At 60.7% G+C, this 56590-nt stretch carries 58 protein-coding genes (1 of these 58 cut by a window edge); 9 read left to right on the top strand and 49 right to left on the bottom strand.

Annotated features, from left to right (window positions below; translation table 11 throughout):
- Window positions 1–343 precede the first annotated feature (343 nt).
- The 10 genes from FS767_RS06340 to ccmA are packed head-to-tail and all read right to left on the bottom strand — an operon-like array spanning window position 344 to window position 7687.
- Window positions 344–766, bottom strand: coding sequence for a hypothetical protein (locus tag FS767_RS06340; RefSeq protein WP_144964606.1), 423 nt, complete (start codon window positions 764–766; stop codon window positions 344–346).
- A gap of 11 nt (window positions 767–777) precedes the next feature.
- Window positions 778–1968: a c-type cytochrome biogenesis protein CcmI gene (gene ccmI, locus FS767_RS06345; protein WP_144964607.1), complete on the bottom strand. Its 1191-nt coding sequence runs from the start codon at window positions 1966–1968 to the stop codon at window positions 778–780.
- Window positions 1961–2437 carry a cytochrome c-type biogenesis protein gene (locus tag FS767_RS06350; protein WP_058606096.1) on the bottom strand — a complete coding sequence of 159 codons (477 nt, stop codon included), beginning with the start codon at window positions 2435–2437 and terminating at the stop codon, window positions 1961–1963. Before FS767_RS06350 ends, ccmI begins: the two co-directional genes overlap by 8 nt.
- Window positions 2434–2970, bottom strand: a complete 537-nt coding sequence (locus FS767_RS06355; RefSeq protein ID WP_023533963.1) for a DsbE family thiol:disulfide interchange protein — start codon at window positions 2968–2970, stop codon at window positions 2434–2436. Before FS767_RS06355 ends, FS767_RS06350 begins: the two co-directional genes overlap by 4 nt.
- On the bottom strand, window positions 2967–4940 hold the full coding sequence (locus FS767_RS06360; protein ID WP_178102718.1) for a heme lyase CcmF/NrfE family subunit: 1974 nt from the start codon (window positions 4938–4940) through the stop codon (window positions 2967–2969). The genes FS767_RS06355 and FS767_RS06360 overlap by 4 nt, the downstream gene beginning before the upstream one ends.
- 11 nt (window positions 4941–4951) lie before the next feature.
- Entirely contained in the window at window positions 4952–5407 is a 456-nt protein-coding gene (gene ccmE, locus FS767_RS06365) for a cytochrome c maturation protein CcmE (RefSeq protein WP_058606094.1), read from the bottom strand.
- Window positions 5404–5580, bottom strand: a complete 177-nt coding sequence (ccmD, locus tag FS767_RS06370) for a heme exporter protein CcmD (RefSeq protein ID WP_023533952.1) — start codon at window positions 5578–5580, stop codon at window positions 5404–5406. The genes ccmE and ccmD overlap by 4 nt, the downstream gene beginning before the upstream one ends.
- Window positions 5577–6344 (bottom strand): heme ABC transporter permease, encoded by a 768-nt coding sequence (locus tag FS767_RS06375; RefSeq protein WP_144964609.1) that lies wholly within the window; start codon window positions 6342–6344, stop codon window positions 5577–5579. The genes ccmD and FS767_RS06375 overlap by 4 nt, the downstream gene beginning before the upstream one ends.
- Before the next feature lie 45 nt (window positions 6345–6389).
- A complete protein-coding gene (gene ccmB, locus FS767_RS06380) occupies window positions 6390–7058 on the bottom strand; it encodes a heme exporter protein CcmB (RefSeq protein WP_058606092.1) in 669 nt (222 codons plus the stop codon).
- A complete protein-coding gene (gene ccmA, locus FS767_RS06385; RefSeq protein ID WP_144964610.1) occupies window positions 7055–7687 on the bottom strand; it encodes a cytochrome c biogenesis heme-transporting ATPase CcmA in 633 nt (210 codons plus the stop codon). Before ccmA ends, ccmB begins: the two co-directional genes overlap by 4 nt.
- A 161-nt stretch (window positions 7688–7848) precedes the next feature.
- On the opposite strand from ccmA, the gene FS767_RS06390 reads away from it, so the two are divergent.
- The 3 genes from FS767_RS06390 to FS767_RS06400 all read left to right on the top strand — a co-directional run bounded on the left by FS767_RS06390 (window position 7849) and on the right by FS767_RS06400 (window position 12510).
- Entirely contained in the window at window positions 7849–9399 is a 1551-nt protein-coding gene (locus FS767_RS06390) for a flagellar hook-length control protein FliK (protein ID WP_144964611.1), read from the top strand.
- On the top strand, window positions 9396–9728 hold the full coding sequence (locus FS767_RS06395; protein ID WP_144964612.1) for an EscU/YscU/HrcU family type III secretion system export apparatus switch protein: 333 nt from the start codon (window positions 9396–9398) through the stop codon (window positions 9726–9728). The genes FS767_RS06390 and FS767_RS06395 overlap by 4 nt, the downstream gene beginning before the upstream one ends.
- A gap of 73 nt (window positions 9729–9801) precedes the next feature.
- Window positions 9802–12510, top strand: a complete 2709-nt coding sequence (locus FS767_RS06400) for a dermonecrotic toxin domain-containing protein (protein WP_144964613.1) — start codon at window positions 9802–9804, stop codon at window positions 12508–12510.
- A 32-nt stretch (window positions 12511–12542) separates the two neighbouring features.
- Here the strand turns inward: FS767_RS06400 and FS767_RS06405 are convergent, their stop codons facing one another.
- From FS767_RS06405 to flhA, 14 genes are all read right to left on the bottom strand, one after another.
- The gene (locus FS767_RS06405) at window positions 12543–12938 is read right to left on the bottom strand and encodes a DUF2802 domain-containing protein (RefSeq protein WP_023533917.1); all 396 of its coding nucleotides are present in this window, start codon (window positions 12936–12938) and stop codon (window positions 12543–12545) included.
- Window position 12939: 1 nt separating this feature from the next.
- Window positions 12940–13419, bottom strand: a complete 480-nt coding sequence (locus tag FS767_RS06410) for a chemotaxis protein CheW (RefSeq protein ID WP_003254393.1) — start codon at window positions 13417–13419, stop codon at window positions 12940–12942.
- A gap of 4 nt (window positions 13420–13423) precedes the next feature.
- Window positions 13424–14356, bottom strand: a complete 933-nt coding sequence (locus FS767_RS06415) for a CheW domain-containing protein (RefSeq protein ID WP_144964614.1) — start codon at window positions 14354–14356, stop codon at window positions 13424–13426.
- Entirely contained in the window at window positions 14356–15144 is a 789-nt protein-coding gene (locus FS767_RS06420; protein ID WP_023533944.1) for a ParA family protein, read from the bottom strand. Before FS767_RS06420 ends, FS767_RS06415 begins: the two co-directional genes overlap by 1 nt.
- A 136-nt stretch (window positions 15145–15280) precedes the next feature.
- Window positions 15281–16138 carry a flagellar motor protein MotD gene (gene motD / locus FS767_RS06425; protein ID WP_144964615.1) on the bottom strand — a complete coding sequence of 286 codons (858 nt, stop codon included), beginning with the start codon at window positions 16136–16138 and terminating at the stop codon, window positions 15281–15283.
- A gap of 3 nt (window positions 16139–16141) precedes the next feature.
- Complete coding sequence (locus FS767_RS06430; protein ID WP_023533970.1) at window positions 16142–16882, bottom strand: flagellar motor protein; 741 nt, start codon at window positions 16880–16882, stop codon at window positions 16142–16144.
- Window positions 16882–18000, bottom strand: a complete 1119-nt coding sequence (locus tag FS767_RS06435; RefSeq protein ID WP_144964616.1) for a chemotaxis response regulator protein-glutamate methylesterase — start codon at window positions 17998–18000, stop codon at window positions 16882–16884. Before FS767_RS06435 ends, FS767_RS06430 begins: the two co-directional genes overlap by 1 nt.
- Before the next feature lie 47 nt (window positions 18001–18047).
- Window positions 18048–20276, bottom strand: a complete 2229-nt coding sequence (locus FS767_RS06440) for a chemotaxis protein CheA (RefSeq protein ID WP_144964617.1) — start codon at window positions 20274–20276, stop codon at window positions 18048–18050.
- 12 nt (window positions 20277–20288) lie between these two features.
- On the bottom strand, window positions 20289–21077 hold the full coding sequence (locus FS767_RS06445; RefSeq protein WP_144964618.1) for a protein phosphatase CheZ: 789 nt from the start codon (window positions 21075–21077) through the stop codon (window positions 20289–20291).
- Between the two features lie 20 nt (window positions 21078–21097).
- Window positions 21098–21472 carry a chemotaxis response regulator CheY gene (locus FS767_RS06450; RefSeq protein WP_167339335.1) on the bottom strand — a complete coding sequence of 125 codons (375 nt, stop codon included), beginning with the start codon at window positions 21470–21472 and terminating at the stop codon, window positions 21098–21100.
- Between the two features lie 105 nt (window positions 21473–21577).
- Window positions 21578–22318 (bottom strand): RNA polymerase sigma factor FliA, encoded by a 741-nt coding sequence (fliA, locus tag FS767_RS06455; RefSeq protein ID WP_023533945.1) that lies wholly within the window; start codon window positions 22316–22318, stop codon window positions 21578–21580.
- Window positions 22315–23148 (bottom strand): flagellar synthesis regulator FleN, encoded by an 834-nt coding sequence (gene fleN, locus FS767_RS06460; protein ID WP_023533996.1) that lies wholly within the window; start codon window positions 23146–23148, stop codon window positions 22315–22317. Before fleN ends, fliA begins: the two co-directional genes overlap by 4 nt.
- A gap of 93 nt (window positions 23149–23241) precedes the next feature.
- Entirely contained in the window at window positions 23242–24552 is a 1311-nt protein-coding gene (flhF, locus tag FS767_RS06465) for a flagellar biosynthesis protein FlhF (RefSeq protein ID WP_058606081.1), read from the bottom strand.
- 11 nt (window positions 24553–24563) lie between these two features.
- On the bottom strand, window positions 24564–26693 hold the full coding sequence (gene flhA / locus FS767_RS06470; protein WP_058606080.1) for a flagellar biosynthesis protein FlhA: 2130 nt from the start codon (window positions 26691–26693) through the stop codon (window positions 24564–24566).
- A gap of 733 nt (window positions 26694–27426) precedes the next feature.
- On the opposite strand from flhA, the gene FS767_RS06475 reads away from it, so the two are divergent.
- The gene (locus tag FS767_RS06475) at window positions 27427–28044 is read left to right on the top strand and encodes a GntR family transcriptional regulator (RefSeq protein WP_371921576.1); all 618 of its coding nucleotides are present in this window, start codon (window positions 27427–27429) and stop codon (window positions 28042–28044) included.
- 20 nt (window positions 28045–28064) lie between these two features.
- Here the strand turns inward: FS767_RS06475 and FS767_RS06480 are convergent, their stop codons facing one another.
- Window positions 28065–29117, bottom strand: coding sequence for a D-alanine--D-alanine ligase family protein (locus tag FS767_RS06480; protein ID WP_144964620.1), 1053 nt, complete (start codon window positions 29115–29117; stop codon window positions 28065–28067).
- Between the two features lie 97 nt (window positions 29118–29214).
- Between FS767_RS06480 and FS767_RS06485 the strand changes: the two genes are divergently transcribed.
- The 5 genes from FS767_RS06485 to FS767_RS06505 are packed head-to-tail and all read left to right on the top strand — an operon-like array spanning window position 29215 to window position 35000.
- Window positions 29215–30846: a B12-binding domain/radical SAM domain-containing protein gene (locus FS767_RS06485; RefSeq protein WP_144964621.1), complete on the top strand. Its 1632-nt coding sequence runs from the start codon at window positions 29215–29217 to the stop codon at window positions 30844–30846.
- Entirely contained in the window at window positions 30836–32020 is a 1185-nt protein-coding gene (locus FS767_RS06490; protein ID WP_144964622.1) for a PLP-dependent transferase, read from the top strand. The genes FS767_RS06485 and FS767_RS06490 overlap by 11 nt, the downstream gene beginning before the upstream one ends.
- A 22-nt stretch (window positions 32021–32042) precedes the next feature.
- Entirely contained in the window at window positions 32043–32942 is a 900-nt protein-coding gene (locus FS767_RS06495) for a hypothetical protein (protein ID WP_144964623.1), read from the top strand.
- The gene (locus FS767_RS06500) at window positions 32932–34086 is read left to right on the top strand and encodes a cysteine desulfurase family protein (RefSeq protein ID WP_144964624.1); all 1155 of its coding nucleotides are present in this window, start codon (window positions 32932–32934) and stop codon (window positions 34084–34086) included. The genes FS767_RS06495 and FS767_RS06500 overlap by 11 nt, the downstream gene beginning before the upstream one ends.
- Window positions 34087–34088: 2 nt before the next feature.
- Complete coding sequence (locus tag FS767_RS06505) at window positions 34089–35000, top strand: ATP-grasp domain-containing protein (RefSeq protein ID WP_144964625.1); 912 nt, start codon at window positions 34089–34091, stop codon at window positions 34998–35000.
- Window positions 35001–35453: 453 nt separating this feature from the next.
- Here the strand turns inward: FS767_RS06505 and flhB are convergent, their stop codons facing one another.
- The 24 genes from flhB to fliD all read right to left on the bottom strand — a co-directional run.
- Window positions 35454–36596, bottom strand: coding sequence for a flagellar biosynthesis protein FlhB (gene flhB / locus FS767_RS06510; RefSeq protein WP_144964626.1), 1143 nt, complete (start codon window positions 36594–36596; stop codon window positions 35454–35456).
- Entirely contained in the window at window positions 36597–37373 is a 777-nt protein-coding gene (gene fliR / locus FS767_RS06515; protein WP_058606076.1) for a flagellar biosynthetic protein FliR, read from the bottom strand. It abuts the gene before it with no gap.
- 7 nt (window positions 37374–37380) lie between these two features.
- Window positions 37381–37650 carry a flagellar biosynthesis protein FliQ gene (gene fliQ / locus FS767_RS06520; RefSeq protein ID WP_023533926.1) on the bottom strand — a complete coding sequence of 90 codons (270 nt, stop codon included), beginning with the start codon at window positions 37648–37650 and terminating at the stop codon, window positions 37381–37383.
- Between the two features lie 21 nt (window positions 37651–37671).
- Window positions 37672–38427 (bottom strand): flagellar type III secretion system pore protein FliP, encoded by a 756-nt coding sequence (gene fliP, locus FS767_RS06525; protein ID WP_023533994.1) that lies wholly within the window; start codon window positions 38425–38427, stop codon window positions 37672–37674.
- Window positions 38424–38873, bottom strand: a complete 450-nt coding sequence (gene fliO, locus FS767_RS06530) for a flagellar biosynthetic protein FliO (protein ID WP_144964627.1) — start codon at window positions 38871–38873, stop codon at window positions 38424–38426. The genes fliP and fliO overlap by 4 nt, the downstream gene beginning before the upstream one ends.
- The gene (fliN, locus tag FS767_RS06535) at window positions 38873–39337 is read right to left on the bottom strand and encodes a flagellar motor switch protein FliN (RefSeq protein WP_023533974.1); all 465 of its coding nucleotides are present in this window, start codon (window positions 39335–39337) and stop codon (window positions 38873–38875) included. The genes fliO and fliN overlap by 1 nt, the downstream gene beginning before the upstream one ends.
- Before the next feature lie 42 nt (window positions 39338–39379).
- Window positions 39380–40348, bottom strand: coding sequence for a flagellar motor switch protein FliM (fliM, locus tag FS767_RS06540; RefSeq protein ID WP_023533965.1), 969 nt, complete (start codon window positions 40346–40348; stop codon window positions 39380–39382).
- Between the two features lie 9 nt (window positions 40349–40357).
- Window positions 40358–40855, bottom strand: coding sequence for a flagellar basal body-associated protein FliL (fliL, locus tag FS767_RS06545; RefSeq protein WP_058606074.1), 498 nt, complete (start codon window positions 40853–40855; stop codon window positions 40358–40360).
- A gap of 157 nt (window positions 40856–41012) precedes the next feature.
- Window positions 41013–42254, bottom strand: a complete 1242-nt coding sequence (locus FS767_RS06550; protein WP_144964628.1) for a flagellar hook-length control protein FliK — start codon at window positions 42252–42254, stop codon at window positions 41013–41015.
- Window positions 42255–42344: 90 nt separating this feature from the next.
- Entirely contained in the window at window positions 42345–42692 is a 348-nt protein-coding gene (locus tag FS767_RS06555; RefSeq protein ID WP_058606072.1) for an Hpt domain-containing protein, read from the bottom strand.
- Between the two features lie 48 nt (window positions 42693–42740).
- Window positions 42741–44432: a fused response regulator/phosphatase gene (locus FS767_RS06560; protein ID WP_144964629.1), complete on the bottom strand. Its 1692-nt coding sequence runs from the start codon at window positions 44430–44432 to the stop codon at window positions 42741–42743.
- A gap of 8 nt (window positions 44433–44440) precedes the next feature.
- Window positions 44441–44746, bottom strand: coding sequence for an STAS domain-containing protein (locus FS767_RS06565; protein WP_144964630.1), 306 nt, complete (start codon window positions 44744–44746; stop codon window positions 44441–44443).
- 196 nt (window positions 44747–44942) lie between these two features.
- Window positions 44943–45395: a flagellar export protein FliJ gene (gene fliJ, locus FS767_RS06570; RefSeq protein ID WP_058606069.1), complete on the bottom strand. Its 453-nt coding sequence runs from the start codon at window positions 45393–45395 to the stop codon at window positions 44943–44945.
- Window positions 45396–45401: 6 nt separating this feature from the next.
- Window positions 45402–46757: a flagellar protein export ATPase FliI gene (gene fliI / locus FS767_RS06575; protein WP_058606068.1), complete on the bottom strand. Its 1356-nt coding sequence runs from the start codon at window positions 46755–46757 to the stop codon at window positions 45402–45404.
- The gene (fliH, locus tag FS767_RS06580) at window positions 46747–47523 is read right to left on the bottom strand and encodes a flagellar assembly protein FliH (RefSeq protein WP_144964631.1); all 777 of its coding nucleotides are present in this window, start codon (window positions 47521–47523) and stop codon (window positions 46747–46749) included. The genes fliI and fliH overlap by 11 nt, the downstream gene beginning before the upstream one ends.
- Window positions 47524–47639: 116 nt before the next feature.
- Window positions 47640–48659, bottom strand: a complete 1020-nt coding sequence (fliG, locus tag FS767_RS06585; protein WP_023533955.1) for a flagellar motor switch protein FliG — start codon at window positions 48657–48659, stop codon at window positions 47640–47642.
- Window positions 48652–50430 (bottom strand): flagellar basal-body MS-ring/collar protein FliF, encoded by a 1779-nt coding sequence (fliF, locus tag FS767_RS06590; protein ID WP_023533998.1) that lies wholly within the window; start codon window positions 50428–50430, stop codon window positions 48652–48654. Before fliF ends, fliG begins: the two co-directional genes overlap by 8 nt.
- Before the next feature lie 15 nt (window positions 50431–50445).
- Window positions 50446–50778 (bottom strand): flagellar hook-basal body complex protein FliE, encoded by a 333-nt coding sequence (fliE, locus tag FS767_RS06595; RefSeq protein ID WP_023533916.1) that lies wholly within the window; start codon window positions 50776–50778, stop codon window positions 50446–50448.
- A 228-nt stretch (window positions 50779–51006) separates the two neighbouring features.
- Window positions 51007–52365 (bottom strand): sigma-54 dependent transcriptional regulator, encoded by a 1359-nt coding sequence (locus FS767_RS06600; protein ID WP_144964632.1) that lies wholly within the window; start codon window positions 52363–52365, stop codon window positions 51007–51009.
- Complete coding sequence (locus tag FS767_RS06605) at window positions 52365–53582, bottom strand: PAS domain-containing sensor histidine kinase (RefSeq protein WP_144964633.1); 1218 nt, start codon at window positions 53580–53582, stop codon at window positions 52365–52367. The genes FS767_RS06600 and FS767_RS06605 overlap by 1 nt, the downstream gene beginning before the upstream one ends.
- 141 nt (window positions 53583–53723) lie before the next feature.
- Window positions 53724–55199, bottom strand: a complete 1476-nt coding sequence (gene fleQ / locus FS767_RS06610) for a transcriptional regulator FleQ (protein WP_144964634.1) — start codon at window positions 55197–55199, stop codon at window positions 53724–53726.
- Between the two features lie 179 nt (window positions 55200–55378).
- Window positions 55379–55672 carry a hypothetical protein gene (locus FS767_RS06615; protein WP_058606125.1) on the bottom strand — a complete coding sequence of 98 codons (294 nt, stop codon included), beginning with the start codon at window positions 55670–55672 and terminating at the stop codon, window positions 55379–55381.
- 24 nt (window positions 55673–55696) lie between these two features.
- Window positions 55697–56089, bottom strand: coding sequence for a flagellar export chaperone FliS (fliS, locus tag FS767_RS06620; RefSeq protein ID WP_144964635.1), 393 nt, complete (start codon window positions 56087–56089; stop codon window positions 55697–55699).
- Window positions 56090–56168: 79 nt separating this feature from the next.
- Window positions 56169–56590, bottom strand: partial view of a flagellar filament capping protein FliD gene (fliD, locus tag FS767_RS06625; RefSeq protein ID WP_144964636.1) — the 3' portion only. Its footprint extends 934 nt past the window's final position; only the last 422 of its 1356 coding nucleotides appear in the window; its start codon lies off the right edge, out of view — the gene reads right to left on this strand; its stop codon occupies window positions 56169–56171.

Raw genomic sequence — 56590 nt, forward strand, 5'->3', positions numbered from 1 at the left:
CTCCCTCCGCAAGCCCTGCGCTCGGCCTCCTGAAGTCGCGATCTGCGGCGCCTGAACTACCGCGCGCTTAGAAGCAAGATCAAGATCAAGATCAAGATCAAGATCAAGATTGACGGCCTCGATGGCACTTAGGCTCTTTTGTATGAAGTGTCTTAAGTACTAAGGATTCATCTTGCTCTTTGCGGTGCAACTGCCTTGCACAACATTACAGGGCTACCCCATTTCGTGTAGGAGCGGTCTTGTACCGCGATGGGCCGCGCAGCGGCCCCGGTTTTTTGGCTGTACCACTTACACAACTAACGCCGTTGTGCGGCCCATCGCGGCCGGTGCGGTGCCAAAAAATCTACTGCCCAAACGCCCGCCCCAGCCCCCCTGGAACACCGCTGCTATCGGTCTGCTGCCAAGGCCCATCCGGGCTCACCGACCAGCTCCAGCCGTTGTCGAACCGGTAATACGTCCGCTGGCGGTAGAACGTGTTGGGTTTTTTGTCCAGCACATACACGCCCAACTTGGGGTCCCAGTGGCTCGCCCCGCCCGGCGGCGGGGCAAAGCTTGCCGAGGTGCGCGGCACTGGTTTGGCTGGGGGTGCAGGCTTGCTCGCAGGCCCTGCAGGCTGCCCACCCGGCAGCGGCTTGACCACCGGCCCCTTGGGCGGCAGCCGTTCGATCGGCGGTTCGGGCTCAGGCTGCGAAGAAGGCCCATGCACCGTACAGGCCGACAAACCCAGCGCCAGGGTGATCAGGGTAAGGCGTACCGTCGCGTGCATAGGAAACTCTCTTACGAATCAGGGCTGTCGATGATCAGGCGCTGCTGGGCCTGGGTCGTGTTGGGCAAAGGCGCGCTCTGGCCAACCCACTCGCCGCGGGTCGGCTGCCCGTCCTTGGAAACGCGCGCAACCAGTTGGACTTCGGCGAAATCGGACAGTTTCATCTGCGCCATCATCGCATCTGCATCTGAAAGCTCGACCTCGATAGGCAACTGCGCCACCGTCACCCGCTTGGCGGCAAGTGGCATGGGCGGGCCGCTGCTGGCGCGGGCAAAAATGAAGACGGTGTCCTGTGCCTTGACCTTGTCCCGCAAAGCCGGCGCCAATTCCACCCGCACCTTCAAACGCACCGCAGCAGGTGCCGGCACCTGAGCTGACTGAGTGCCCAACCGCTCAGCTGCACGGTCAATGCCACCCTGCAATGCAGCGCGCGACGCATCCCCTTCCGGCAACTGGGCCAACAGGCGCTTCCAGTACTCGATAGCCTCCTGGTAGCGCTCACCTTCAAATGCCGCAATGCCACGCAGCCCCAAGCTGGTGACCTCATTGGGATCGGCTTTCAGCGCCTCGTCAGTCAATGCCTGCAGTTGCCCACTCCAGCGCTTGTCGGCCGCGAAATACAGGGCCTGGGCCCACTGGCCCAGCAACTCGGGCTGGCGACCGGCCAGGGCTACTGCGCGCTCGAACGTGCGGGCCGCCTCGGCAGGGCGTTGTTCGGCCATGTAGGCACGGCCCAGGAAGTACACCGCCTCGGCCGACTCAGGTTGTGCCTGAACCACTCGCTCCAGGCGTGCCGTCATTTCTTCCATCGACTTAGGCGCCTGGGCAAATTCCTGGGTAAGGGCCACTTTGTCCGCCGCACCGAAGTGCAGGTACAGCCCCAACGCCAGCAGCGGCACCAGAACCGCTGCCAGCAACGGCAAGGCCTTGCCCAATTGACGCTGCCTGGCGGGTTCGGCGCCCTCGGTGTCGGCCAGCAACTCACGGGCGGCTTCGTCACGGCCTTGGCTCAATTGCAGGTCATCGAGCACACCCGCTGCTTGCTGCGCGGCCAGCGCGGCGATGCGTTCCTGATAGAGCGCCACGTTGAGCGCCGTGCGGTCTTGCTCCTGCTGGTGGCGACGGCCACGCAGGGTCGGGATCAGCAGAAAGCTGAGGGCCGCGAGCAGCAACAAGCCCGCGCTAAGCCAGAATTCAGTCATGGGTGCGTTCTTTTTCCAGCAGGTTGGCCAGCCGTGCGCGCTCCTCGGCTGACAATTCATCAGTGCCTTGCACGGCCGCCAGGCGACGACGCCGCACAATCACCGCCAATACGGCGAACCCGCCGACCAGCAGAATGCCCGGGCCAAACCAGAGCAACCAGGTACGGCCGCTCAGCGCAGGCTTATAGCGCACGAAATCACCGTAACGGTCGACCATGAAGTCGACGATCTGCTGGTTGCTCTTGCCCTCACCCAGCATGCGGAATATTTCCCGGCGCAGGTCAGCCGCAATGGGTGCATTGGAGTCGGCGATATCCTGGTTCTGACACTTTGGGCAGCGCAATTCCTTGGTCAGTTGCTGATAGCGCTCACGCTCGGCCTGGTCACGAAACTGATAGGTATCGATGGCGGCCTTGGCCACCCCACCGACGCACAGGCTCAAGGTCAGGGCTGCGAACCAGCGCTTCATGGCGTCGCCTCGTCGAGCAGCGCCTGGTAGCGTGGCGCCAACTGCTCGCGCCAGACACTGGCGTCGACCACGCCCACATGCTTGTAGCGAATCACCCCATCGCCATCGATCAGGAACGTCTCCGGCGCACCGTAGACACCCAGGTCCAGCCCCAGGCTGCCCTGCTCGTCACTGATGTCCAGCAGGTAGGGGTTGTGGAACTCGGTCAGCCACTTCTGCGCTGCGGCGTTGTCGTCCTTGTAGTTCACCCCATAGATGACCACACCCTGGGAAGCCAGCTGGTTGAGATAAGGATGCTCGACCTTGCACGACGCACACCAGGTGGCCCAGACGTTGACCAGCGCAGGCCGGCCCTGCAAGTCTGCCTGGGTAAGCGTACGGTCGCCTTGGGTGGAAGCCAGCGAAAAGACCGGGAACGGTTTGCCGATCATGGCCGAGGGCAATTCATCAGGCTTGAGAAACAAACCTTTGTACAGGAACACCGCCACCAGCAGGAACACCGCCAGGGGCACGACCATCAACCAACGTTTCATGCAACTGCTCCAGACACACCCAGGGCCTCACGCACCCGGGACTTGACCTTGACGCGGTAGCGCCGGTCGAGGGCCGCCAGCAACCCGCCCAGGCCAGTCAACAGACCGCCCAGCCAGATCCAGCGTACAAAGGGCTTGATGTGCACACGCACCGCCCAGGCACCGTTTTCCAGAGGCTCCCCGAGGGCCACGTACAGGTCGCGGGTAAACCCTGCGTCGATCCCGGCCTCGGTCATCATCGACTGCTGCACGGTGTACAGGCGCTTCTCCGGGTGCAGGGTGGCCACAAGGCGACCCTCGCGGCTGACCACCACCGTGCCCTTGTCGGAAATGAAGTTGGGCCCCTCGAAGTGCTTGGCGCCCTGGAACAGGAAATGATATCCCCCCAGCTCCACGCTTTCGCCCGGGGCCATGCGCAGATCACGCTCGGCGCTATTGTTGCTCGACAGCACCACCCCAAGGGCACACACCGCAAGCCCAAGGTGAGCGAGCTGCATGCCCCAATAGCTGCGCCCAAGACCGAGCAGCCCCCTGAGCAGCCCCTTGTGGCGCGTCTTGTCGAGCACATCGCGCAACCCCCCGAGCACTATCCAGGCGGCCAGGGCGAACGTGGCCAGCACCTGCCAGTCGAAATCGTCGACGATCAGGCCCGCCACCGGCGCCAGCACGGCGCTGCCGACCAGGACCGGCGTCATCATGCCCAGTAGCCACTTGCCAGGCGTATCTTTCCACCGCACCACCACCCCTACTCCCAGCACCAGCATCAGCAGTGCCATAAGCGGCAGGAACAGGGCATCGAAATAGGGCGGGCCTACCGAGAGCTTGGCGCCGGTCAGGGCATCGAGCACCAGCGGGTACAAGGTGCCCAGCAAAATCATCGATGCCGCGACCACCAACACCAGATTGTTCGCCAGCAGCAGGGTTTCGCGCGACCACAGGGCAAACCCCACCTGGCTCTTGACCACCGGCGCACGCAGGGCGAACAGGGTCAGTGAGCCGCCGACCACGAACAGCAGGAAGAACAGGATGAAAATGCCGCGCGACGGGTCGGCGGCAAAGGCATGCACGGAGGTGAGAACCCCGGACCGCACCAGGAACGTCCCCAGCAGGCTCAGTGAGAACGCAGCGATGGCCAACAGGACGGTCCAGCTCTTGAACACCCCGCGCTTTTCCGTCACCGCCAGGGAATGGATCAGCGCCGTCCCTACCAGCCAGGGCATGAACGATGCGTTTTCCACCGGGTCCCAGAACCACCAGCCACCCCAGCCCAGTTCGTAATACGCCCACCAGGAACCCAGGGTGATACCCACGCCCAGGAAAGCCCAGGCCACCAGGGTCCAGGGCCGCGACCAGCGGGCCCAGGCGGCATCCAGACGCCCGCCGAGCAGGGCGGCGATGGCGAAGGCGAAGGCGACCGAAAAACCGACGTAGCCCATGTACAGCATTGGCGGATGCACGATCAGGCCAATGTCCTGCAGCAGCGGGTTGAGGTCCCGGCCGTCGACAGGCACCTGCGGCAGCAGGCGCTGGAACGGGTTGGAGGTGATGATCAAAAAACTCAGAAAGCCCACGCTGATCATGCCCATGACCGCCAGCACGCGGGCGAGCATCACCTGGGGCAATTGCCGCGAGAACACCGACACGGCGAAGGTCCAGCCCCCCAGAATCAGCGCCCAGAGCAGCAGGGAGCCTTCATGCGCCCCCCAGACCGCGCTGAACTTGTAGTACCACGGGAGCGCGCTGTTCGAGTTGCTGGCCACGTAGGCAACCGAAAAGTTGTCGGTCATGAAGGCATGGGTCAGGCACGCGAACGCGAACGTCAGAAAGGCGAACTGCCCCCAGGCTGCGGGCCGCGCCAGGCTCATCCACAAGCTGTCACCACGCCACGCCCCGAGCAGCGGCAGGCTGGCCTGCACGGCCGCGAAGCAGATGGCCAGAATCATCGACAGTTGGCCGAGTTCGGGTATCACCAAGGCTGCGTTCATGGCCGCGCCCCCGTCTGGGTTGCCGCCTGGCCGCTTTCTTTCAGCGCCTTGCTGACTTCAGGGGGCATGTACTTTTCGTCATGCTTGGCCAGCACTTCGTCGGCCACCACCACGCCGTCGCCGTTGAGCTTGCCCAAGGCCACGATGCCCTGCCCCTCACGGAACAGGTCCGGCAGGATGCCGCGGTAAGTGATGGGTACGGACTTGTTGAAATCGGTGACCACGAAGCGCACGTCAAGCGAGTCGGAGGAGCGTTGCACCGAGCCCTGTTCGACCATGCCGCCGGCGCGGATGCGCGTATCCAGCGGTGCCTCGCCATTGGCTATCTGGGTGGGGGTATAGAACAGGTTGATGTTCTGTTGCAAGGCAGTGAGGGCAAAGCCCACGGCAACCCCGACGCCGACCAGCAGACCGACGATGAGCAACAGGCGTTTCTTGCGCTGCGGATTCACTGCGTTTTCTCCCGGCGCAAGCGGCGCGCCTCTTCTTGCAGGTAGCGGCGCCGGGCCAACACCGGCACGGCGACGTTGAGCGCCAGCACTGCGGCACAGATGCCGTAGGCCGACCACACATAAAGGCCGTGGTGACCCATGGCGATGAAATCACCGAAACTGGCGAAACTCATGGCACGACCCTCCCAGTCAGGCTGCTCGATACCTCTTCCTTCACCCAACTGGCGCGTGCCTCGCGCTTGAGCACCTCAAGGCGCATGCGCATCAAGAGCACCGCGCCAAAGAAGCAGTAGAAGCCCAGCGCCGTGCACAACAACGGCAACCACATATCGGCGGGCATCGCAGGCTTTTCGGTCAGGGTAAAGGTGGCGCCCTGGTGCAGCGTGTTCCACCACTGGACCGAATACTTGATGATGGGAATGTTCACCACGCCAACGATGGCCAGCACGGCGCAGGCTTTTGCCGAGCTGTCACGATTACTGATTGCCTGGCCAAGCGCAATGATGCCGAAGTACAGGAACAACAGGATGAGCATCGAGGTGAGGCGCGCATCCCACACCCACCAACTGCCCCAGGTTGGCTTACCCCAGATGGCCCCGGTCACCAGCGCCACGGCGGTCATCCAGGCGCCGATGGGGGCAGCGCATTGCAGGGCGACATCGGCCAGCTTCATCTTCCACACCAGCCCCACCACACCGGCCACCGCCAGCAGAACGTAGCAGGACTGGGCCAGCATCGCGGCCGGGACATGGATGTAGATGATGCGAAAGCTGTTGCCCTGCTGGTAGTCCTGGGGCGCGAAGACCAGCCCCCAGACCACGCCGACCACCAACAAGAGCCCGGCAGCGATGGACAGCCACGGCAACATGCGCCCGCTAATGGCATAGAACCATTTTGGAGAGCCCAGCTTGTGAAACCACGTCCAGCTCATTTTCATCAGGGTGCATCCAGGGTATTGGCCAGGCTTCAAAGCCCAGGCTCGTTATTCGCCGACGCTGATTTTCAGGCCGGCGGCGATCGCAAAGGGTGCCAGGGTCACGGCCAGGGCCGTCAGGCTGGCGAGCCAGAGCAGGTGGCCGGTGGCGGGCATATTCTGCAACGCCGCCTGCAATGCACCACTGCCCAGGATCAATACAGGGATATACAACGGCAGAATCAGCAACGCCAGCAACAAACCGCCGCGCTTGAGGCCGACCGTTAGCGCAGCGCCCACCGCGCCCAGCAGGCTCAACACCGGCGTGCCCAGCAGCAGCGAGCCCAGCAGCACTGGCAGACAGTGCCCTGGCAGGCCGAGCATCAGCGCCAGCAACGGTGCCAGCAACACCAGCGCAAGCCCGGAGAACAGCCAATGCGCCAGCACTTTGGCCAACACCATCAGTGCCAGCGGATGCGGCGAGAGCACCCACTGCTCCAGCGAACCGTCTTCGAAATCGCTGCGAAACAGCCCGTCCAGGGACAACAGCACCGCCAGCAGTGCAGCCACCCACACAAGCCCCGGGGACAGGTTCTGCAGCATCTGGGTCTGCGCCCCGACGGCCAAGGGGAACAAGGCCACCACGATGGCGAAGAACACCAGCGGGTTGGCAAGCTCCGCAGGCCGGCGAAACAGCAACCGCGCTTCGCGTCGCAACAACAAGGTAAAGACGCTCATGCTGCCCACTGCCCCAGGTTGAGTTCTCGGTAGCCCGCAGGCGTGTGGGACAGCGTGTGGTGGGTGGTCAGAACCACGGTGCCACCGTGCTCGCAATGGGCGGCCAGATGGGCCTCCAGGTCCGCGACGCCCTGTTTGTCCAGGGCAGTGAACGGCTCGTCCAGAATCCACAACGGTGCGGCTGCCAGATGCAGGCGCGCCAGGGCCACGCGGCGTTGCTGCCCGGCCGACAAGGTATGGCAAGGCACGTCCTCGAAACCGCGCAGCCCGACGGCAGCCAGGGCCTGCCAGATCTGTTCGCGGCTGGCTGGACGGTGCAGCGCGCACAGCCAGGTCAGGTTCTCTTCGGCGGTGAGCAGTTCCTTGATGCCCGCGGCATGGCCAATCCACACCAGGATGCTGGCCAACACATGCCGCTGTTCGTCCAACGGACGTCCACCGAGCAGGATCTGACCGGCGGTCGGCTGCATCAGGCCAGCCAGCAGGCGCAACAGGCTGGTCTTGCCGCTGCCGTTGGGGCCGCTGATCTGTAGCATGTCGCCTGGCCGCAGTTCGAAGGCAAGGTGCTCGAACAGCAGGCGCCAGTCGCGCTCGCAGGCCAGGCCCACGGCTTGAAGATGAAGAGTCACGGTTCTGCCTTATCGTTCTAGGGTTCGGATGACGCTAACCGAAGCCCTGCCACTCAAGTCGCCCGGTGCGCTGCCGTTATACTGGCAATCACGGGCGGGCGGCATTATTACATGCACAGCCAGGCTGCCAAGAGGCTGGGCTCCTAAGGTTGTATACAATCATGACTGAAATCAATAGTCTCGGCCCGCAAACCCTGAACGGCGCCCAGGCAATCAAGGCGGCGATGACCGGTCAACTGCTGCGCCTTAGCCAGGCCCAGCCCGGTTTGCTGGGCCCTGGCGAGACCGCGCAGGCTGAAGTGGTTGCCATGCGCCAGACCGGCCAGGAGTTTCAGCTGGTTTTGCGTCTGCTGCAAGCCAACGGCCTGCAGACCCAACTGCAAGCCAGCGCCAGCCAGCCTTTGCCCCAGGGCAGTCAGGTGACCGTGAGCCAGCCCGAAGCCGGCCGGCTGGCCATCTTGCTGCAGCAGGCGAGTACCAGCCAGGTTTCAACCCTGACGCGCCTGGACACCGCCCGGGTACCGGTCGGCAGTCTGTTGCAGGGTAAAGTGTTGACCAACCAGGTGCTTCCCGAAACCCCTGGCCAGCCTGCCAGCTACCGGGCGCTGGTGAGCCTTCTGAATACCGCCCAGGCAGGTGCCGTGCTGGCCGTGGACAGCCCCAGGCCGTTGGCGGTCGGCAGCCTGCTCAGTGCACGCGTGCAGGGTGACCAGTCCTTGCAGTTCGTCCCCTTGGCCGGCAGGCAGGACCAACTGGGTATCGCCCAGCATCTGGGCAGCCAGCAAAATCGCCAGGCCTCGCTCCCGAGCCTGTTGGCCGGCCTGCAACAGTTGGCGCGCGACCCGGCGGCTGACAGCCCGCTGCGCACGACGATTGAGCGCCTGCTTGGCGCGCTGCCGACGGCCCAGCAACTGGGTGATGGCAAAGCCGTTGCGCAGGCGCTGCTCAACAGCGGCACCTTTCTGGAGGCAAAACTGATGACCGGGACCACTGCGGGGCTGGGCGCCGACCTCAAGGCCAACATGCTTCAACTCATTACCCAGATCAGCACCAACGCTGCCCTTGGGCCACCGCCGGCCAGCCTGGCAGCGACCTTGCCGGCGCTGGTCCGAAACGCGCTGGGTACGCTCGAACGGGTAAGCCCCAAGCCCCAGCCGGGCGCGTTCCCGCTACCCTCGAGACTGTTGCAGGCCTTGGAAGACGAAGGTGATCTGGAGCAATTGCTTCGCTTGGCTGCAGCTGCCGTTTCGCGCCTGCAGAGCCACGCCATGAGCAGCCTGCAGCAAAGCGGCACACTGGAAAACGGCAACCTGCAAACCACCTGGCAGACCGAAGTGCCCATTCGCCACGGGCAGGAATTCGTGCCCTTGCAGGTCAAGCTTCAGCGCGAAGAAACCCCTCAACAGCAGGCCGACCGCGAGCACCAGACCCCTGAGGCGTTGCAACCGTTGTGGCGCATCGAGCTGGCTTTCGACCTGGCGCCGCTCGGCCCGCTGCAGGTCCAGGCCCAATTGACTCAGGGCCGTCTCAACGGCCAGATGTGGGCCGAGCGCGAACCGACCGCTCGCCTAATCGAGCAGCAGCTTGACGCACTGCGCGCACGGCTGCTGGCGCGCGGCCTCGAGGTCGATGAGCTGCACTGCTACCCCGGCGCACCTGTGCAGGGCCCCCGTACACGGGTCGAACAACGCTGGGTGGACGAAAACGCATGAGTACCCCTACCCCCCGCCAGGCCGTAGCACTGAGCTACGATGGACAACAGGCGCCCACACTCAGCGCCAAGGGCGACGATGAACTGGCCGAGGCCATCCTGGCCCTGGCGCGCGAACATGAAGTGCCCATCTACGAAAACCCGGAGCTGGTGCGCCTGCTGGCACGCCTTGAGCTGGGCGAGCAGATTCCCGAGGCGTTGTACCTGACCATCGCCGAAATCATCGCGTTCGCCTGGCAGTTACGCGGCAAAGTGCCACCGGGCTTCGACGATGCTCCGGCCCAACCACGCGACGTTACGCCCAGGCACTTGCGCCTGCCCGAAGGGTAGTAATCGGCTAAGGCCTCATGCGACGACAGGGCCGACACTGTATCGGCTCCTTTTACTGCATGAGTCGATGACCATGGCTGATACACGTGTCAATTCGGTTGGCCTGCGCTACGTGCGCGGCCACCTGCAACACATCCCCCGCCCCGACCGCCAGGCCGCCAGCGACATACGCGATTGGGCACGCCGCCAGGGCCATGACTTGGACCCCGATCAAACGGATGTGGTCGTACTGCACTACAGAGGCGACCAGGCGGTGGTGGTGCAATGCATGTCCCTGACCGAAGCGGTCATGTCCAACTGGCAAGGGGAAAACAGCAAGAATCTGGTCGGCCAGCTTTTCCCTGGCGGCTGGGCCGGCCATCTTCCTGCCCACCCGCTAAGCATTGTCGAGCGCTTGCCCCACCTGGGGCCATGGGAGCAAGGTGCGGCCTATTCCGTGTTCAATGGGCTGTTCCGCCGCACCGAACCCAGGCGCTATGACATCACTACCCACCTGCCCCTAGACGTCGAGGCCATGCAGCAATACGTCTGGGACCTGGACTTCCATGCTCGTTTTGTCGCGATGCTCGACGAGTATTGGCACAAAGCCAGTGACAGCCACCGGCAATCGCTGCAAATCGGCTTCGTAGCGGCCTGCAACAAGCAAGTCCAGGAAGGTTCGCTCAGCGAGGCAGGCCGACAGATGCTCTGGGAAGCCGCAGGCCTGGCGCCCCGCGCTGACAGCCTGAGGATCAGAGTGCTGAATGTGTATGGCTACGCGGCCACCGACCTGATCGGCATTGCCGACCAGAAGCGGCGCAAGGTCCTGCTCTATCTGCCAGGCAATGTTTCGCCCTTCCATGAGTTCGGCAGCCTGGGCGCCATGAAGGACTGGTTCGGTGAACAGTGCCGCGATCCGGAAAAACGTCAGGCCCTGCGCCGCTACTTTCGGCTGGCCGACACGCCCGATGGGCTCGACTTCAGCGGTTTGGACACTGCGCTTGAAGGGTTGGGCGCATATCCTGCGACCCATTACCGATCGCCCAACCGACCGGGTTTCACAACCGACGGCCCCTGGCCGCCGAGGGAATACGTGTACTACAACACCAAAAAATACAGCCCGTTGATCGAAGGCGACCTGTTCACGGCGCTTACCGAGCGCCAACGCAAACGCAGCTATGCCGATGCCGACTTCATCATTACCAGTGACCAGGCCGTAACCAAGGCAAAATGGCGCGGCTATCTGGTTGCCTCGATCAATTTGCTGGCGCCCTTGGCAATCGTGGTCCCGGCAGTGGCACCCATGCTCGCCCTGGCAGGCGTGGCGCAGTTCGGGCTTGGCCTGGACCAGGCCATCCATGGCAAAACGCTGGAGGACAAGGCCGAGGGTGTTTCTAATACGGTGTATGGTTTGCTCAACGCCCTGCCTCTGGCTGCCGAAGCGGCGACACGCGCGACCAAGGTGTTCTCCCCACAGCGCGTGCGATTCTTCACGCCAACACGTTTGAACGATCAGCTGGGTTACCCACTGAGCCCGATCAATCCACCCCATTTTGCAGAACCCGAGATCGGTGCGTTCTTCGATAACGCCGTCGAGCCAATCCGGGGTGACGATAGCCCTGTAGCGCGTTCGGTCGTGCGCATACCGGTCAGGGAGGACGGGCCTGCGGAATTGCAGACCGAAGTGGGCGGCTACAACATGACGGTGCTCTACGACAGCGAGCACGACGCTTTCATCGCCGAACAGACCCTGAATGACCTCAACCCGGCCTACTACCAAGCTATGCCCGGGCGGCGCAGCTTGGCCCGGATCGATGTCACGACACGCCCAGTGACCGATCAGATGCGCTCGGCGACTTTAAAGGGGCTTGGTATCGATCTGCCGTTACCGATTGAAATGCCCCCCGTGGCCCAGGATGCCGTGCACCCAATTCCAAAAACCATCTCCAGCCTTTGGGTCGGCAACAAAGTCATAGCGCCTGAACTGGTGGATAACCTGGCGGCCAACGCCGAGCGCCTGAGCAACAGCCCGTTCACTTACCGCTTGTACCTGTCCAAGGCGGACCCCCAGGCATTCGAAGCCAACCGTCAGGTCCTCGGTCAGCGCGCGCCTAATCTGCAGGTGCTGCCATTGGAGGACCAACCGTTCTACACCCGTTTCAGCGAAAGCCCCTATTTCGAACAATATCAGGATGCCGTCAGCGCCCCCGGGGCCAATTTCTCCTCGGCATCGGACATTCTGCGCTACCCGATGCTGCACGCAGAGGGTGGGATCTACATGGATGTGGACGATGCGGTGCTTGCCCATCCCGAGGCGCCGGAGGATCCCGCGCGTGCAGCCATAGAGGCTGTAGACCTGGCCACGACCCCGGATGGTTTCATTCTGGGGGACCCGGCAAACAACGACACCCTTGGTATGCATTGCCACTACAACAGCAACATGATTGGCAGCCATCCAGGCAACCCCAACCTGCAAGCGATCAGCGAGGCCATGCATGCACGCTACCAGGCCAATGGGGACTTCTATCAGCATCGGCCGACGACCGACATGCCAGGTTTCAAGGCATACGCCAGACGCCTGAACCACCTCACAGGCCCAGGGGTGCTCAACGACGTGGTCGATCAACACCTCCCCAGGCTTCAGCGCTTGCGCCAGCTCAGCAATCTGCTGACCCTGCCGCAGAGCAAGCCATTGTTTTTGCTTGAAGGCAAAGAAGCGCAAATCAAGTCAGCCGTAGCACACGACCTGGCATTGAACCGTGTTGCCCGCGTGGGCAACTACCATTCCTGGGGCAAACCCTGAAATGCACAGGGCGACTTGCGTCGCCCTGATGTTCAGTCATTGCGGTGTAGCTTGCTCATCAGCTCGGCCTCGGCCTGGGTCAGGCCGCAGGTTTCGGTAAGCTCCGACACGCTGGCACCCATGCCGACCAGCCGTGCAGCCTGGGTGAAGGTGACGCTGCTAGGGTCACGCTGCTCAAGCCGTTCCAACCGGTCGGGCAGCGTGGCCACAGCACCGCGCAGCTCATGGATGGCGTCGCCCATGCGCACGGTGACGTTCTGGTAATCATCGAGCCGCTTGCCGAGGTCCTTGATACGCTGGTCGCGCAGGGCATCGCCAATGGCCTGCTGAGCAGCCAGCTCGCGCTGACGCTTGGTGTAGTTCAGGAAGAACCACAGGCTCAAGGCCCACAGCAGGGCCAGTAAGATGACGCCGACCTCGAAAATCAAGTCAGATGTTCTCCAGTTCCGACCACTCTTCCTCGGTCATCATCTTGTCCAGCTCGACCAGAATCAGCAGTTCGCCGTTCTTGTTGCACACGCCCTGGATGAACTTGGCCGATTCTTCGTTGCCCACGTTGGGCGCGGTTTCGATCTCGGACTGGCGCAGGTACACCACCTCGGCAACGCTATCGACCAGAATGCCGACCACTTGCTTGTCAGCCTCGATGATGACGATGCGGGTGTTGTCGGTGACTTCGGTTGGCATCAGCCCGAAGCGCTGGCGCGTGTCGATCACGGTCACCACGTTGCCGCGCAGGTTGATGATACCCAGCACATAGCTGGGCGCACCCGGCACCGGGGCGATTTCCGTGTAGCGCAGCACTTCCTGCACCTGCATCACATTGATGCCGTAGGACTCGTTGTCCAGACGGAAGGTAACCCACTGCAGGATCGGATCTTCAGAACCTTGTGCGGACGACTTTTTCATTCCCCTACCCCTTGAAATCCGCCTTTGGCGGTGTGTTCGGTGTGATGTGCGGTTTGGCGTGCAGCTGCTTGACGGCGCCGCTGGCGATCAACTCGGCCAGCTCCGCCACGTCCAGCAGTGCACACATGTGTTCAATGACCGTGCCGGCCAGCCACGGCCGCTGGCCCCGCTGGCTGCGCCACTTGATCTCGGACGGGTCCAGGCGCAGCGAGCGGCTGACCTGATGCACGGCCAGCCCCCATTCATAGCCCTGGACAGAAATGACGTATTGCAGGCCCTGCCGGAAATCGTCGCGATAGCGGTCGGGCATGACCCAGCGCGCGGTGTCGAGCACCTTGAGGTTGCCAGCCTGGCACGTGAGGATGCCCAGGAACCACTCGGGCTGCCCGAACAGCGGCGTCAGCTCGCGATCGGCCAAGGTATAGATCGAGCCCAGGCACACCAGCGGTACGGCCAGGGTCAAGCCGGCCACATCGAACAGCAGGCACTCGAACGGCTCGGCAGCCCAGGCCGGACGCCCATCGACGGTGGCCGGCGGTACGGGTACGTCCGGTGCGGGCAGGTGGACGTCCACTAGAGGCATTGCCGGCGCTACGGTCGGCGTATCGATCAGGACCGGGATGCTGGCCTCTGCCACCACTGCCTGTTCTACTACCGCCACCACCGGCGGCTGCACCGGTATCACGCTAGGCAATACCGCAAGCCTGGGCTCGGCGAACGGCCGTTCAGGTGTGGCAGGTGCCGGTTTTGCCTGGGTGGCTTGGTCTGGCTCGCGCCCATCGCGGGCCTGCTCCTGGCGCACCGCCTGGGCGAAGTCATCTGCCGTGTCTGACGCTGGCAGCGCCTCCAGGGGCTCGGTGGCTTCCTGGAGCAGGCCGTCGAGATACGACTGCAGCGCCAACTGAGGCTTGCTGCTCACTTGCCGTGTTTGTGTCATCAGGCCACCTGCGCCGCGGGCTTGTAGGTCAACAAGTGCTTGAGCAGCGCCCGATAGGCCACCAGCCCTCGGCTCTTGTTGTCGAATTGCGACGGCGTGACGCCCTGGCGGCTCGCATCGCGCAGCCGCGTGTCCACAGGAATATAGCCCTGCCATACCTGTTCGCCGTAGGCATCGCGCAGCAACTTGAGCGTTCCCAGGGAGGCCTGGGTACGCCGGTCGAACAACGTCGGCACAATCTGGTACGGCAGCGCCTGGCGCCGGGAGCGGTTGATCATGGCCAGGGTGCCGACCATGCGCTCAAGCCCCTTGACAGCCAAAAACTCTGTTTGAACCGGGATGACCAGTTGCTGGCTGGCCGCCAGCGCATTGACCATCAACACCCCCAGCAAAGGGGGGCTGTCGATCAGTGCGAAGTCGAAGTCCTGCCACAGCTGCGCCAGACTCTTGGCGATGACCAGCCCCAAGCCGTTCTGGCCAGGCGATTGACGCTCCAGCACGGCAAGGGCGGTGCTGGAGGGAAGCAGTGAAATGCGCTCGTCACTGGTGGGCAACAGCAACTGCCCCGGCAGCCCATCCGGAACGCTGCCCTTGTGCAGGAACAGGTCGTAGCAGCTGTGTTCCAGCGCATCGGGGTTATGCCCGAAATAGCTGGTCATCGACCCATGTGGATCAAGATCGACGACGATCACGCGCTTGCCGGCGTCGGCCAGCAGGCCAGCCAGGGCGATGGTGGTGGTGGTCTTGCCGACGCCACCTTTTTGATTGGCTACTGCCCAGACTCTCATCAGGCAAACTCTATCCGTGGGTGAGGCAGCGAGCATGGTGTGCCCGCTGCCTTGCTGGAAAATGAAAGGCTTGGATGGCTGTCGGTCAAGCGCCGCGCGTGGACATCCGCCAATGGGGCGACAGAGAATTGACGAGTCACTGCCCTGCCACCGCTGCTGAGCTTGCCGGTGCACTTTGTGTGCCAGCCCGGCGCAGTGCAGCATCGGGCGTGGCATTGGCAGCACCGGTGCTGGTCAAGCTGCGGCGCACCTCGAGGTTGCGGGATATCACCAGCACCACGCGCCGGTTGCGGGCCCGCCCTTCAGGGGTATCGTTGCCCGTCACAGGCTGATACTCGCCATAGCCCACCGATGCCATGCGCCCGGGGTTCACGCCGCCCATGGCCAACAGCCGGACGATACTGGCGGCGCGGGCCGAGGATAGCTCCCAGTTGGTCGGGTACTGCGCGGTACGGATAGGCTGGTTATCAGTGAAGCCTTCGACGTGCACCGGGTTGGCGAACGGCTTGAGTATGGCCGCCACCTTGTCGATGATGGCAAACGCATTGTCACTGGGCATGGCATCGCCACTGCCGAACAGCAACGAGGAATTGAGCTCGATCTCGATCCACAGCTCGTTACCCCGAATCGTCATCTGATCACCCTTGATAAGGTCGCCAAAAGCGTCGCGCACCTCATTGGCGATGGTCTTGAGCGGGTCGTTGCTGGCGGTCGACACGCCAGCGTCAGGCTGCTCGCTGTCCTTGACCAAGGGCTGGGCAGGTCGCACGGTCAACGGGCGCTCATCCCCGATGGGAATGGGCCTCATGCTGCGCTCAGGGTCATTGAACACCCCCAGCAGTGCTTGGGACACCACCTTGTACTTGCCCTCGTTGACCGAGGAAATCGAATACATCACCACGAAAAAGGCGAACAGCAAGGTGATGAAGTCCGCGTAGGACACAAGCCAGCGCTCGTGGTTTTCCGGCTCCTCGGCATGACGGCGACGACGCATGGGCTACTCCATGAAGCCTTGCAGCTTCAGCTCGATCGAGCGCGGGTTCTCGCCTTCGGCAATGGACAAGAGGCCTTCGAGGAGCATTTCCCGGTAGCGCGACTGGCGCAGTACCAGCGCCTTGAGCTTGTTGGCAATGGGCAACAGGATCAGGTTGGCACTGGCAACGCCGTAGATGGTCGCCACGAACGCAACGGCAATGCCGTTGCCCAGCTGCGCCGGGTCGGCCAGGTTGCCCATGACGTGGATCAGGCCCATCACCGCGCCGATGATCCCGATGGTCGGCGCGTAGCCGCCCATGCTCTCGAAGACTTTGGCGGCCTGCAGGTCACGGCTTTCCTGGGTCAGGAAATCCACTTCGAGGATACTGCGAATGGCTTCGGGCTCGGCACCGTCGACCAGCAACTGCAAGCCCTTGCGCGCGTAGGGATCGGGCTCGCCATCGGCCACCCCTTCCAGTCCGAGCAGGCCTTCCTTGCGCGCCGTCAGGCTCCAGTTCACGACCCGATCGACCCCACCCGGCAGATCGACCCGCGGTGGAAACAGGATCCAGCGCAGGATCTGCAAGGCGCGCTTGAACGATGAGAGCGGCGATTGCAGCAAGGCGGCCGCCAGGGTACCGCCCAATACGATCAGCGCTGCCGGCCCGTTGATCAGGGCGCCCACGTGGCCGCCTTCGAGGAAATTGCCGCCCACGATAGCGACAAAAGCCAGGATCAGGCCGATCAGGCTGAGCACGTCCATCAGACGCACGCCTCCACCAGGTGCCGGCCAATATCGTCCAGGCTGTACACCGCATCGGCCAGGTTGGCCTTGACGATCGCCATGGGCATGCCATAGATCACGCAGCTGGCTTCATCCTGTGCCCACACCGTGCTGCCCGCCTGCTTGAGCAGGCGCGCCCCTTCCCGGCCGTCCGCGCCCATGCCGGTCAGCACCACGGACAGGACCTTGTCGCCATAGGACTTGGCTGCCGAGCCGAAGGTGATATCCACGCAGGGCTTGTAGTTGAGCCGCTCGTCACCGGGCAGGATCTTCACGGTGCCACGGCCATCGATCATCATCTGCTTGCCGCCGGGCGCCAACAGCGCAAGCCCGGGACGCAGGATGTCGCCATCTTCGGCTTCCTTGACACTGATGCGGCACAGCTTGTCCAGGCGTTCTGCAAAGGCTTTGGTGAAGGCTGCCGGCATGTGCTGGATGAGCACGATCGGCGCCGGGAAATTGCCTGGCAATTGCGTCAGCACCCGCTGCAAGGCCACCGGCCCCCCAGTCGAGGTGCCGATGGCCACCAGCTTGTACGGCTTGCGCTTGGGCGCTGGTGAATGCGCAGCGGCTGGCCTGACGGGCGCGGCGGCGCTTCGCACCGGGGCCGGCCCTGCAGCGCTCGTGGCCGTTGAGGGTGCCGGCGCGTGGGCCGCAGCGGGCGCGGGCGCCGGGCGGGCGTAACTGGTCATGCGGCGGTTGCTACGCGACAAGGTATGCACCTTCTCGCACAGCATCTGCTTGACCTTCTCGGGGTTGCGCGAAATGTCTTCGAAATTCTTCGGCAGGTAGTCCACCGCCCCGGCATCGAGCGCATCGAGCGTGACCCGGGCACCTTCATGGGTGAGCGACGAGAACATCAGCACAGGCGTCGGGCACCGTTGCATGATGTGCCGCACCGCCGTGATGCCATCCATCATGGGCATCTCGTAGTCCATGGTGATCACATCGGGCTTGAGCGCAAGCGCCTGGTCGATCGCTTCCTTGCCGTTGGTTGCAGTGCCCACTACCTGGATCGTCGAGTCCCCCGAGAGGATTTCCGAGACGCGGCGGCGGAAGAAACCGGAATCATCCACCACCAGGACCTTGACTGCCATAAACACTCCGTTAGGTGGCGCCCCCGGCCAGGGGGACGCCACCGAGATCAAATACGCCGCGCGGCGTAACGCTTGAGCATGCTCGGGACGTCGAGAATCAGCGCAATGCGACCGTCGCCGGTGATGGTGGCCCCGGACATGCCCGGGGTGCCTTGCAACATCTTGCCCAGTGGCTTGATTACCACTTCTTCCTGGCCCACCAGTTGATCGACGACAAAGCCGATGCGCTGGGTGCCGACCGACAGGATCACCACGTGACCTTCGTGCTGTTCTTCATGCACCTGGCCCTGGACCAGCCAGCGCTTGAGGTAGAACAGCGGTAACGCCTTGTCCCGTACGATCACCACTTCCTGACCATCGACCACGTTGGTGCGCGACAAGTCCAGGTGGAAGATCTCGTTGACGTTGACCAGCGGGAAGGCGAATGCCTGGTTGCCCAGCATCACCATCAAGGTCGGCATGATCGCCAGGGTCAGCGGGACCTTGATGACGATCTTCGAGCCCTGCCCCTTGGCCGAGTAGATGTTGATCGAGCCGTTGAGCTGGGAAATCTTGGTCTTGACCACGTCCATGCCCACGCCCCGCCCAGAGACGTCGGAAATCTCGGTCTTGGTAGAAAAGCCTGGGGCGAAGATCAGGTTGTAGCAGTCCGACTCGCTCAGACGGTCGGCGGCGTCCTTGTCCATCAGGCCCTTTTCCACGGCCTTGGCACGCAGCACGTTCGGGTCCATGCCTTTGCCGTCGTCGGAAATCGACAGCAGGATATGGTCACCCTCCTGCTCGGCAGACAATACGACGCGCCCTGTGCGCGCCTTGCCCGCGGCCTCGCGCTCATCGGGCATTTCCACCCCATGGTCCACGGCATTGCGCACCAAGTGCACCAGCGGGTCGGCCAGCGCCTCGACCAGGTTCTTGTCCAGGTCGGTTTCTTCGCCCACCAGTTCAAGGTTGATCTCTTTCTTCAACTGCCGCGCCAGGTCACGCACCAGGCGCGGGAAGCGGCCGAACACTTTCTTGATCGGCTGCATGCGCGTCTTCATCACCGCCGTCTGCAAGTCGGCGGTGACCACATCGAGGTTCGACACGGCCTTGGACATGGCTTCATCGCCGCTGTTCAGGCCCAGGCGGACCAGACGGTTACGCACCAGCACCAGTTCGCCGACCATGTTCATGATCTCGTCCAGGCGCGCGGTGTCGACCCTGACGGTCGTTTCCGCTTCGCTGACCGCGTGCTTGTCGGCGCTCGCCGCCGGCGCCCGTGGGGCAGCAGCAGGCTTGGGCGCTGCAGCAGGTGCCGCAGCGCCAGCAGGACGGCTGACTGCCGGCGCTTCGACCTTGGCTGGGGCTGCGGCCTGAACACTGGCAGGTGCTTCGACGCCAGCCACGTCGCCATTGAACTTGCCCTTGCCATGCAGCTGGTCCAGCAACGCCTCGAACTCGTGTTCGCTGATGTCGTCGCCCGTGGTGGCAGGCGCTGGCTCGACAGGCGTCGCAGCCTTGGCTGCGGGCAAGGCATCAGCCTGGAACGTGCCTTTGCCATGCAACTGGTCCAGCAGCGACTCGAACTCGGCGTCGGTGATTTCGTCACTGACCGGCTCGGCCGCGGCAGCCACCGGTTGGGCGGTCACTTCGGCACTGAACTGGCCTTTGCCATGCAACTGGTCGAGCAACGACTCGAATTCGGCATCGGTGATGTCGTCACCCTGGCCGCTGACGGGCTCGGCAGGCATCTGCTCGGCCGCTGCGGCTTGGGCCTTTACCGCGTCGAGCGAATCGAGCAGCTGCTCGAATTCGCTGTCAGTGATGTCCGCCTCGGTCGCTTGCGGTGCCTGCTGCACAGGCGCGGGCTCAACCGGCACGGGCGCCGCCGGGGCCGCGTCGGCGCTGCCAGGCTCTGCCAGACGCGCCAGGGCTGCCAGCAGTTCTGGCGTGGCCGGTGTCACTTCGCTGCGCTCACGCACTTGGGCAAACATGCCATTGACGGCATCCAGTGCTTCGAGCACCACGTCCATCAGCTCTGCATCGACCCGGCGCTCACCTTTGCGCAGCACGTCGAACACGTTCTCGGCGATATGGCAGCACTCCACCAGCTCATTGAGCTGGAGGAAGCCGGCGCCCCCTTTTACAGTGTGGAAACCGCGAAAAATCGCATTGAGCAAGTCGGCATCGTCAGGGCGGCTTTCAAGCTCGACCAGCTGCTCGGACAATTGCTCAAGTATTTCACCGGCTTCTACCAGGAAATCCTGAAGGATTTCTTCATCGGCGCCGAAGCTCATCAAAGGTGCTCCTTAAAAACCCAGGCTGGATAGCAGATCATCGACATCGTCCTGACCGGACACGACGTCTTCACGCTTATCGGCATGAATCTGCGGACCTTCACCCCGAGTCGGATGTTTTTCTCGATCTTTTTCTGCGCGCAATTGATCCTGGTCATGCTGGATGCCCGCAAAGCGGTCGACCTGGCTGGCCATCATCACCAGTTTCAGCAGGTTGCTTTCCACCTCGGTCACCAACGCCGTGACGCGCTTGATTACCTGCCCGGTCAGGTCCTGGTAATCCTGGGCCAGCAGGATGTCGTTGAGATGGCCGGCCACCTTGCGGTTACCCTCAGCGCTGTGTGCCAGGAAACCGTCGACGCGCTTGGCCAGGTCACGAAACTCCGTGGCATTCACTTCGCGGCGCATGAAGCGCTGCCAATCGGCACTCAGCGCTTTGGCCTCGCTGGCCAGGTCGTTGAGCACAGGCGTGCTTTGCTCGACCAGGTCCATGGTGCGGTTTGCCGCCCCTTCGGTGAGCTTGACCACATAGGACAGGCGTTCGGTGGCGTCGGTAATCTGCGACACCTCCTCAGCCTGGGGTATGGTCGGGTCGATCTGAAAACTGACGATGGCGCTGTGCAGTTCGCGGGTCAGCTTGCCCACTTCCTGGTACAGCCCTCGATCGCGGGTCTGGTTCAACTCGTGAATGAGTTGCACCGCCTCGCCGAACCGTCCGCGCTCCAGGCTTTCGACCAACTCCTGGGCATGCTTCTTGAGGGTCGATTCGAACTCGCCCAATGACGTGTGTGATGAACTCATGGCGCGCCCCCTGACGTGACTCAGCCGTTGACGCGTTCGAAGATCTTCTCGATCTTTTCTTTGAGCACCTGGGCGGTGAACGGCTTGACCACATAGCCATTCACGCCTGCCTGGGCGGCCTCGATGATCTGGTCGCGCTTGGCTTCAGCGGTCACCATCAACACCGGCAAGGTCTTGAGCTTGTCGCTGGCGCGGACTTTGCGCAGCAGGTCGATACCGGACATGCCTGGCATGTTCCAGTCGGTTACCAGGAAATCGTAATGGCCACTTTCGAGCATCGGCAGCGCCGTCGTGCCGTCATCGGCTTCGTCGGTGTTGGCGAAGCCCAGGTCACGCAGCAGATTCTTGATGATGCGCCGCATCGTCGAAAAGTCGTCGACGATGAGGATTTTCATGTTCTTGTCCAATTAGACCTCCAAGCAGTCTCAAACGCGCTCGGCCCCGAGCGCGCACTCAATCGATTCGGTACAACGTGGAAAACGGCAACGACGACGGCGGGCTCAACGGGCCCGCCATTCCCCCAGGCGGCTGCGCAGGCGCGCGGCGCATTGGCTGTGCAACTGGCTGACCCGCGACTCGCTGACCCCCAAGACCTCACCGATCTCCTTGAGGTTCAGTTCCTCGTCGTAGTACAGCGCCAGCACCAGGCGCTCGCGCTCCGGCAGGTTGGCGATGGCCTCGGTCAACGCGACCTGGAACCGCTCTTCCTCCAACCCACGGGCAGGTTCGGCCTGGCCGCTGACGCCATCCTCATGCAAGCCTTCGTGCTCGCCGTCCTGCAACAGGTCGTCGAAGCTGAACAGGCGGCTGCCCAGTGTGTCGTTGAGAATCCCGTAATAATCATCGAGGCTCAACTTGAGTTCGGCAGCAACTTCATGATCTTTAGCGTCGCGGCCAGTTTTGGCTTCGACCGCACGCATGGCATCGCTGACCATGCGGGTGTTGCGGTGCACCGAGCGCGGCGCCCAATCGCCTTTGCGCACCTCGTCGAGCATGGCCCCGCGAATGCGGATGCCGGCATAGGTCTCGAAACTGGCGCCCTTGCTGGCGTCATACTTGTTGGCGACCTCGAGCAGACCGATCATGCCCGCCTGGATCAGGTCCTCGACCTGCACGTTGGCCGGCAGTCGCGCCAACAGGTGGTAGGCGATGCGCTTGACCAGCGGCGCATAACGCTCGATCAGCTCATACTGCGCGTCTTTCGAGGCGCGGCTGTACATCTTGAAGCCGCTGGCGCTCATGACATCGAACCTGCACTGGTCGGCTGCACCAGGCGTTCGACGAAGAACTCCAGATGGCCACGGGGGTTGGCGGGCAGCGGCCAGCTGTCGACCTTCTGCGCGATGGCCTTGAAGGCCAGGGCGCATTTGGAGCGCGGGAACGCTTCGTACACGGCGCGTTGCTTCTGGACCGCCTTGCGCACGCACTCGTCGTAAGGCACGGCGCCCACATACTGAAGCGCCACATCCAGGAAGCGGTCGGTGACCTTGGTCAGCTTGGCGAACAGGTTACGCCCCTCCTGAGGGCTCTGGGCCATATTGGCCAGCACCCGGAAGCGGTTCATGCCGTAATCACGGTTAAGCAGCTTGATCAGCGCATAGGCGTCGGTGATCGAAGTCGGCTCATCGCAGACCACCAGCAGCACTTCCTGGGCCGCGCGCACGAAGCTGACCACCGAATCGCCGATGCCGGCAGCGGTATCGATCACCAACACGTCGAGGTTGTCGCCGACTTCGCTGAACGCCTGGATCAAGCCCGCATGCTGGGCAGGCGCCAGGTGCACCATGCTCTGGGTGCCCGAAGCGGCCGGGACGATGCGCACACCGCCTGGGCCCTGCAGCATCACATCGCGCAGTTCGCAACGCCCTTCGATGACATCGGCCAGCGTGCGCTTGGGCGCAAGGCCCAGCAACACATCGACATTGGCCAGCCCCAGGTCGGCGTCGAGCAGCATGACCCTGCGGCCCAGCTCGGCCAGCGCAAGAGACAGGTTCACTGAAACATTTGTCTTGCCGACGCCACCTTTGCCACCGGTCACGGCGATTACCTGTACGGGATGCATGCTACCCATGTCTGTTCTTTACCTTGTCTCGCTGGGACTCAGGCCACACGAAGGGCAATGCTGCGTATCCCTCGGCATAGCTACCTTGCACACATTTCATTTTCAACCCGCTCGCCGTGGGTTGTGGTAGAGATCAGCGAACATGTCGGCCATGGCCTCCTCGCTGGGCTCGTCCTGCTGCTGCACATTGACCGCGCGGGTGACCAGCTGGTGCCCACGGGGCAGGTGCAGATCGTCCGGGATACGCGGCCCATCGGTAAGGTAGGCCACGGGCAGTCGGAAACTGATGGCAAGGCTCAGGACATCGCCCAGGCTTGCCGACTCGTCGAGTTTGGTCAGGATGCAGCCGGCCAGCCCGCAGCGCTTGTAGCTGTGGTAGGCCGCGGTCAGCACCTGCTTCTGGCTGGTGGTGGCCAGGACCAGGTAATTCTTCGCCGCGATGCCGCGACCGGCCAGGGTATCGAGCTGCATGCGCAAGGCCGGGTCGCTGGCTTGCAGGCCCGCCGTATCGATCAGCACCACGCGCTTGCGCAGCAGAGGCTCGAGCGCCGCCGCCAACGACTGGCCGGGATCGACATAAGTCACCGGCACATTCAGGATTCGGCCCAGGGTCTTGAGCTGCTCCTGTGCCCCGATACGGAAACTGTCCATGCTCACCAGCGCCAGGTTATGGGCGCCGTACTTGAGCACATAGCGCGCCGCGAGCTTGGCCAGGGTGGTGGTCTTGCCCATGCCGGCCGGGCCGACGACGGCAATCACACCGCCGTCCTCGATCGGTTCCACGTCGGGCGTACGGATCATGCGCGCCAGGTGCGCCAGCAGCATACGCCAGGCGTGGCGAGGCTCTTCGATGTCCTTGGTCAGCTCGAGCAATTCACGGGCGATGGGGCCAGACAGGCCAATGCGCTGCAGCCGGCGCCACAACGTGGCCTGCTGCGGCTTGCTACCTTGCAACTGGGTCCAGGCCAGCGACCCCAGTTGCACTTCCAGCAGCTCGCGCAAGCCGGACAGCTCAGAGCGCATGGCATCGAACAGGCGCGGGTCCACCGAGGCCTGGCTGCTTGCGGTGGTGGCCGGCTGCGGGGCGTCAACGTGCGGCTCGACCAAAGGCTCGGCCGCCGTGAGCGACTGACCGGCGAACAGTTGGCGATTGCTGTCGCTGCTGTCCGGGCGCTGTTCGAGCTCGGCCTTGGCCGTGGCGATGCGCGTGTGGGTCTTGCGCAGCTCTTCTTCGAGTTCGACGTTCGGTACCCGAGGCGCCAGGGCGGACAGCTTGTAGTCCAGCGCGGCGGTCAGTTCAACGCCGCCTGCGATACGGCGATTGCCGATGATGGCCGCATCAGCGCCCAGCTCATCGCGGACCAGCTTCATGGCCTGACGCATATCAGCGGCGAAGAATCGCTTAACTTGCATTATCCACTACCTCAGCCATTAGGGCCCACGGTGGCAACGATGGTGACTTGCTTGTTGTCCGGTATTTCCTGATACGCCAGCACATGCAAATTCGGTACGGCCAGCCGACCGAAACGCGACAGCATGGCCCGGATCGGGCCGGCCACCAGGAGGATGGCCGGCTGGCCTTGCATCTCCTGGCGCTGTGCGGCTTCGATCAGTGAACGCTGCAGCTTTTCGGCCATGCTTGGTTCAAGAAGCACTCCGTCTTCCTGACCTTGCCCGGCCCTCTGTAGACTATTTAGCAAGATCTGTTCCAACCTGGGCTCCAGGGTTATCACAGGCAGCTCGGACTCAACGCCAACAATGCTTTGCACGATGGCGCGACACAATCCGACGCGCACCGCCGCGACCAAAGCGGCGGTATCTTGACTCTTTGCCGCGTTGTTGGCGATGGATTCGGCAATGCTACGAATATCGCGCACTGGCACCTGTTCTGACAACAAAGCCTGTAGGACTTTGAGAAGGCCTGACAGCGAAATGACACCCGGCACCAACTCTTCTGCCAGCTTAGGCGACGCCTTGGACAAGACTTGCAACAGTTGCTGCACTTCTTCGTGACCGATCAGCTCGTGGCAATGCTTCTGCAGGATCTGGTTGAGGTGAGTGGCTACCACGGTACTGGCGTCTACGACCGTATAGCCCAGCGACTGCGCCTGCGAGCGCTGACCGACGTCGATCCACACAGCCTCCAGGCCAAAGGCCGGGTCGCGGGCCGCGATGCCGTTGAGGCTGCCGAACACCTGCCCGGGGTTGATGGCAAGCTCGCGGTCCGGATAGATCTCTGCTTCAGCCAGGATCACCCCCATCAACGTCAGGCGATAAGCACTGGGCTGCAGGTCGAGATTGTCGCGGATATGCACGGTGGGCATGAGAAAGCCCAAGTCCTGGGACAGCTTCTTGCGCACGCCCTTGATCCGCGCCAGCAGCTGCCCGCCCTGGTTGCGATCGACCAATGGGATCAAGCGATAACCGACTTCCAGGCCGATCATGTCGATCGGGGTGACGTCGTCCCAGCCCAGCTCCTTGGTTTCGGCCGCCCGCTGTGGCGACGGCAGCAGCTCTTGCTGGCGCTGCGCTTCCTGCTGGGCCTGTACCTTGGTCTTTTGCTGTTTCTTCCATACCAGGTAGGCACCGCCGCCCGCCATCAGACCCAGGCTCAGGAACGCCAGGTGCGGCATGCCCGGCACCAGCCCCATGACGATCATGATGGCGCCGGACACGGCCAAGGCCCGGGGCGAGTCGAACATCTGACGGTTGATCAGCTTGCCCATGTCCTCCGAGCCCGAGGCACGGGTGACCATGATGGCTGCGGCGGTGGAGAGCAGCAGCGAGGGCAGCTGCGCCACCAGACCGTCACCAATGGTCAACAGGGCATACACCTTGCCGGCGTCGCCGAAGCTCATGCCATGCTGCAACATGCCGATCAGCATGCCACCGATCAGGTTGATAAACAGGATCAGCAGGCCAGCGATGGCGTCACCGCGCACGAATTTGCTGGCACCGTCCATCGAACCGTAGAACTCAGCCTCCTGGGCGACTTCGCTGCGGCGCGCCTTGGCTTGCGCCTGGTCGATCAGGCCAGCGTTCAGGTCGGCGTCGATGGCCATCTGCTTGCCCGGCATTGCATCGAGGGTGAAGCGTGCGCTGACCTCGGAGATACGCCCCGCACCCTTGGTCACCACCACGAAGTTGATGATCATGAGGATGGCGAAGACCACCGCACCGACCACGTAGTTGCCACCAATCACCACATCGCCGAAGGCCTGGATCACCATGCCCGCGGCGCCGTGACCTTCCTGGCCATGCAGCATGACCACACGGGTGGACGCCACGTTCAGCGCCAGTCGCAGCAAGGTCGCCACCAGCAGGATGGTGGGGAATGCGGCAAAGTCCAACGGGCGCAACGCGTACACGCTGACCAGCAGCACCACGATGGACAAGGCGATGTTGAAGGTGAAGAACACGTCGAGCAGGAACGGTGGTATTGGCAACATCATCATTGCCAGCATCACCAGCAGCAACAGCGGCACGCCGAGGTTGCCCCGTCCGAGACCGGCCAGGTTATGGCGAGCGTTGCTGATTAACTGAGTGCGATCCACCGCTAGTCCTCTTCTTGCAAAACTTTGACGCCAGAGCAGCGCTTGGGCGTGGCTCTGCAAAAAGCTTTCCAACTTTGAAGGCGGTGGTTGAATAAAATGCAGCCGCCACGCACTGGCGTTGAACGGCGACCCACGTTGCGGATTCATCACAGTACCAAGGCTCTGCATGAGAAATCCTGAGACGACGTCGGAACGAAAAATGAGCCGGTGCCAGCGTGGCGGTTCAGGCGCGGATGCCGTCAGAAACTCATTCGAGCCAAGCGGTTGTGGTAGGACCGCTGCAATCAGATAGCCCAGGCTGAGTTGAAATCGCACGAAACGTCTTTAATAGAGCATCGATAACTAATTAGCCCCCCTGTCGACTGGAGACAAAGGCCTCTCATACAAGGCGACAAACCCGGATCTCAATCCTAGATGTGCGGCGAGCACAGAGGCGACTCGGGGCAACCACTGCACCCGCTTCACTCAATCACGCTACTGGATGCGGATTGTCGCCATTTCCGACGCACAAAATGTAAAAGCTAACGGTAAAGAGCATCAGCGACATGGAGAGCTTATCTGCACCTACCCTGCATTCAGTCACTTCGAGGCTCTGTGCAAAGCCGTCAGGCTGTATGGCTGGGATAGCAGCGATATGCTACCTTCGGCAGCCTCGTAAACGCCCCTGGAGATGAGTGTGCCTCCGCTTCCCGACAGCTTTATCGTGCCAACAGGTTATCAGCAAAAAACCGCCATGGCGTTTGTCGCTGACTCAATTCGCAACGGAATTCTCTCGGGCATGATTCCAGAAGGAACGCCACTACGCCAAGATGAGTTAGCGGCTAAATTCGGTGTAAGTCGCATGCCTGTTCGCGATGCGATCAGACAGCTTGAAGCGGAAGGGCTTGTTACCTCCGAACCCCATAAAGGTGCGTTTGTATCTATCATGACGATTGACGATGTCGTGGAGATTTATGACATGCGCATCATGGCAGAAACGACAGCTTTGGACTTGGGTTTTAGTGACATTTCGAATGAAGACATTGTGGAGATGGAACAGCGTATCCATGCAATCAACACGGCTCGAAACCAACACGCGCTAGGTGAGCTAAACGAGCAATTTCACTATTTTCTTTATGCACGATCAAGTCGTCCTCGCTTGCTGGCACTTATCAAATCGCTTCATCGAGCAGTCGACAGACACCTCCGTTTTTTACTGACCAACTTGGATTATCATCAGAAATCTCAGGACGATCATATTGCTATTCTCGCGGCTTGCCGTGCAGGTGACCGTGAGCTAGCAAAACGGATTCTACGCCTTCACCTGGAAGCAGGGAGAGATGAGATCGTAAAATTCTTGAGACGTAAGTAGAAGTCACATCCCGCCAATAATCACGGCTGCGGCGAAGGCCCTAGTACCACTGTCTTGACCAGCTCATCTGCAATGGAAGCAAGTGAAAACCCTGCGGCTTCAAACATCTTGGGGTACATGCTGGCACCTGTAAAACCGGGCAAAGTGTTCACTTCATTCAGAATGACTTCATCATCCAGAAGGAAAAAATCAATCCTGGCCAGCCCTTGAAGTCCCAAACACCTAAACACTTCAAGAGACAGGCTTTGGATACGCGCAGACAAAGTAGATGAGACGGGACTAGGCACAAGAAGTGTTGAGGGCTGATGGGTAGAGTACTTAGCATCATAATTATAAAAATCGTATCCGCTGGCGGGTAGAATTTCACCCGGCGGTGATGCTACGGTTCGCCCATCGCTCTCCAGAATTCCGCACTCAATTTCTCTCCCTTTGATTTCCTTTTCAACGATCACCTTGGGATCGAGGCGCTGAGCTGCCGCGTAAGCTTCAAGGTATTCTGCCTCGCATGTGACCCGTGCCACACCAATGGAAGATCCACAGGCAGCAGGTTTCACGTACAGCACTTCCCCGCCTAGTGACTCTACAAGATACCTCCAAGGCAACATCTCATGACCTGCAACCCAAGGGGCAACCTTGATTCCCGCCGCACTCACGAGTCGCTTGGTCATGTCTTTATCAATGGCCACGGCAGAGCCGAGTATTCCAGAACCTACGCACGGAATGCCACACATTGCACCCAGCCCTTGTATCGCACCGTCTTCCCCATACCGCCCATGAAGGGCGGGAAACATCAGGTCAATAGCAATCTCCTTCAAAGCGGATCCGGCGTCTGAATAAATCAATACCGGCCTACCTGGCTGAAGCGTCAGGACAGGTGCGGCAGTGTCGACTTGGTCAGGAAATTCGCGCGGCTGGCCTTGGTAATGCCAGACACCGGCGGTGTCGATTCCTACGCAATGAACCCGGTAACCCGATGAAGTCAAGGCTTCGTACAGGCTGCGAGCAGACATAAGGGAGACGGCGTGCTCAGCACTTTTGCCACCAAAGATTAGCGCAATAACATTTTGTTTCATTTTAAGTCTTCCACCAAGCTTCTGTTCGGCTACTGTATCCAATATCCAAAAGTGATAGCAATGGCATGGACGCCCTTCCTGAAGAAATGGACGCCCTATGCCTTCCTCTACTCAGCATGGCTTCGCTTATAGCGGCTCTCTCACCCATCATTTAGGCCAGGGCTACAACCGCCAGATCCGAGCCGTCGCGGTTTCGGCTCCGGAGTGCCTCACGGGCGCAAAATCCAGCGGGGCTTTGAACAGTTGCGATCCTGTGAGCCTCTTTAACGCCTGCAGGCATGCTGCGTATCTCGCTCAGATTGAAGGAAGTGCTTGGGCAGACAGCACTTGGGCAAAGGGATGCTACGAAGCAAGAGATTGCTTCATGCTCATGTACTCTTTAGACGACATGCCCGCGTTTGAAACGCTCCTGCTCACGCAAAAACCCAATCTAGTCCTGATTGGAGCTATGACGCTGTGCATGCCGGGGGCGGTGCACTGCGCTCAACTAGTTCGGAAGCTTTTAGGTGATGGCCCCGTCATAATCCTAGGCGGACGCCATGTGAATGAGACGCTCTATTTAGACAACGAAAGAAAGAGAAATCCATGTGATGTCAAACATCACAAAGCTTCTCCGGGCCGGCTGATCAGAGAGCACAAGATCCCTCCACTCTTCGATATAGTTATCTCAGGGGAAGCTGAAATTATTATCAGTGCTATTGGGGAAGCACTGGCGCGGGCAGATAGGCTCAGCATCGAAACAATTGCAGGTCTTTTAAGCGTTGATATTCCAGGATTGTGGATCGTCGATTTTCCGAAAATTGGCATGACGCAAGTGAGCCGGGGCGTGCGACTGGACCAAAATCGACTGCCATCAGCAATCGAAATCTTTGGAGTTAAAAGCTCATTTGGTGTATTTGGAAATCGCCTAACGTCTCACGCTTTCAGCTATACCGGAAGGGGTTGTTTCTACGACTGTTCGTTCTGTAGTGAGCGTCGAAGCGTTGCAGGCGGCATTTACGATGCCGCGGGCGCACCATTGAGAATATATAAGCAGTTTCAGAAAACCCTCTTAGCTAGCCAAAATGATCCGCGCGGACGCAAAGCAAGTGCATTCGTTGAAGACTCTATATTCCTAAACGGCAGCCCTACCCAAATCAATGCCCTGTGTGAACTCATGGAACTAAACCCTCTGGATCTTATATTTGGAGGGCAGTTTACAATCGATTTAATCATTGAGCGCCGCACGCTAATCGAACGACTTTCGAACAACGGACTTCGCTATGTCTTCTTGGGGTTAGAGACATTGGAACCTGATGCAATTGGCGGAATGAGTAAAGATATCGGAGGTGCCCATTCTTCCTGGGAAGAGCGATTTCATGAAGTACTGAAGATACTAATCAATCAGAAAATCTCCTGTGGCTGCGCACTGTTATTTGGCCTAGGGGAAAGCCAATCCAGCCGTGAACATCTGTTGCAGGCACTTAGTACGCTTAAACGAACAATCGGGCAGCCAATCGCTTTGAGTATCAATTGGGCTGTTCAACATCCATTGAAAAGCTGCCCCGAAAGTGAGAAGTACGACTATTTGCAGTGGGGCACACCAACGGGAGAGCTTCTTGATCTCTTTCATAGGTTCGGCGAAGCATCCCTGCTTTACCCACTCAGCGGCGTTGCCCCCCCGCAGCTAGCCGACGTAGCTGCGATTATTAAGCACTTAGACACGTTCGAGGCCTTGAATGAAAATTAATAGCTCGACGTATTTCGCCCACGTTGGAATATTCCCTGTAGGCAAAGTTCATTCGCTCCAAACACCCTCCATGGACTGTACCACCTACGTTACCAATACCGTAGATTCGCTCATGCCTATCAACGCCAATAGCTTGCAGTGTAGCAGCGACTCGCCGGTTGAAGGGCTTTACTATGGAGGTATCGATACTCCTACGACTCGCAAAGCGGCTCAACAGATTGCACTGATGGAAAAAGGTAATTATTCCGTACTCGCTCCCTCTGGGCAGAGTGCATTACATCTCTTACTACTTGCGCTAACAAGGCCTGGCGATCATATTTTGGTGGGCGACACGGTGATTTACACGACACGTTGGCTTCTTGAGCACTTTCAACAAAAAGGTGTAGAAATTGAATACTTTGAGCCGTGTCAAGCGCGTGTATTGGATAAAAAACTTACAAGCAGAACCCGTCTTGTTATTTGGGAGACGCCAGGTTCTTATACATACGAACTAATTGATTCAGCCGCAATTATTGAGGCCTGCAAACACCATCCAGCGTTAATGGCCGTGGATAATACGTGGTCTGCGTCAACGCATTCATTCCCTCTGGTCATGAATGCTGACCTCTGCATTTTATCCCTGAGTAAATCACATGCCGCAGTGGAAGGGGTATCGCTCGGCGCGCTCGTCACTCTAAACCCTGAAATTTTCAAAATCTTGAAGCAAGCTTCGGCACTGGTAGGGAACCATGTGAGCTCATACGCCTGCGCCGCCGCCCTCCGCTCGATAAGTACGCTTGGGGCGCGACTCCAGATTCAACAGATGTCTACCGTCGCCGTTATAAGATATCTCGAAAGGCAGCCGAAAGTCATCAGGATATTACATCCATCGGTACAGCACTCAGAACCTGAACTGGCTAGATATTCCATCGAAGGGCACAACAGCCTAGTGACTGTGCAATTGGCATTTACCAAACCGGTGCTCCTACGGAAGCTTGACCAATTGAGCATAATAAAAATTGGTTATGGATGGGGAGGAACCGTCAGCCTTGTAACTCCGATAGACATAGACAACAACCCCTCGGCGGCACGAATGAATATAACCGATGCTTGTATTCGTATTTATATTGGCCTTGAACACCCGAATGATCTCATTGAGGATCTGCAACACGCGTTTTTCGATCGTTTATCATAAACTTGCAAAAGGCGAATCAGTGATGAACACCATCCACACGCAAGATCGCTACGTTTTTTCCGAAGACGAACTCCTTGCGGAAATATTCAAATTCTATCAAACAGCCAACTCTAAAAGTCTGCACATCATGTGTGGCCATTTCATGCTCTTTTATGACAAAAGCAGCAATAAACTCGTACCCGGAATATTTGAAGATATTGCTGACGAGCCGCTGAGATCAATCATCAAGGACCGAGTAGGCATTTTCCCGTCCTATTCATGGGATCTAGGCATAACAATTTCAGATAGCTACATGAGAGCTACTGGCTTAACAGCACATTTAATTTTACTGATAAATGACTGGCAATATACACCACCACTCCATGCTTCCAAGCACTTAAGAGCGAATTTTTATTCCTCGTTCAATCTTCCTCCCAAAACATACGCTACCAGGCTCAAGCGGAGTTCGCTCACCGCAATTCAGAACATAGCCGCAAGTCGAAAGCATTGTTTATGTTTCCCCGAAACATGGTTAAAGAATCGTTTTCAGAACGAGGCCACTCGCCTAGTGAAGCAGGGAAAGCTCCAGAGTCGATCCCTACCTGACAAACCGGAAATGTCTGAAATTTCCTACATCGACTCAACAGGCCATGAGATGCCGCTAGTGTCCTGCGGCATGACAGCATGCGCAGGTGAAATCACGGAAATGATTTCTGAAGCTTACCGAGGTGGAGCTCGCCTGCTTGTGCTACTCGCACCCAGCGAATGTCACAACCCTATCCGAAAAGGTGTAGAAATCGCATTAAGCCTATATAACCTAGATCCAATGAAAGTATTAGTCGCTGATCTTGGAGGCGCTGGCGAGACCACGAGTGCAGAAATCTATACGCGCGGCGTTCACATGGTAATATACTCGACCGCGGATGATATAAATGAACAATAATCAGATTATTTATCTCGACGCAGCCGCGTCCATGCCCTGCGCCCATGACGTGATTACAGCGATGATGTCCTGCAGCGTTAGCAATTACGGCAACGCCTCGTCCAACCATATTATGGGCAGACGCGCGAAAATCGCTATTCATGAGGCCACCCGACTATTAGCCAGATTAATCAACTGCTCAATGAGCGAAATCACTTATACCGCCGGCGCCACTGAAAGCAACAACTTGGTGATTTTAGGCTGCGCTGAACCCGGCAGCAATATAATTATCAGCCCCATAGATCATAAGTCCATATTAGCTTCAGCCGATGAGGTAAAAACTCGCAGCATCGAAGTCAGAAGAATGAAGGTAGACAGCCACGGTAGAATCGATATCAACCACCTGCGCCATCTCATAGACTCTTCTACAAGCCTCATTTCCCTGTCGTACGTAAATTCTGAAATTGGGACTTATCAAAACCTCGCAAATATCCGTAGCGCGATAGCTAACAGCAAAGCCATTCTCCATGTTGACGCTTCCCAAGCACTGGGTCGCCTACCCATAGATGTGAGAAAGTATGGAATCGACTGCGCGTCTTTCTCCGCTCATAAAATTGGAGGACCTAAGGGAATAGGGGCACTCTATACTTCGTCAAGATCAATGCATAGACTTCGGCCAATCACGTTTGGAGGTGCACAATCTGAACTGCGCAGCGGCACACTTCCTACCCCGTTGATCGTGGGATTCGGAGTAGCGGCGAAACTGATCGCGGAGAAGAATTTACGTGCAGCTTGGAAGTCCGCAATGTTAAGAAGACGTCTGATACTAAATATCCTCACTCAGCAGGGGATCCACTACCAGCTCAACTCACCCCTAACACGTTCTACACCTCACATCCTGAACCTTTCGATACCTGGAGTACGCTCAGAAACACTCATAAACTGTCTTTCTAGCGTCTGCATATCCTCTGGATCGGCATGCAATACACATAATTTATCCCCGTCGCACGTTATCACAGGGATTGGTCACTCTAAAGCGCGCGCGGAATGCGCGCTTCGAATCTCTTACGCATCCGATATCGATATCGACGAACTGCAGGTCGGCGCAGAACGCATTGCCTCAACTTTGAAACTCTTGAACAACTTGACCCGGGAGCACCCATAAAAATGTGCGAAAATATTGCAATTATTACAGGTGGCAATTCATCCGAGCGCGAAGTTGCTGAGCAAACCGCTGCAACGGTGTCTCGATCACTGTCAAAACAACACATTCCCCATTGTGTCTTCAACATAACGCGCATCAATGATCTGTATCAATTAGATCTCACAGCGTTCACGCGGGTCTTTCTAGCACTGCACGGGGGTTTCGGCGAGGATGGTCAAGCACAATCCTACTTAGATTCTCAAGGTATCTCCTACAACGGTCCATCGCCGACTGCAAGCGCTATTTGCATGGACAAGATCCTGACAAAGCTTATCGCCAAAGGACTGGACATCAACGTTCCAAACTATCTTGATTTATCTGATACCTCCCTCTCGTTTCAGGACGTTACAAACAAAATCGGAACGCATATGGTAGTAAAACCTATAAGAGAGGGTTGTAGTTTTGGAGTTTCGCTGGTCGAAAACGAGCCTGACGTATTTCATGAAGCGAGGCAACATGCATTGAGTTTTAAAGCGGGCGTCGTAGCTGAAGAGTATATACCCGGCCCTGAACTTTCTGTCAGCTTCCTCGCAGGCGAATTATTGCCATCGTTTAAGCTCGACTTTGAAACACCCTTTTTTTCCTATGAAGCGAAATTCTCCTCCTCGCATACTACTGCCTCACTCATTCATCTAAAGAGCGCCACCCAAAACAAGCTCAGAAGAGACTGCAAAATAATAGCACAAGCCATAGGTCTTGATTATTTCAGGGCAGACATCATCATAAATAATGATCTACCCTATCTCATCGAACTAAACACGCTCCCAGGGTTAACCAGCCACAGTTTATTCCCTAAGGCGTGTATGTCACATGGCTGGTCCCTTGACAATCTCATCCTTTACCTCAACAACCTCACCCCCGCAAAGAGGGTGTAAAGATTGCCGGCACTTTGCAATGATAAGCTAAAACCGCTCTTCGTCTTCGTATCTCAGCCGGGGTTTCGCCGCGTGCACACTGGAATTTTTACGAGAAGCCTAGTGAGTGCACGCGGTGAATAAATATTCCAAATACTCATGGAGTATTCCGCCTATTCTTTTCAGCATTCACCGGTTATCGTTCGGCCAGGCCATCCGCTTGAAACCATCCTACAGACTTTAGAAAGCAGTGCTCAAAGCGGCGAGCCCATCGAGAACTTACACTGAAGGCAAAGTAATTGGCCATAGCTCAGCATGCCGCACGAGACGTCGCCGCTTGATCCGAACCGGAAGAAAGCGCTTTTAAGCTCAGCTTCACCTTCACGAAAGCTCAGAAGCTTCGGACAACGCAACGTCTTTACTTGAACTCAATCCGATGCATGTTTATTCAAGCCCAACGGACAAGCCTCGCGTTTATGCATCTCGCTGTAGATCCGACGGAATGGGCAAGTCAGTCTTCAGCGGATCTGGCCGCTTGCCCTTGCCTGCGTGGTACTGACGGATCTGGAAGACGTACGCCAACACCTGAGCCACCGCCAGGTACAGGCCGGCAGGAATTTCATGCTCCACCTCGGTGGAGTAGTAGATCGCCCGAGCCAAGGCGGCGGATTCGAGAATCTGGATCTTGTGCTCAGCGCCGATCTCGCGAATCTTCAAAGCCATGAAGTCGCTACCCTTGGCCAACAGCAAGGGGGCCGAATTCCCGTTCTCCGGATCGTACTGCAGGGCGACGGCGTAGTGGGTCGGGTTGGTGATGATCACATCGGCCTGGGGCACAGCCGCCATCATTCGCCGCTGCGACACCTCGCGTTGCAACTGGCGGATACGCTGCTTGACCTCGGGCTTGCCCTCGCTGTCCTTGTACTCGTCGCGCACTTCCTGCTTGGTCATCTTCATTTTCTTGTGGGTTTGCCACAGCTGGAACGGGGCGTCGGCGGCGGCGATCAGCAACAGCCCGGCCGACATCCACAGCGCGCTCCACCCCACCACTTGCAAGCTGTGGATGATCGCCTGCTCCAGCGGTTCGTTGGCGATTGACAGCAGGGCTTGACGGTCGCTGGCGAGCACCGCCACGGCCACCACCAGGATCACGAAGAACTTGGCCAGCGCCTTGAGCAACTCGGTCAGGGCATGCATCGAGAACATGCGCTTGATGCCAGAAAGCGGGTTCATTCGGCTGAATTTGGGTTGCAGCAAGCTGCCGGAGAAGACGAAACCGCCCAGTACGATCGGTGCAACGAAAGAGATCACGAATAGAAGTATCAGAATCGGCTGTACGGCCCAGATGGCCATTTTGCCGGAGGTGAGCAAGAACGCCCCCATGGACCGCTCATCGACGATGATCTCGCGGGTCAGGCTGAAATTCATGCGCATCATTTCCAGCAGGGTCTCGGCCAGATACCCGCCGAAGGCTAGCACGCCACCGGCACCGGCCAGGGTTACCGAAACAGTGTTCAGCTCCTTGGAGCGGGCGATCTCCCCTTTTTCCCGCGCATCGCGCTTGCGCTTCTCGGTGGGTTCCTCTGTCTTGTCCTGACCGCTTTCGCTTTCCGCCATTCAACCGGCCCTCGCCAAATCGCGTAGCCACAGCAGCGTTTCGCTGGCCAACGCCTGGTAATGGGACAACACATCGGCAAGGCCGATCCAGAAAATAAGCATGCCCATGACCAAGGTCAGCGGGAAACCAATGGAAAAAATATTCAACTGCGGCGCCGCACGGGTCATCACGCCAAAGGCAATATTGACGACCAACAAGGCTGCGATCACCGGCAGGATCAATATCAGCCCGGCGCCGAACACCCACGCCATGCGCCCCACCAACTCCCAAAAATGAGTGACCACCAGGGCATTGCCCACCGGGAGCGTGGTAAAGCTCTCGGTCAGCACTTCGAACACCACCAGATGGCCGTTCATCAGCAGAAACAGCACGCTCACCAGCATGGTCATGAACTGACTGATCACCGTCACGTTGACCCCGTTGCCAGGGTCCACCATCGAGGCGAATGCCATCCCCATCTGCACCGCCACGATCTGCCCGGCGATCACGAAGGCCTGGAAAAGCAACTGCAACGCCAGACCGAACATAGTGCCGACGATGATCTGCTCGGCACACAGCAGCGCCCCTTTGAGGCTCAACGGATCGAACGGCGGCAGTGGCGGGAGCGCCGGTACGATGACCACGGTGATCGCCACGGCAACGTACAGGCGCACCCGCGCCGGCAACATGCGCGTGCCGAAGATGGGCATGGTCATCAGCACCGCCGTCACCCTGAACAGCGGCAGGATGAAGGTGGCCACCCATGTGCCGATTTGCGTGTCGGTCAGCTCAAGCATCGGCGCATCAACCGATGAGCTGGGGGATGTTGGTGTACAGGGTGGTGATGTACTCCATGAACTTCTGCACCAGCCAAGGCCCGGCCACGATCAGCGTGATCAGCATCACCAGCAGGCGCGGCAGAAAGCTCAGGGTTTGCTCGTTGATCTGGGTGGCGGCCTGGAACATGGCCACGATCAGGCCCACCAGCAGGCTGGGGACCACCAGCACGGCGACCATCAGCGTGGTCAGCCACAGGGCGTCGCGAAACAGGTCGACGGCTACTTCAGGCGTCATGCACGGCCCTCCCAGGCAAAGTCACACACCACCGAAACTGCTGGCCAGCGTGCCCATGATCAAGGCCCAGCCATCGACCAGCACGAACAGCATGATCTTGAACGGCAACGAGATGATCAGCGGCGACAGCATCATCATGCCCATGGCCATGAGCACGCTGGCCACCACCATGTCGATGATCAGAAACGGAATGAAGATCATGAAGCCGATCTGGAAGGCCGTCTTGAGTTCCGAGGTGACGAAGGACGGCACCAGGATACTCAGCGGCACCTGGTCGGGGCTGGCGATGTCGGTGCGCTTGGACAGGCGCATGAACAGGTCCAGATCGCTCTGCCGGGTCTGGGCCAGCATGAAGTCCTTGAGCGGGCCCTGCGCACGGTCGATGGCCTGCTGTGCGGTCAACTGCTCGTTCAGGTAAGGCTGCAAGGCCGTCTGGTTGATGCGGTCGAACACCGGCGCCATGATGAACAGGGTCAGGAACAGCGCCATGCCGGTCAGAATCTGGTTCGACGGCGTCTGCTGCAGCCCCAGCGCCTGGCGCAGGATGGAAAAGACGATGATGATCCGGGTGAAGCTGGTCATCAGGATGACGAACGCTGGAATGAAGCTCAGCGCCGTCATGATCAACAGGATCTGCAGGCTGACCGAATACTCCTGCTGCCCATCGGTACCGTTGGACAGGGTGATGGCTGGAATCGACAGCGGGTCGGCAGCCAGTGCCAACGGCGCCGCCAACAGCAGCGCCAAGGTGAACAACAGTCGCAGCGCTGCGCTCATCGGGTCTTGTCCTTAAGGTCCTTGCCCATCAGTTCCATCAGCCGCTGGGCGAACTCAGGCGTCGCCTGGCGAGCCCCCTGGGGTACATCCACAGGCTCGGCCAGCACATGCAACGCTTCGATGCTGCCGGGTGTATGACCAATGAGGATCTGTTCCTTGCCCACCTGCACCAGCAGCAGGCGATCACGCGGCCCGATGGCGCGGCTGCCGATGATGTCGATCACCTGACTGCCCTTGACCGCCGAGCCTTGCATCCGGCGCAGCAGCCAGGCGAGCAGGAAGATCAGCCCGACCACCAGCAGCAGGCCGAAGACCATCTGGGCCAGTTGCCCGCCCAGGCTTCCTGGCGGGTTGGCCGGCGTTGCGGCAGGCGTGGCGGCGGCCAGGCATACCTGGCTGGCCAGTGCCGCGGCAGCCGCTGCGATGACGCGCACCCTGGCCTTCATCAACGCAGCTTCTTGATGCGTTCGCTGGGGCTGATCACGTCCGTCAGGCGGATGCCGAACTTCTCGTTGACCACCACCACTTCGCCATGGGCGATCAGCGTGCCATTGACCAGCACGTCCAGGGGCTCGCCTGCCAGGCGGTCCAGCTCGATCACCGAACCCTGGTTGAGCTGCAGCAGGTTGCGGATGTTGATTTCGGTGCTGCCCACTTCCATCGAGATGCTCACCGGGATGTCGAGAATCACATCCAGGTTCGGGCCTTCGAGGCTGACATTGGCATTGGGCTTGGGCGAGCTGGCGAACTCTTCCATCGGCAGACGACCGGGCCCCTGATTCTGGCTGGTATCGCCCAGCAGCGCATCGATGTCGGCCTGGCCGGCCGCACCGGTTTCTTCCAGCGCAGCAGCCCACTCATCGGCGAGCGCCTGGTCCTCTGGAGAGGTGATCTCGTTTTCGTTAGCCATGATTTCCTCGACAGGCATTCAATTCGTTGGGAGCGGCCGCCATCAGCGGCGTTCGATCGGGTCGATGATCTGCAGCGCCAGGTTGCCCTTGTGCGAGCCCAGGCGCGCCTTGAATGCCGGCACGCCGTTGGCGCGCAGCACAAGGTGCTCGGGCAGCTCGACCGGGATGACGTCCCCGGGCTGCATGTGCAGGATGTCCCGCAGTTTGAGCTGACGCCTGGCTACCGTGGCCGTCACCGGCACGGCGACATCAAGCACGTCCTCACGCAGCGCCTTGACCCAGCGTTCGTCCTGGTCGTCCAGGTCGGACTGGAAGCCGGCGTCGAGCATTTCACGTACCGGCTCGATCATCGAGTACGGCATGGTCACGTGCAGGTCGCCCCCGCCGCCGTCGAGCTCGATATGGAACGTGGACACCACCACCGCCTCGCTGGGGCCGACGATGTTGGCCATGGCCGGGTTGACCTCGGAGTTCATGTACTCGAAGTTCACCTCCATGATCGCCTGCCAGGCCTCCTTGAGGTCGATGAAGCACTGGTCCAGCACCATGCGCACTACGCGCAACTCGGTCGGGGTGAACTCGCGGCCTTCGATCTTGGCGTGCCGGCCGTCCCCGCCGAAGAAGTTGTCCACCAGCTTGAACACCAGCTTGGCGTCGAGGATGAACAGCGAGGTGCCGCGCAGCGGCTTGATCTTGACCAGGTTGAGGCTGGTGGGCACGTACAGCGAATGCACGTACTCACCGAACTTCATCACCTGCACGCCGCCCACGGCCACATCGGCCGAGCGGCGCAGCAAGTTGAACATGCTGATGCGGGTGTAACGGGCAAATCGCTCGTTGATCATCTCCAGGGTCGGCATGCGGCCCCGGACGATACGGTCCTGACTGGTCAGGTCATAGCTTTTGATACTGCCAGGTTCGGATGCACTTTCAGTCTGCACCAGGCCATCGTCGACGCCATGCAGCAGGGCATCGATCTCATCCTGGGACAGCAGGTCCTGTACGGCCATTGCGTGCTCCTACTGCAATACGAAATTGGTGAACAGCAACTGGTCAATCACAGGCTTGCCGACTTCTTTCTGGGCGACTTCCTGCACCACGACGGTCGCTTTCTGGCGCAGCATTTCCTGGCCGACCGAGCTGCTGGCCAGGGTCTCGAAGCCGACCCCGGAGAACATCATCACCAGGTTGTTACGTATGACTGGCATGTGCACTTTAAGGGCATCGAGGTCAGCCTGATTGCGCCCCTGCAAGGTGATGCTGACCTGCATGTAGCGCTGGCGACCATTCTGGTTGAAGTTCACCACGAACGCGGGCGTGAGCGCTTCGTAGATGGCCGCTGGCTTGGTGGTACTGGCGCCTTCCTGTTCAGCAGGGGCAGGCTCGCTCTTGTGCATGATGAACCACGTGGCGCCCACGGAGATGCCTACGGCCACCAGCAGGCCACCCACGGCCAGGAGGATCAGTTTGAGTTTGCCTTTTGGGGCAGGGTCTTTGACTGCTTCGGTATTCGCCATGCCAATATTCCGTCGTCCATCGGGAGTAACTGGGAAGATGGCTTGGGGTGAGCAAGTGTTATGCCAAATACGCGAGCGTCAAGGCATGCCGGGGATAGCAGCAGTAGCGTGCGAACAAAAACCGGGGCTGTTTAGCAGCCACTGCCCTTCATGTGCCTCAGGCGTAGTAATCCACAGCGCTATCCCCGATCACGACCTGCTGCTCCACAGGCCGTTCTCGCTCGGCAGCGTCGACCGACCCCTCCCCTGCACGCGCAGCAACGCCGGACAGGCTACTGCCCCCCTGCCCTTGCGCCGCCTGCCCGTGTTGCTGCTGACCACGCGACTGGTCGGCCACATTGACATCCGGCTGGGCCAGGCCCTGCTGGGCAAAGAGTTCGCGCAGCCGGTGCACCTGGCTGTCCAGCGTATCGCGCACACCGACGTGGCCGCTGATGAAGGTCACCTGGGTGGCCTGGTCGGCGGCGACATTGACGCGGATGTTCAAGCGCCCCAGCTCGGCGGGCTCGAGCTGGATATCGGCCGACTTGAGGTTCTGGCTGGACAGGTACATGACCCGGCTCACCAGCCCCTCGGTCCAGGCGTTCTGGTTCATCGAGAGCGGCTGCTGCAACGGGTTGGGGTTAACCGGCACGGCGTTGGCCGTCTTGGCCGTTGCGGCCTGGGTGAGGTTGGCCAGGCGGCTGGCGAAGTCGTCGATACGGGTATCGCTGCTGGCGCCCTTGGTGTCTTTCAACCCTTCTTCGAGCAATGCGCCGAAGGCCTTTTCACCGGTGTCGGTGGAGGCTTCCTCGGCCCCTTGACCCGCCTGCGCCAAGGTATTGACGGATGCAGCCTGAGCCTGCTGCTGACCCGGGTCTACGGCATGGGCCGAGGTTGCCCCCTTGGCCTGGGCACTGTGCTCCAGCGCCAGGCGCAGGGTAGGCAGGTTCGCCAGGGCATCGACAGCAGGGTCGAAGTCCGGCGCTTCTTCGGACGGCGGCTGATCATTGGCAGCCTGCAAGACAGGCGCTACTGCCTCGGCCTGGGCCTGGATCAACTGGGCGCCAGGCTGCGCATCAGTGACCTGCCCGGCAACCAGGCTGGCATCGCGCATACCCGTATCGGCCTGGGTCGCTTGCTCGGTTGGCGAGCCATTGCCGTCATCGGCAACGGCGCGCTTGTCAGCGGGCTTGCTTTTGCCGCTTGAGGTCCCCTCAGCCTTGTCAGCGGCCTTGCTCGCAGCAGGCTTGTCTGCAGCACCGGCAACCTTGTCACGTCCCTGCTTGGCCATCACCTGACCGAAGCCATCGCCCTGCTCGCCCAGTGTCTGCTGGGGTTTGGCGGCTGTGGCGCTAGCAGAGCGGGATGCGTCGGCCTTGATGTTGGCTTGCAGCAAAGGGTTGGATGCAACAGGCATTGAGCACTCTCCGCGCCATAAACAAAATGATCACGGGTATTACCCAGCAAAACTCGCGCCAACTAATACAGAGGCGGTAAGCGCATGGGGCTAACCGGCCGATATACGATGATGTTCGGCCCGGTAGAAGCGCTGCACCTCGGCAAACTCCACATCAATACGGTTGATGAGGTCTTCGATGCCCAGCAGCGGAGGATGGCGGGCCTTGTCCTCAAGTTCCTGGCAAAGGGTTGCCAACGCAACGGCGCCCATGTTGCTGCTGCTGCCTTTGAAACTGTGGGCGGCGGCGCCGAGTTCAACTGCGCTGCGGGCAGCGTGAAGCTGGCCAAGGCGCCGTTCAGAGTCGTCCAGGAAGGTTTGCACCAGCTGCAGATAGCCGTCTTCCATGATTTCACGCAGGTCACTGAGTACCTTGTGGTCGATATGCATGTCAGCCACTTGTTCGCTCCTTGATCAAGTCAGATTATGGCAGAGCCCGACGCGGACTCACCAGATGAACTCAACGTGCGCACAGCGCCCGCCCTCTGTCCAGCGCGCCACCGTAGACAGGCGCCTGACCAGTGCCAGTCCCCGGCCACTGAGGCCTCGCTCTGGCAACGGCTGCGCAAGCACCTGCTGCACGTCGAACCCATCGCCGCTGTCCCTGACCTCCACTTTCAGACGCCCACCAGCGGCAAGCGGTTCAACTGCAAGATCGATGCGCACGTAACCTTCCTCGATCACCTGCAAACGCCTGGCTCGCTCCTGATAGTAATCGGCAAAGCCTGGCGCATCGCATTTGAGCCGAGAGTCCAGCCCCAGCACGCCATGTTCAAGCGCATTGGAATACAGTTCGCTCAGCACACTGTAGAGGGTGCCGGCCGATGAACGCAGGCCGTGTATTTCCTGCAACAACTGCACCAGGTAGGGCACCGGGTTGAAACGGCGCAGACTTTCGCCCCTCACATCGAAACTGAGCGACCAGTCTATGGCGCTACAGCGGGCCAAGTCCTGAGGCAACATCGGCATGGGCTGCGGCAACTGCGCACCCAGCATGCGTATGTCACACAAGCTGACATCGTCACGCGCCCGCCCACCGAAGCGTTGCAGCGCGTCGAGCAGCTCATCGAACAACAGCGCGGGATCGCGATTGGCTGCCAGTACTGCCCGCAGGCGTTGCTCCCCGAACAAACGCTCCTGATCGTCGGCGGTTTCCAGCACCCCATCGGACATCAACAGCAGCCGCTCGCCCGGCGCCAGCGGCCAGACTTCGGTCTGGTCGTCAAATTGCTCGGCACTCAGAACCCCCAGCGGCAAGTGCCGGGAACTCAACGCAGACACCACCTGGCCCTCAGCAGCCAGCACGAAGCCATCAGGCATGCCGCCATTCCACACCTCCACTGCGCCGCGCTGCATGCTCAGGTTGACCAGCAGTGCGCAGCAGAACATGTCGCCAGGCAGGATGCGCTTGAGCTTGGCATTCATCTCTCGCAAAACTTGCGCCATGCCATAACCCTTGGCCGTCATGCCGTAGAACACTTCAGCCAATGGCATGGCTCCCACGGCAGCCGGCAGCCCGTGCCCGGTGAAATCCCCCAGCAGCACGCGCATGTCCCCGGACGGCGTGAGCGCGGCCAGCATCAGGTCGCCGTTGAACAGCGCATACGGCGATTGTAAAAAGCGGATGTTCGGTGCATCCAGGCAGCCGGAATGGGCCACCTTGTCGAACACGGCTTTGGCCACCCGCTGTTCGTTGAGCAAGTGGTGGTGATGCCGTGCTATCTGGTCGCGCTGGTCCAGCACCGTGGCCTGAAGCCGCCGCAGCCGGTCCATGGCCCGAATCTTGGCTGCCAGGATGACTGCGCTGTAGGGCTTGGGCAGAAAATCATCGCCACCGGCTTCCAGGCAACGCACCAGGGCCTGCTCTTCGTTGAGTGCCGTGAGAAAAATGATGGGCACCAGGGCCTCGCCAGCCAAGGCCTTGATCTGCCGCGCCGCCTCGAAGCCGTCCATGACCGGCATCAGCGCATCGAGCAGCACCAGCTGCGGGCGTCGAGCCTTGAACACGTCCACAGCTTGCTGGCCATTTTCCACCGTGAACACTTGATGCCCTTGGCGTCTGACGATCTGTGCCAACAGCAAGCGATCGGCCGCGCCATCTTCAGCCACCAGCACGGTCAACCCAAGCTCATCAGCCATCGGCGTGCTCAACTGATGTCGAAGAGCTTGTCGAAATTGGAAATGGCGAGGATCTTGCGTACATCGCAATTGGCATGGACGACCCGTACATCCGCCTCGTCCCCGCCGGCATGATCGCGCAGCAGCAAGAGCATGCCCAATGCGGAGCTGTCCAGGTAGGTCACCTCCCGCAGGTCGACGATGAACACGTCAGGGCGCCTTGGCTGGCGCTCGTAGGCCTCGCGAAAGGCTTGGTGCTTGCCGAAATCGAAACGTCCCTTGATCGTGATCGTCAGCTTTTTACCGTCCTGCGAGACATCGGTTTCCACTGCCATGCTAGCGATTCCTTCGATGATGGCGGATGCGGCTCCATGAAGGTGTAGCAGTCATGGGGCGAGGGGGCAAGCGGGTGACGGGAGTGGTGTAGATTGACAGGCATGGCGCAGGGCCGTGTTGGGCGCTTAGCCCCCGCGGATCTTAGGCGCTCAGCATAGATCGCTGGGGCCGCCGTGCGGCCCAAAGGCTTACCCGCTACAACGGCCCCTGGCGCGGCAGCCGCTGGGACAACTCGTCGAGCAAGCGCTGCTCGCGCTTGTCCTCGGCGCGCCGAGCCTCGTCCATATAGCGTTGCACCAGCTTGCGCAGGCCCTCTACCCGCGCATACGCCTGCTGCCAGGTGTCGCGGGCGTTGGCGAGGTTGTTCTGGTGCCAGGTGAGGCTCTGGCGCTGTTGGGTCATGGCCGTTTCCAACTGGCCGAGAAAGCGCTGGTAGTTGACCAGCCAGTTCCCGTCGACGCCCTGGCCACCCCGGTTAAGCCACTGTTGTTGATAATCCTCGCGAAAGCGCTCCAGTTCCGTCAGCTTGGCCTGGGCCGTGACCACCTGCTGCTGGAAATGGCCCAGACGCTGGGCCGCCTTGCGCTCGGCTTCCTCGGCCATGTCCACCACGGGAGCCAGGCGCGCCGCACGTCCGGGCAGTGCCATGGCCTATCAGCCCGCCGGGGGCGTGAAGATCGCCCCCAGTTGGTCGCGGCTTTGCGCCATGCTCACGTTTTCACGCAGCCCTTGACGCAGAAATTCCACCAGCCTGGCCTGCAGCGCGATGGCAAGGTCGGTCTCGGGGTCCCCACCCGCCACGTAGGCACCCACGCTGATCAGGTCACGGCTCTGGGACAGCCGAGACCAGAGCTGCTTGAATTTCTGCGCCTGGCGAAGGTGGTCGGCGTCGACCACCTGGGGCATCACCCGGCTGATGGACGCTTCGATGTCGATTGCCGGGTAATGGCCCTCCTCGGCCAGCCGTCGCGACAGCACGAAGTGGCCGTCCAGCACACCCCGCGCCGAGTCGGCGATCGGGTCCTGCTGATCGTCCCCCTCGGACAGCACCGTATAAAACGCCGTGATCGAGCCGCCACCCGGCTCACCATTGCCAGCTCGTTCCACCAGCTTGGGCAGCTTGGCGAACACCGAAGGCGGATAGCCGCGCGTGGCGGGCGGCTCACCGATGGCCAGGGCAATTTCCCGCTGCGCCTGGGCAAAGCGGGTCAGCGAATCCATCAACAGCAGCACGTTCTTGCCCTTGTCGCGAAAGTACTCGGCAATACGGGTGCAGTACATGGCGGCCCGCAAGCGCATCAGGGGCGCATCGTCAGCGGGCGAAGCCACCACCACGGAACGCTTGAGCCCCTCCTCGCCAAGAATGTGCTCGATGAATTCCTTCACTTCGCGGCCCCGTTCGCCAATCAGGCCGACCACGATGATTTCGGCTTCGGTGAAGCGGGTCATCATGCCTAGCAGCACCGACTTGCCCACACCGGTACCGGCGAACAGGCCCAGGCGCTGACCGCGCCCGACGGTGAGCAGGCCGTTGATACTGCGAATGCCCACGTCCAGCGGCTTGCTGATCGGGTCGCGGTTGAGCGGGTTGATCACCGGCCCGTCCATCGGCACCCAGTCCTCGGCCTTCATGCCGCCCTTGCCGTCCAGTGCGCGGCCCGCGCCGTCCAGCACCCGGCCCAGCATGCTCATGCCCATGGGCAGCCGACCACCGTCGTCGAGCGGCACCACGCGGGCACCGGGGGCGATGCCGACAATGCTGCCAACCGGCATGAGGAACACCTTCGACCCGGAGAACCCCATCACCTCCGCCTCGACCTGCACCGGGTGGTAGCTGTCGTCGTTGACCACCAGGCAGCGGCTACCTACGGCTGCCCTGAGCCCTTCGGCTTCCAGGGTCAGGCCCACCATGCGCAGCAGTCGCCCCTCGACCACCGGTTGCGCCGGCACCTCGATGGCCTCGGCATAACTGCCCAGGCGCTTGGCGAAGCTGGTACGGTCAAGGCGCATCGGGGTTCTCCACCGGCGCGTCCAGATCAACGCTCAGATCCGGCGCTGCCGGGTGCAGCGCATGGTCGTGCATCTGGTCGAACAACTGCGCGACGGTCTTCTCGATGCGGGTTTCCATGGTCGCATCGATACGGCTGTGGGCGGTCTCGATCCGGCAGCCACCGGGAAGCAGGGTGCTGTCCTCGAGCAGGCGCCATTGTTCTTCGTGGCGCTCGCGCAAGGCCTTGGCCAGTTCGAAATCCTGCGGGTTCAAGTGGATACGGATGTTGTCGGCACCCATGGGCAGGCGCTTGAGGGCTTCGCGCAGCACCTGGGTGATCTGGCTGGAATCGCTCGTAAGTTCCCGGCCGATCACCTGGCGCGCCATGTGCGACACCAGGTGCACCAGGGTTCTCTCGATCTGGGTGTCCTGCTCGGCGATAGGCTCCATCAAATGGGTCATCAGCTTTTCCAGGCTGGCCAGCTTGGCCTTCAGGGCCTCGTCGGCCTCTTGGCGCACTTTGAGCTGGGTGCTGTGAAAACCATCACGCTCACCTGTGGCGAAGCCTTCGTTGTAGGCTTCCTGGCGAATGGCTTCCAGCTCTTCGAGGGTCAGCGGCTGGACTTCCTCCAGCGGCACTTCCTCGACTTCTTCCTCCACCTCGACCGGTTCGGGCTCAGGCTCGGGCGCAGGCTGGGGGTCGAAGCTGGGCAGCGTCCAGACATCCACGCCCTCGAGGTCGCGGGCCCGGATCAGGTCACTGGGGTGGTGTTCTTTGGTCGACATTCAAAAACCTGTCTATCAGGGTGCCAGGCGCCATGCCGCCTGTCGAAGACTGCACGCTAAGGCAGATTGCGTGCGCGACGCAATCGCCTTGCGCGGACCCATTGGCGGCTCGCCGCTTAGATCATTTCCTCGGCACCTTTGCCGCCGAGCACGATTTCGCCGGCTTCGGCCATGCGACGGGCGATGGTGAGGATTTCCTTCTGGGCCGTCTCGACATCGCTGACACGGACCGGGCCCTTGGCCTCGAGGTCGTCGCGCAGCAGTTCCGAGGCCCGCTTGGACATGTTCTTGAAGACCTTGTCCTTGACCCGCTCGTCCGCACCCTTGAGCGACACCACCAGCACGTCGGAGGACACTTCGCGCAGCAGCGCCTGGATACCGCGGTCGTCCACATCGGCCAGGTTGTTGAAGACGAACATCAGGTCTTCGATCTGCTCGGACAGGTCGCTGTCGATTTCACGGATCGAATCCATCAGGGCGCCTTCCACCGAGCTGTCGAGGAAGTTCATGATGTCAGCGGCACGCTTGATGCCACCCAGGGTGGTGCGCGCGGCGTTGGAATTGCCGGAGAACTGCTTCTCCAGAATCTGGTTCAGCTCCTTGAGGGCAGCAGGTTGCACGGTATTGAGCGATGAGACGCGCAGTACGATGTCCAGCCGTACCTTGTGGTCGAAGTTGCTCAGCACCTCACCGGCCTGGTCAGGGTCCAGGTAAGCCACGACAATGGCCTGGATCTGCGGGTGCTCGTAGCGGATCACGTCGGCCACGGCGCGTGGTTCCATCCACTTGAGGCTGTCCAGGCCGCTGGTGTTGCCACCGAGCAATATGCGGTCGACCAGGCCGTTGGCCTTGTCCTCGCCCAGTGCCTGGTTGAGCATCTTGCGAATGTACGCATCGGAGCCCACGCCCAGGCTGGTCTGATCGCCAACCACCTCGACGAACTCGCTCATCACCTGTTCGACCTGGTCACGGTGCACGTTGCCCATCTGCGCCATGGCCACGCCCACGCGCTGCACTTCCTTGGGCCCCATGTGGCGCAGTACCTGCGCGGCATCGGTTTCACCCAGCGAGAGCAGCAGGATGGCTGCCTTGTCGACGCGGCTCAGCTTGGCGGTAACGGCTCGGTTATCACTCATCGGCGTTGATCCAGTCTTTCACGACCTGGGCCACACGGCCCGGGTCTTCGGCCACAAGGCCTTTGATTGCGTTGAGCTGTGCCTCGTAACCCTCGGTGGGGCTAGGCAGCAGAATGCTTGTCGGGCCACCCAGGCTGACGCGGTCGTTGGCCAGTTCGCCATCCAAACCGATCATGCCGCCCAGTTCCATGTCGTTTTCCAGGGCAGGCTGCTTGCCACCCCCTGTCAGGTTGTTGAGCACAGGACGCAATACACCGAACACCAGCACCAGGATGAACAGCACGCCCAGCACTTGCTTGACGATATCCCAGAACCAGGGCTGCTGGTAGAACGCGATATCGGCAATCTCTTCGCCACGGTCTGGCGCAAACGGCACGTTGATCACGGTCACGCTGTCGCCCCGGCTGGCATCAAAGCCAACGGCGTCCTGGACCAGCCGGGTGAAGCGCGTCAGGTCCTCGGCAGCCCACGGCACATGGGTGGTCTCACCGGTGGCGGCGTCCACCTTGACCTGATCGTCCACCACGACCGCCACGGACAGGCGTGTCATGCGCCCCTGTTGCTGGCGGGTATGGCTGATGGAGCGGTCGAGCTCGAAGTTCTTGGTGCTCTGCTGGCGTTTGTCGGACGGATAAGGCGCGAGCATCGGCTGGCCGGTGGCCGGGTCCATGATCTGCTGGCCATTGGCATCGACCAAGGGCTGGCCAGGCTGGATGGCGCCTGCTGCACCCGCGGTGCCACCCGTGGTCTGTGGCGCCGAAGCAGCACCCGGCGGCTGGTTGCTCAACGCGCCCGGCACACCTTGTGGGCCCTGGCTGCTGGCGCGCTGCTCGTCGACCGACTGCTCACTGCGCAGCGCCGGTTGGTCCGGGTTGAACTGCTCGGAGGTGGACTCGACCGCACTGAAGTCCAGGTCGGCGGACACTTCGGCCTTGTAACGGTCGTTGCCCAGCACCGGTTGCAGGATGTTGTGCACGCGCTGGGTCAGCATGCCTTCCATCCGACGACTGTAGTCGAACTGCTTGCCGGCCTGGGTCAGGGCAGAATCCTGGATCTGTTCGGACAGCAGGTTGCCTTTCTGGTCGACCACGGTGACCTGGGACTTGTCCAGCTCAGGCACACTGGTGGCCACCAGGTTGACGATGGCCATTACCTGACCGGGCTCAAGCGCACGACCTGGATAAAGCTCGACCAATACCGATGCACTGGGCCGACGCTCGTCGCGCACGAACACCGAGCTCTTGGGAATGGCCAGGTGCACGCGCGCCCCCTTGACGTTGTTCAGGCTCGACACGGTGCGCGCCAGTTCACCTTCCAGGCTGCGGCGGTAGCGCGTGGCCTCCATGAACTGGCTGGTGCCCAGGCCCTGCTCCTTGTCGAGCAGCTCGAAACCGACGTTGCCGTCGGTAGGCGCCACGCCTGCTGCCGCCAGCTTCAGGCGCGCGCGGGAGATATCGTCAGCCTTGACCAGCAGGGCCCCGGAATTGGGTTCCACGTTGTAGGCAATGTCGGCCGCCGCCAGGGTGTCCATGACCTGCTTGGTGTCCATGCCCGACAAGCTCGGGTACAGCGGACGGTAGTCCGGTTGCTGCGACCACAGCACCACGGCAAAGCCGATCGCCACGCTGGCCGCCAGGCCGACCATCAGGCCGATCTGACGCAGCATGGGCATCTGCGCAATGTTTTCCAGGAACGCCAGGCGCACCAGGGGGGCCTTGGGCGCTGGCGCGCCGCCCTTGGCGGGCGCGTTGTCGACGACTGCTTCAGCCATGGTCTACGTCTGCCCTCACACCGGCATTTGCATGATGTCCTGGTACGCCTGGACGAGCTTGTTGCGTACCTGGGTCAAGGCCTGCATCGAAACGCTGGCTTTCTGCGAAGCAATCATCACGTCGGTGAGATCGACCCCGGTCTTGCCGATTTCGAAGGCGTTCGCCAGCTGCGAAGAGGCCTGCTGGGTGTCATTCACCTTGCCGATGGCCTGGCCCAGCATGTCGGCAAAGGTACTTTGCCCTGGGGCCAGCTCAGGGGCGGCTGATACTTTCGGCAGCGACATGGCATCGGCCTGCATGGCGCGCATGTCCAGCATCAGACGATTGAATTCAACACCTTGGGTCATGGGCTTCTCTCTCCGGCGGCCGCATATTTTTGACAGTCATGCGGCGGATAGCCTTCGTAAAGCAACAAAGGTGCCAGCCTTGAAAAAGGCTGAATGGATCGGGGAAAAACCGCGGATATCAGGCTACGAGGCACCGTGAAGATCGGTGCCCGCACGGCGAGCAATGGCTAAAAGCGGGCTGCATTGCACAGGCTCGAGAGGATGTGCACAGGGTGAAACGGGACTGCTTCACTCGCCAAACAGGCTGGCTTCGACGTCGAAACCGGCGTCGCGCATCTGGGCAAGCTTATAGCGCAGCGTGCGCGGGCTGATGCCCAGACGCTCGGCCGCCTCCTTGCGCCGGCCCCGTTCGGCCCGCAAGGTATCGATGATGTGCTGGTACTCGTGACGTCGCTTGTCGTCGACCTGCTCGACTGACTGTTCACGTTGCACAGATAATGGCACAGTGCCACCTGACAAGGGAATGGCGCCATCAAGACAAAAATCCGCCGCCTCGATCACGCCGCCTTGCTGCAGAATCAGAGCGCGCTGCAATGCGTTGTCCAGCTCACGTACGTTGCCAGGCCAGGTCCAGGCTTGCAGGCAGGCCTGCGCATCGGCAGACAAGCGCACCGGCGCATGCTGCATCTTGGCAACGTGACGTGCCAGCAAGCGCTCGGCCAATTGAACGATGTCGCCGGGCCGCTCGCGCAGGGGTCGCCAGGCCAGCGGAAACACGGACAGCCGGTAGAACAGGTCCTCGCGAAAACGACCGGCAGCCACCTCGCCCGCCAAGTCCCGGTTGGTGGTGGCCACCACGCGGATATCCAGCGCGATGGGCTTGCGCCCCCCTACCCGCTCGACCTCACGCTCCTGCAGCACCCGCAGCAACTTGGCCTGCAAGGCCAATGGCATTTCAGAGATCTCGTCCAGCAGCAAGGTGCCACCGTTGGCCTGCTCGAACTTGCCAGGCTGGGCAGCGATCGCCCCGGTGAAGGCCCCCTTCTCGTGGCCGAACAGCGTGGCTTCTAACATGTTGTCCGGTATGGCGGCACAGTTGATCGCAACGAACGGCTGGCTGGCACGGGTCGACTGCTGGTGGATGTAGCGCGCCAGCACTTCCTTGCCCGTACCCGACTCACCAGAAATCAGCACCGTCGAGTTGCTGCGCGCCACGCGTGCGGCCAGCTCCAGCAACTGCCGGCTGGAGGGCTCGCACGCAACAGGGCCCTCCTCGTCCGTCACACGCCCGGCGGCATGCCGCTGCACAAGGTTGAGCAGCGCCTTGGGCTCGAAGGGCTTGACCAGGTAATCCACCGCGCCTTGGCGAATGGCCTCCACCGCCCGTTCCACGGCCGCGTGAGCGGTCATCAGCAATACCGGCAAGTGCGGCTGCTGGCGGCGCAGCTGGGCCAGCAATTGGTGACCGTCCATGCCAGGCATGTTCACGTCGCTGATGACCAGGTTGAAGGGTTCTTCATGCACCACTTTCAAGGCCTGCTCGGCGCTGTCCACCGCCCTGAAGGCGAAACCACCCAGGTCGAGGGTATCGGCCAGTGCCTCGCGCAGCACCCGGTCATCCTCGACCAGCAATACGTTCACCGTCATCACCGGCTCTCCGCCAACGCCGCGTCGATCAAGGGCAACTCTACTCGTACGCAGGTGCCGCGCCCCACCTTCGAGCGCATCTGCACGCTGCCGTGGTGGGCCTTGACCACCGCCTTGACCACCGCCAGCCCGAGCCCCGTGCCGGTCGACTTGGTCGTCAGGAAAGGCTCGCCAATACGGGCGAGCAGATCAGGTGCAATGCCAGTGCCAGCGTCACTGATGCACAGGTGCAAAGTCTGCTGGCGCCGCCATAGGTGCACCTTGAGCCGCGCAGCGCCCTGGCTGGCCTGGGTGGCGTTTTCAATCAGGTTCAGCAGCGCGCCCACCAGCGTGTCGCGGTTGCACAGCAGCTCACCCAGGCGACTGTCACACTGCCAGCGCACCGCGTGCCCCTGAACATGCGTCTGCGCGGCCTGCTGCAACGCCTGGAACAAGGCTTTAGGAGAAATTCGGTCCGTGAGGGGCAACTCGCCACGGGCGAACACCAGCATGTCGCGGACCTGTTGTTCCAGCTCGTGCAGGCGCTCCTTGAGGCTGCCAGCGAAGCGCTGCCGGGTCTGGGTGGTCAACGTCTGTTCAGGGTCGGCCAGGTGGCTGGCGTAGAGCATGGCGGCAGAGAGCGGCGTGCGGATCTGATGAGCCAGCGAGGCGACCATGCGCCCGAGTGACGACAATCGCTCGTGGCGTGCCAGTTGGTCTTGAAGGCGACGGGTTTCCGTCAAGTCGTTGAGCAGCACCAACTGCCCCGGCTCGGCATCGAGCGAGCGGGTGGCGATGGAGAGGCGACGGCCGTCGCGCAGGGACACTTCATGGCCGTCGTCCAGGCGCGGGGCAAAACTGCGGGCAATGACTTCACGCCAAAGCTGCCCGATCAATGGCTCGCCCAACAACTCACAGGCGGCCGGATTGGCTTCGCGAACGCTACCCTGCCCGTCGATGACGATCACCCCGCCGGGCAGCAAATCGAGCAAATGCTGCAAGCGGTTGGCCAGGCGCTCTTTCTCGCTCAGCTCCTCGATGCGCTGGGCGCTGACCACCGCCAGCTCACCCTTGAGTTCACTGACCCGGGCTTCGAGCAGGCTGTAGGACTGGCTAAGCTGGCTGGAGACCTGGTCGAACAAAGCGAACGCCTGCTCGACACCCTGGCGGCTTTCCTGCTCGACCAGTGAATGCGCCTGGGGGGAAAGGGCTCGGGATACATGGGCGGCCTGGGGCATCGTGCTCTCTCGCGTGGCTGACCGTCATAAAAACGGTGTGGTGGCCAGTGCGTAGCAATACCCGTGCCGGAGATAAGGGCTTACAACATTTGCCGGAGGCTTCGCACTCCAGGCAGAGCATCTACCGCCTACCGACGACGATCACTCCTCTGCCTGGTCTTCACCACCCTGCCGGCTCATCCCATACTTGCGCATTTTCTCGACCAGCGTGGTGCGGCGAATGCGCAAGCGCTCGGCAGCGCGGGCAACGATGCCGTTGGCGTCGTCCAGGGCTTGCTGGATCAGACCCTGTTCCAGGCTGCCCAGGTAGTCCTTCAGGTCCAGGCCTTCAGGCGGCAACATGGCTGGGTTGCTGAAGTTGGGCGCGTGCCCGTTGATGGCGATGCGCTCTTCCAGGTCGTTGCGCAGGGTATCGACCATCTGCTCGTCTTCGTCATCGATGTAGCGGAATTTCTTCGGCAGCTCCGATACACCGATCACGCCGTAGGGGTGCATGATGGCCATGCGCTCGACCAGGTTGGCCAGTTCGCGCACATTGCCCGGCCAGCCATGGCGGCACAGGGACATGATCGACGCCGAGTTGAAGCGAATGGAACCGCGCTTTTCGTGCTCCATGCGCGAGATCAGCTCGTTCATCAGCAGCGGGATGTCTTCGACGCGCTCGCGCAGTGGCGCCATCTCGATGGGGAAGACGTTAAGTCGGTAATACAGGTCTTCGCGGAAAGTGCCGGCCTCGATCATGTTCTCAAGGTTCTTGTGGGTCGCGGCAATGATGCGCACATCGATGCTCTGGGTCTTGTTGCTGCCCACCCGCTCGAACGTACGCTCCTGCAGCACGCGCAACAACTTGACCTGCATGGGCAGCGGCATGTCGCCGATTTCATCGAGGAACAGCGTGCCGCCATTGGCCAGCTCGAAGCGGCCAGCGCGGCTGGTGATGGCGCCGGTGAACGCGCCTTTTTCATGGCCAAACAGTTCGCTTTCAAGCAACTCGGCCGGGATCGCGCCACAGTTGACCGGCACGAACGGCGCTTCGCGGCGCTTGGAATGGTAATGCAGGTTGCGCGCCACCACCTCCTTGCCCGTGCCAGATTCGCCCAGGATCAGCACACTGGCGTCGGTATCGGCTACCTGCTGCATCATCTGGCGTACGTGCTGAATGGCGCGACTGGTGCCTACCAGGCTGCGGAACAGGTTCGGCTCGCGCTGGCGACCGCGCTCACGCGCCTGGTCGTACATCTCGCGGTACACCTGTGCGCGGTGCAGCGAATCGAGCAGTTGGCTGTAGCTGGGCGGCATTTCCAGGTTCGACAGCACGCGGCGGCGCAGCTCTTCAGGAAGCTCGCTTGAAGAAATATCACCTAAAAACAGAACAGGAAGGAACTCATCCCATGAAAGCACTGTCTTAAGGAGCCCGAGCAGTGTGCCGGGCGTGTTGACAGCGCCCACGAGCACGCACAGCACCTCGCGACTTGAAGACAGGGGCTCGACCACCTGCTGCCACTCATGGCTGGCGCAGGACAGGTTTTCTTCGCCCAGGAAGTTGAGCACCACCGCCAGATCGCGGCGGCGGGTGCTGTCGTCATCGATCAGGAGAATCTTGGTTTCACGCCACATGCAATAGCAACTTCCCTAGTCATATCGGCGCCCGAGGGCGTGCTCGACATCATTCCGACTGAATGGTCAGTGTTTCGACGTCTGGAATACGAGAACAGGCACTAGTAAAGTCAAAAACTTCCGAGCAGTCAAATATATGGCGCCGAAGAACTGCGGGCTGCATACGGCCTCACGCAATCTCAGCTGAACAGATGGTATACCTTTGTCGCCTGTTTGGCTTGATTGATATTCGACATTTCCGCGACCAGAGATTGACGCTCATCACTTGCAACGTCGATTAGCTGACGATAAACGGCCATGAGGGCCTCTAGGTTGGCCTTGAGCGCGGTCGCATCTTCCTGGTCGGCTACCAGCGCCTCGTCGACGAGCGCCCGGCAACCCAAGTCCAATTGACCAATGGTTACCCAGTCGCGGGCCTCCAGCGCTTCGTTCAAGGCGTGGCAGGTATTGGCAATCTGATGCAATGCGCTCATAGGGGACTCCTTGCAGAGGGGTTGTTACTCGGCAGTCGCGATAGCATCCCAGCCGCTCTTGACGGTGATCATGAGTCGTGCGACTTCATCGATCACTTCGGGATCACTGTGTATGTTGGCCTGGGTCAGCCGGCGTGCCATGTACTCATACAAACTGTCCAGGCGATCCAGTTCATCCGGGTCGACGGCCTTGTCTTTGTCCAGCCCTTCGCGCAGGCCGCCGATGATGTCGACAGCCTTGCCCAGCATGACACCTTTTTGTGCCACGTCACCGCGAGAGATGGCACCCTTGGCTTGAGCCATGCGATCCAGCGCGCCCTCCATGAGCAACTGCACCAGGCGATGGGGCGTGGCTTCGGAGATCTGGGCGTGGGAATTGACCTTCTGGTATTGGCGAAGGGCTCTCATCGGGTGCATGGTGGATCCTCAGTGAACAAGGCTGGACGGGGGCCGTATAACCTATTTATCGGCGCCCCGCAGGGTTTCTTTAGCGCTGTCAGCTGTCGCTCTTGGCTTTATTCAATGCGTTGAGCGTGGTCATGACGCTGTCGCTGGTCGCCTTGAGCTGCGCAACCATGGTGTCCATCGCGTTGTACTTCTTGGTCAAGGTATCGGTCAGTGAATCGATGCGCCGATCCAACGCCTGCTGCGACTCCTCGAGCTCCTTGAGCTGATTGGTAAGGCTGGTCTGGCGCGAGGCGAGGATGCCACCGGCTTTGGTGTACTCCTCGGTGACGTTGGTCATGCGCGTCAACAGCCCATCCTTGCCGGTGAACAGGTTGTTGATGTCGGCACCATAGGTTTTGACCGCCGCGTCCCACTTGGTGTCGTTGAACTCCAGCAGGCCGGTTTTCTGCACCGTGTTGATGCCGAGCTGCGACAACGTTCGCAGGCCCGTTGCACCCACGCTGTGGCTGA

It is taken from the genome of Pseudomonas sp. DE0010 (assembly GCF_007680745.1).
Taxonomy (GTDB): domain Bacteria; phylum Pseudomonadota; class Gammaproteobacteria; order Pseudomonadales; family Pseudomonadaceae; genus Aquipseudomonas; species Aquipseudomonas parafulva_B.

Bases quoted from the DNA above. Each gene is read 5' to 3' on its own strand.
- flhF (WP_058606081.1), bottom strand. From the start codon at position 24,552: ATGCAAGTTAAGCGATTCTTCGCCGCTGATATGCGTCAGGCCATGAAG.
- fliP (WP_023533994.1), bottom strand. From the start codon at position 38,427: ATGAGCGCAGCGCTGCGACTGTTGTTCACCTTGGCGCTGCTGTTGGCG.
- FS767_RS06490 (WP_144964622.1), top strand. From the start codon at position 30,836: ATGAAAATTAATAGCTCGACGTATTTCGCCCACGTTGGAATATTCCCT.
- FS767_RS06350 (WP_058606096.1), bottom strand. From the start codon at position 2,437: ATGAAGCGCTGGTTCGCAGCCCTGACCTTGAGCCTGTGCGTCGGTGGG.
- fliO (WP_144964627.1), bottom strand. From the start codon at position 38,873: ATGAAGGCCAGGGTGCGCGTCATCGCAGCGGCTGCCGCGGCACTGGCC.
- FS767_RS06560 (WP_144964629.1), bottom strand. From the start codon at position 44,432: ATGGCTGATGAGCTTGGGTTGACCGTGCTGGTGGCTGAAGATGGCGCG.
- fliG (WP_023533955.1), bottom strand. From the start codon at position 48,659: ATGAGTGATAACCGAGCCGTTACCGCCAAGCTGAGCCGCGTCGACAAG.
- FS767_RS06550 (WP_144964628.1), bottom strand. From the start codon at position 42,254: ATGCCTGTTGCATCCAACCCTTTGCTGCAAGCCAACATCAAGGCCGAC.
- FS767_RS06565 (WP_144964630.1), bottom strand. From the start codon at position 44,746: ATGGCAGTGGAAACCGATGTCTCGCAGGACGGTAAAAAGCTGACGATC.
- fleN (WP_023533996.1), bottom strand. From the start codon at position 23,148: ATGGGTAGCATGCATCCCGTACAGGTAATCGCCGTGACCGGTGGCAAA.
- FS767_RS06430 (WP_023533970.1), bottom strand. From the start codon at position 16,882: ATGGACGTGCTCAGCCTGATCGGCCTGATCCTGGCTTTTGTCGCTATC.
- fliJ (WP_058606069.1), bottom strand. From the start codon at position 45,395: ATGGCACTGCCCGGACGTGCGGCGCGCCTGGCTCCCGTGGTGGACATG.
- FS767_RS06440 (WP_144964617.1), bottom strand. From the start codon at position 20,276: ATGAGCTTCGGCGCCGATGAAGAAATCCTTCAGGATTTCCTGGTAGAA.
- FS767_RS06355 (WP_023533963.1), bottom strand. From the start codon at position 2,970: ATGAAACGTTGGTTGATGGTCGTGCCCCTGGCGGTGTTCCTGCTGGTG.
- FS767_RS06420 (WP_023533944.1), bottom strand. From the start codon at position 15,144: ATGAGAGTCTGGGCAGTAGCCAATCAAAAAGGTGGCGTCGGCAAGACC.
- fliL (WP_058606074.1), bottom strand. From the start codon at position 40,855: ATGGCGAATACCGAAGCAGTCAAAGACCCTGCCCCAAAAGGCAAACTC.
- FS767_RS06410 (WP_003254393.1), bottom strand. From the start codon at position 13,419: ATGAAAAAGTCGTCCGCACAAGGTTCTGAAGATCCGATCCTGCAGTGG.
- FS767_RS06495 (WP_144964623.1), top strand. From the start codon at position 32,043: ATGAACACCATCCACACGCAAGATCGCTACGTTTTTTCCGAAGACGAA.
- FS767_RS06415 (WP_144964614.1), bottom strand. From the start codon at position 14,356: ATGACACAAACACGGCAAGTGAGCAGCAAGCCTCAGTTGGCGCTGCAG.
- fliF (WP_023533998.1), bottom strand. From the start codon at position 50,430: ATGGCTGAAGCAGTCGTCGACAACGCGCCCGCCAAGGGCGGCGCGCCA.
- FS767_RS06400 (WP_144964613.1), top strand. From the start codon at position 9,802: ATGGCTGATACACGTGTCAATTCGGTTGGCCTGCGCTACGTGCGCGGC.
- flhB (WP_144964626.1), bottom strand. From the start codon at position 36,596: ATGGCGGAAAGCGAAAGCGGTCAGGACAAGACAGAGGAACCCACCGAG.
- FS767_RS06500 (WP_144964624.1), top strand. From the start codon at position 32,932: ATGAACAATAATCAGATTATTTATCTCGACGCAGCCGCGTCCATGCCC.
- fleQ (WP_144964634.1), bottom strand. From the start codon at position 55,199: ATGTGGCGTGAAACCAAGATTCTCCTGATCGATGACGACAGCACCCGC.
- FS767_RS06600 (WP_144964632.1), bottom strand. From the start codon at position 52,365: ATGACGGTGAACGTATTGCTGGTCGAGGATGACCGGGTGCTGCGCGAG.
- FS767_RS06475 (WP_371921576.1), top strand. From the start codon at position 27,427: ATGGCGTTTGTCGCTGACTCAATTCGCAACGGAATTCTCTCGGGCATG.
- FS767_RS06485 (WP_144964621.1), top strand. From the start codon at position 29,215: ATGCCTTCCTCTACTCAGCATGGCTTCGCTTATAGCGGCTCTCTCACC.
- ccmI (WP_144964607.1), bottom strand. From the start codon at position 1,968: ATGACTGAATTCTGGCTTAGCGCGGGCTTGTTGCTGCTCGCGGCCCTC.
- FS767_RS06445 (WP_144964618.1), bottom strand. From the start codon at position 21,077: ATGAGTTCATCACACACGTCATTGGGCGAGTTCGAATCGACCCTCAAG.
- fliI (WP_058606068.1), bottom strand. From the start codon at position 46,757: ATGCGCCTTGACCGTACCAGCTTCGCCAAGCGCCTGGGCAGTTATGCC.
- FS767_RS06480 (WP_144964620.1), bottom strand. From the start codon at position 29,117: ATGAAACAAAATGTTATTGCGCTAATCTTTGGTGGCAAAAGTGCTGAG.
- motD (WP_144964615.1), bottom strand. From the start codon at position 16,138: ATGCGTCGTCGCCGTCATGCCGAGGAGCCGGAAAACCACGAGCGCTGG.
- fliN (WP_023533974.1), bottom strand. From the start codon at position 39,337: ATGGCTAACGAAAACGAGATCACCTCTCCAGAGGACCAGGCGCTCGCC.
- FS767_RS06435 (WP_144964616.1), bottom strand. From the start codon at position 18,000: ATGGCAGTCAAGGTCCTGGTGGTGGATGATTCCGGTTTCTTCCGCCGC.
- fliS (WP_144964635.1), bottom strand. From the start codon at position 56,089: ATGCACCCGATGAGAGCCCTTCGCCAATACCAGAAGGTCAATTCCCAC.
- FS767_RS06340 (WP_144964606.1), bottom strand. From the start codon at position 766: ATGCACGCGACGGTACGCCTTACCCTGATCACCCTGGCGCTGGGTTTG.
- ccmB (WP_058606092.1), bottom strand. From the start codon at position 7,058: ATGAGCGTCTTTACCTTGTTGTTGCGACGCGAAGCGCGGTTGCTGTTT.
- FS767_RS06390 (WP_144964611.1), top strand. From the start codon at position 7,849: ATGACTGAAATCAATAGTCTCGGCCCGCAAACCCTGAACGGCGCCCAG.
- fliH (WP_144964631.1), bottom strand. From the start codon at position 47,523: ATGTCGACCAAAGAACACCACCCCAGTGACCTGATCCGGGCCCGCGAC.
- fliE (WP_023533916.1), bottom strand. From the start codon at position 50,778: ATGACCCAAGGTGTTGAATTCAATCGTCTGATGCTGGACATGCGCGCC.
- fliQ (WP_023533926.1), bottom strand. From the start codon at position 37,650: ATGACGCCTGAAGTAGCCGTCGACCTGTTTCGCGACGCCCTGTGGCTG.
- fliR (WP_058606076.1), bottom strand. From the start codon at position 37,373: ATGCTTGAGCTGACCGACACGCAAATCGGCACATGGGTGGCCACCTTC.
- fliM (WP_023533965.1), bottom strand. From the start codon at position 40,348: ATGGCCGTACAGGACCTGCTGTCCCAGGATGAGATCGATGCCCTGCTG.
- FS767_RS06615 (WP_058606125.1), bottom strand. From the start codon at position 55,672: ATGAGCGCATTGCATCAGATTGCCAATACCTGCCACGCCTTGAACGAA.
- FS767_RS06375 (WP_144964609.1), bottom strand. From the start codon at position 6,344: ATGAAAATGAGCTGGACGTGGTTTCACAAGCTGGGCTCTCCAAAATGG.
- ccmD (WP_023533952.1), bottom strand. From the start codon at position 5,580: ATGAGTTTCGCCAGTTTCGGTGATTTCATCGCCATGGGTCACCACGGC.
- fliA (WP_023533945.1), bottom strand. From the start codon at position 22,318: ATGAGCGCCAGCGGCTTCAAGATGTACAGCCGCGCCTCGAAAGACGCG.
- FS767_RS06395 (WP_144964612.1), top strand. From the start codon at position 9,396: ATGAGTACCCCTACCCCCCGCCAGGCCGTAGCACTGAGCTACGATGGA.
- FS767_RS06505 (WP_144964625.1), top strand. From the start codon at position 34,089: ATGTGCGAAAATATTGCAATTATTACAGGTGGCAATTCATCCGAGCGC.
- FS767_RS06605 (WP_144964633.1), bottom strand. From the start codon at position 53,582: ATGCCCCAGGCCGCCCATGTATCCCGAGCCCTTTCCCCCCAGGCGCAT.
- FS767_RS06450 (WP_167339335.1), bottom strand. From the start codon at position 21,472: ATGAAAATCCTCATCGTCGACGACTTTTCGACGATGCGGCGCATCATC.